The sequence below is a fragment of the Pedococcus sp. P2_A3 genome (assembly GCF_056405035.1).
Genome location: NZ_JBFUCW010000020.1, coordinates 1 through 53,858, shown reverse-complemented (window position 1 = coordinate 53,858; position 53,858 = coordinate 1). Strand labels below are relative to the sequence as shown.

Sequence of the window (53,858 nt, the reverse complement as noted above, 5' to 3'; positions counted from 1 at the left end):
CGGTGGTCCGCGACGGGGTTGTCGTCGCGAGACCCATGCTGCCGCTGACCATCAGCTTCGACCACGCCGTGGTCGACGGCGCTCCCGCCGCCCGCTTCACCGAGACGCTGCGCACGATCGTGGAGACCGCCGCAGCATTCCCCGACCATGGGTGACCGCCCCGGCGAACGACCGATCCGCAAGGGTGTCTACGAGGCGGAGCTGTTCCGCCTCCAGTCCGAGCTGGTCAAGGTCCAGGAGTGGGTCAAGGCCGAGAAGCAACGGGTCGTGGTGGTCTTCGAGGGTCGCGACGCGGCCGGCAAGGGCGGCACGATCAAGCGGATCACCGATTACCTCAGCCCGCGCAACGTCCGGATCTCGGCCCTGCCGACGCCGACCGAGCGCGACAAGTCCCAGTGGTACTTCCAGCGGTACATCGAGCACCTGCCCGCCGCTGGCGAGATCACCCTCTTCGACCGGTCCTGGTACAACCGCGCCGGGGTCGAGCGGGTGATGGGCTTCTGCACACCGCACGAGTACCGACGGTTCCTGCACCAGTGCCCGATCTTCGAGCGGCTGCTCGTCGAGGACGGGATCCTGTTGCGCAAGTACTGGTTCTCGGTGAGCGACGCCGAACAGCAGCGACGCTTCAAGTCGCGGCTCAACGACCCGATGCGGCAGTGGAAGCTCTCCCCGATGGACCTCGAGTCCATCACCCGCTGGGAGGACTACTCCCGAGCCAAGGACGAGATGATGGTGCACACCGACATCCCCGAGGCGCCGTGGTACGTCGTCGAGTCCGACTCCAAGAAGCACGCCCGGCTGAACATGATGGCGCACCTGCTCTCCACCATCCCGTACGTCGACGTGCCACCGCCGACCCTCACGCTGCCCGAGCGCCCGGAGTCGAAGGGCTATGAGCGGCCCCCGCGGGAGCACACCACCTACGTGCCGGACCACGCCGCGTCCCTGCGCTGAGGCGGCCACTCGAGCCGTCCGGACCAGCCCTGAGGTCGGGCCCCATGGCCCTGTCGCCTCAGGACGGGCCCAAAGGCCCTGTCGCCTCAGGACGGGCCCAAAGGCCCTGTCGCGGGCCCGGGTCCCGCCGTTGACTGGGGACACCAGCAACGGAGGCAGTGCGATGCACACAAGGTCGGCACGGACGAAGCGATCCTGGTCCGAGATGAGCGACCGGCAGCGGCGCGGGGTCGTCCTCGGCGCGATGGTGCAGCTGCTCCTGCAGGCCGCCGCACTGCGCGACCTGCGGCGCCGGACGCCCGAGCAGCTGAACGGGCCCCGGTGGGCCTGGGTCTGCGCCACGTTCGTCAACACGGTGGGGCCGTGTGCCTACTTCCTCTTCGGTCGTCGGCGTCCACGCTGACCCGGCAACGACAGTGGCAGCGACAGGAGGTGGCTTCGATGAGCGGGTCCCCGGTAGGGGTTGGTCCCACAGCTGACCCGGCTCCGCTTCGGCCAGCCCGACGCGAGGCGCGGCTCTCGCTGTGGATGCTCGCGGTGTTCGCCGGGTGGACGGCGCTGTTCATCGCCCTGAGTGAACCGGTCGCCGAGCTCCTCGGTGCGCCCACGTCGGGCGGTGAGGTGGTCTACCTCGAGGCCTGGGGCCCTTGGATCGCCGTCACCCTGGTGTGGCTGCTCCCCGTGCTGGTCGGCCTCGGCCTGGCACTGGATGCGCGGCGCCGTGACGTGCGGGAAACCTTGGCCACGGCGGCCATCGTGGTCCATGCGGTGCTCCTGGCGGTGGTGGCGGGCCCACCTCTGCTCGACCGCCTGATCCACCTCGGCTGACGCAGTCCGCCGGGCGCTTCCGGCCGGCCCGGGAGCCCGCACGCCAGCGCCGCTGACCACGCGCCATACCCTCGGACCACGCGCCATACCCTCGTCACAGACTGAGCACGAGCAGGCCGCCGACGCACGCGCCCACCAGTCCGATGGTGATGACGTACAGCAGCCCGGTGCCGCCAACGGCCTTGTCTCCCATCACTTCCGGGTCGCGGGCGAGCCGGTACATCACGACCAGGAGTGGCAGCAGCAGCACGGCGTTGAGCACCTGGGTGAGCACGAGCACCGGCACGAGCGAGACGCCGGGCAGCAGCACCGCACCGGCCGAGAGGACGGCGCAGACCGCGAAGGTCGAGTAGAAGAGCGGAGCCCGCGCGAACCCGTCGTCCAGTGCGCCTTCGTGACCGGTGAAGTCGCACACGGAGTATGCCGTGGACAGCGGCAGCACCGCAGCGGCCAGGAGGGCCGCGCCGATGATCCCGACGGCGAAGAGCGCGCTGGCGAAATGGCCCGCCAGTGGCTCCAGCGCACTCGCCGCGTCGGAGGCGCTGGTGATGGTCTGGTGCCGGGCGTGCAGGGTGGCCGCGCAGGTCACCACCACGAACAGCCCGACGATGCCGGTGAGCAGGGAACCCGTGATCACGTCGATGCGCTCGAACCGGAGGTCGGCGACGGTGAGCTTCTTGTCCACGGCATACGACTGGATGAAGCTCAGGCCCCACGGTGCCAGGGTCGTGCCCACCGTGGCGACGACGACGAGGACGGCGTCACGGGTCAGCGGCATGGTCGGCACGACCAGGCCCCGGGCGGCAAGGCCCCAGTCGGGGCCCACCGCGACGCCGGCGGCGAGGTAGGCGACCAGGACCGCCGCCAGAGCCATCAGCAGGCGCTCGACGCGGTGGAAGCTGCCCTTGAGCATCAGCCCGGAGACGACGGCGCAGGTGACGGGTACGGAGACGTATCGGGAGATGCCGAACAGCTCGAATCCCCCTGCGACACCGGCGAACTCGGCGCAGGTCGTGCCCAGGTTCGCGAGGACGAGGAGCAGGAGGGCCAGACCACCCACCCTGGGTCCGTAGCGGTCACGGGTCAGTCCGATCAACCCTTGCCCCGTCACGACCCCGAGCCGTGCGCCGAGGCTGTGGAAGAGCACCAGGGCCAGCGTCGCCAGGAGCAGGACCCAGGACAGCTGGTATCCGTACGAGGCGCCCAGCACCGAGTAGGTGGTGATGCCGGCCGGATCGTCGTCGGACAGGCCGGCGAGCAGGCCCGGTCCGACCACGGCCCCCAGTGCGGCCAGGGCGGCGCGACGGCCGCGCAGCCGGGTCCGGACGGGGCGGACGTCGGTGCTCATCTGCCCCCGCCCCTCCGGTCGCGTCGTCCCGGCAGCGCGTGGGAGGGCCGGTACCTCCGCCAGCCGGCCGTGCGCAGGAGGCGCCTCGGTACCGGAGCGGTGGGCTCGGTCTGCAGCTCGGCGAGCCGGGCGGCGTGGGACGCCTGGGCGGCGGCGATCAGCCGGCTGGCGTGGTCACGCCCGAGCGCACGGATCAGACGCTGCCCCGTCGCGGGATGGCTGCGGTGGAGGGCGGCCGCTGCATGACGGGGGGGCAGGGCCTGGATCAGCTCGGTCGCGTGTCCCGTGCTGACCCTCGTGAGCAGCTCGGCGAGCCCCTGGCTGTCGAGGCTGTGGAACGCCGCGGTGCTGCAGCCGAGCTGGATCTCGTGACCTCGGCGCGACGTGAGGTGCAGGTCGGTCCAGTCCACGACGACGGGTCGCAGCCACCGGCCGAACCAGCCGATCCCCATCCGCCGCAACGCGGCGGCGAGACCGACCTCGGCCGCTGCCACCTCGAGCGCCCCGTCCGGTTGGCACACGAGGTAGAGGTCCGAGACTCGGGAGAGCCGATAGTCCTGGAGGTCGACGACCTGGGTGTCGACGACGTCTCGTGCCAACAGCAGCTCGTCGGCCCGAAGGGGAAGGTCCCGCTCCGGCAGCGGACGTGCGATCGCGGCGATCCCGTCGCGCACGCGGACCGGGCCGACTTCGGCGATCCCGCGGACCGCGGACAGAGGCAGGAGTCGGGTCGACGTCCTCCCTGCACCGACGACCACACCGGTCACGGTGGGGTCGTCCGCGCCGATGGTGACCGTCAGGTCGCGAAGCCGCCCGAGGGGCGTGCCGGACTCGGTGAGGACCCGGTCACCCAGGAGCGTCGAGAGCAGCACGACAGACGCCATGCCCTCCGGCGCGCTGTCACTCACACCGCACAGCCAAGACGTCGTCGTCGAGCCGAACCAGAGCCGAACGTCCCGCCTGCACCCGTTTCTGAACCGAGCGACCAGCCTCTCGAGTCCACACCGCGTCGGTCAGGTGTACAGGCGCTTCGCGAGACGCTGTGCCTCCACAGCAGTCTCGCGGGCGCGTCGTTGCTCGCGCTCGTGGAGCAGTCCGAAGGTGAAGCTGCTCTCGCCCTGTTCTTTGTCAGCCGTGTCGGCCAGGCGTCGCAGCAGCTGCGCGCTGACCGTGCTGTCCTGGAGCTCGCCCAGCAGGTCCTGCAGCCGCCGGTACCGGTCGACGGTCCGCAGCGCCTTCGGGCCGCTGACGGGTGCGATCACCTCGGCGGCATACCGAGCCCGTTTGGCTGCCTTCCGGGCGCTGTGCATGTCCTCCACGTCGCCTGAGCGTCGAGCCCGGGCGAGTCGCTCGGCCACGACGCGGTCTGCGTCCTGGAGCAGGTCGCGGAGGGTCGAGTCGGGCCGCGTGGCCTTGGCGGTCCAGGGGGTCTCGGCCTGCCATCGTCGGAGCTGGCCGACGAGCTCACGATGGCGTTCACTTCCCAGCGCCTCCACCACGGCCGACCAGTGCTGGAGCCGGTCGCGGCCGAGCTCGACGTCGATCCGGGTGCGCACCGGGCCGACGACCAGCTCCTCGTCGAGCTCGGCCACCAACCCATCGAGCCGGTCCTGCAGGACCTGCAGGTCACGCACTGGGCCCAAGATGCTTGCCCACCAACGCAGTTCGCGATCAAGTTCTTCGCCGGCAGGGGAGGCGAAGAGCGGACTGAAGACGCGCAGGGCGCTGCGGGAGCGGCGCGTCGCGACCCTCCCCGCGTGGACGACCGACTCGTCGCGCTCCCGAAGTGCGTCGTCCGCCGCCAGCAGGACGGTGAGCTGCGTTCCCAGAAAGGGCCCGACCAGTGATGCGGCGGTGCCCGGAGCGGTCGGCTCGGGACTCATCGGGTGAGGTGCCTTTCGCAGGGCTGACGTTGGTGAGAGGGTCTCACGCGTTGGCTGCCCGCACACGGCTGTTCCCGTCACAACTGCCCGATGCACCTGCCCGATGCACCTGCCCGACGCACCGGGCCGCCGCGGTCGCGGGGCGTCCGAGTGCAGATGCCGACCGGCACACCCGGGTCTACAGTCGCGGCATGGACGATGGTCCGACAACTCAATCCCGCACCCCGGACCACGTCATCGTCATGGGCGTGTCGGGGTCGGGGAAGTCCACCGTGGCCAAGGGGATCTCGACGGTGACCGGGTGGGAGTTCGCCGAGGGGGATGCGTTCCACTCCGAGGCGAACGTCGCCAAGATGCGGGCAGGGGAGCCGCTGACCGACGAGGACCGTTGGCCGTGGCTGGAGGCGATCGGCGCCTGGATCTCGTCGAAGGAGGAGCAGGGCGAGTCGGCGGTCATCACGTGCTCGGCGCTCCGGCGCGTCTACAGGGACGTGCTGCGCAAGGACAGGGCACACGTGCGGTTCCTCCACATCACGGCGCCGTCGGAGCTGATCCGCGACCGGATGGAGCACCGGCCGGGCCACTACATGCCCGCCTCCCTGCTGCCCAGCCAGCTCGCGACGCTGGAGCCGTTGCAGCCTGACGAGGCCGGGGTCGTCATCACGAACGAGGGCACCGCAGCCGCGGTGCTGGACCGCGCGCTGTCTGCGCTGGGTGTCAGGAAGGACCACTCATGACCGCCTCCCTCCAGCACGGCCTGTCGGGGGCCGCCGCCCTCGCCACTGCCGATGCGCCGTATGCAAGCGACGGCGTGCTCGTCGTCGCCTGCGTCGTCGGCATCCTCGCCGTCGTCCTGCTCATCACCGTGGCCAAGCTCCACCCCTTCCTGTCGCTGATGCTGGGATCGGCGGTCCTGGGAGCCATCGCCACGATGCCACCGGCCGACATCGTCGCCAGCTTCATCAAGGGCTTCGGGACCACGACGGGCTCGGTCGGCGTGCTGATCGCGCTCGGCGCCATGATCGGCAAGATGCTCGAGGACTCCGGGGGCGCCAACAAGATCGTCTCGACGATGATCGGTCGGGTAGGGCGCAACGGGCTGCCGTGGATGATGGCCGCCATCGCCGCCATCCTCGGTCTGCCGTTGTTCTTCGAGGTGGGCGTCGTCCTCCTGGTGCCCGTCGTCGTCATGGTGGCCCGCCGCACCGGACTGTCACTGATGCACGTCGGCATCCCGGCCCTGGCGGGCCTGTCGGTGCTGCACGGCCTGGTGCCGCCGCACCCGGGCCCGTTGACCGCCATCGGGCTGCTCAAGGCCGACCTGAGCCTGACGTTGCTGTTCGGCATCATCATCGCCATCCCCACCGTCGTGGTCGCCGGGCCGGTGCTGGCGCGCTTCGTCCACAACTGGGTGCCCAAGCACGCCACCGACCTTGCGTATGCCGGGGCGGGTGCGCCCGGCGGTGGCGCCAGCGCGCCGACGGGGTCCTCGGCTGACGTGGGCGACGCGCGTGCCGAGCGGAGCCTCGATGAGACCGGTGCGGCGCAGCCTGGTCGGCGCCAGGTGCCGTTCGCGTCCGCACTGGTGGCCATCACCCTGCCCGTGCTCCTCATGCTCATCGATGCGGTGGCCAAGCTGGTGGTCACGGACGAGAAGACTGGGTTCCGCAAGGTCACCGACTTCCTGGGCACCCCGGTCGTCGCCCTGCTCATCGCGGTGATCTTCTGCTACTTCGCCCTCGGCCTGGCCACGGGCATGAACCGCATGCAGGTCAGCGACTCGTTCGGCGCGAGCCTGCCCGGCATCGCGGGGATCATCCTCATCGTCGCTGCCGGTGGCGGCTTCAAGCAGACCCTCGTGGACGCGGGGGTCGGGGACGTCATCAAGAACTGGGCGGAGGGCGTGAACATCTCGGTCCTCCTGCTCGGCTGGCTGGTCGCGGTCCTCATCAGGCTCGGCACCGGGTCGGCGACGGTCGCCACGATCACCGCAGCAGGCATCGTGGGCCCGCTCGGCGCGAGCCTGACGGACAACCACCTGGCTCTGCTCGTGCTCGCCATCGGCTGCGGTTCCCTGTTCTTCAGCCACGTCAACGACGCAGGGTTCTGGCTCGTCAAGGAGTACTTCGGGCTGACCGTGGGCGAGACCATCAAGTCGTGGTCGGTCATGGAGACGGTGATCTCCGTCGTGGGCTTCGCCCTCGTGATGCTGATGAGCGTGATCGTCTAGCGGCGGCCCGACCTACGCACGACGTCTTGCCCGACGCCACCTCGAGGACCACACTGACCCGATGGACGTGCATGACGAGGCGGCTGCCCTTGGCGCGGTGCAGGAGCGGCTGTCAGACCGCTTCCCCGAACTGGACCCGCACGTGGTCGAGGCCGCCGTGCGGGTGGCGCACTCCGAGCTCACCGGGCCGGTCAGGGCATACGTCCCGGTCCTCGTCGAGCACCTCGCCCGCGAGCGGCTCGGCTCCATGGTCCGCCGATAACCCTTGGTCCCCGGCTCCTGGCCCCCAGCCACTGGCGCCAGACGCCCAGCCCCTGACGCCCAGCCCCTGACGCCCAGCCCCTGACCACCAGCCCCTGACCACCAGCCCCTGACCACCAGCCCCTGACCACCAGCCACAGCCGCGAGGCCATGGCAGGCGTCGGGCTGAGCGACGGGGTTCAGCGACGGGGCCGGACCGCCAGGTAGACGGTGTTGGTCGACTCGCCACCGGTCAGCGGGTTCGGGAACGGCACCACGTGGGCGTCGGCGACCTCGAACGCCGCGCCCATCCGCCGCACCACCTCGGGCTCGGGCGGCTCGTCCGACCACAGGGCGAAGGCGCCACCGTCCGCGATCATGGCGCCCACCCGCGCGAAGCCCTCGACGGTGTAGAGGTCGCCGTGGTCGTCGCGCAGCAGCCAGTCGGGGGCATGGTCGATGTCGAGCAGCACCGCGTCATAGGTGCGGTCGGCCCGACCCGCGCGCACCAGGTCGAAGAAGTCGTCGCGCACCAGGCGAACGCGTGGGTCGGCCGCCATCCCCTTGCTGTCCGGCAGGAGGTCACGCTGGTGCCAGGAGATCACCTGCTCCAGCGCCTCGACGACGGTCAGCTCTGTCACGCGCTCGTCCTCGAGCGCTGCCAGCGCCGTGTACCCGAGTCCGAGACCACCCACCAGCACCGTCAGCGACTCGCCGGGCACGGCTGCGAGACCGATGCGCGACAGCTCCTCCTCGCCAATGGTGAACTGGCTGGACATGAGGAAGTCGTCGCCCAGCTTCACCTCGAACACATCTCGCTCGGTGATGCGGTCCCAGCGCCGGCGGAGGCTGATGGCGCCCCATGGTGTGTCGCCCCAGTCGAGCTCCTCGATCCTCACCTCCCGAGACTAGTGCGCCTCGTCGGCCTCGGGCGCCGGCGCAGGGCGGCAGGGTCGTCGGTGCCACCGCAACCGGTGCTCGGGACCATCGACCCTCGACCCGACGGCGCCACTGCCTCCACCATGGGGCGTGCGACCGTTCCTTCGACCGTCCGGCTCGTGGCGTCGGCCTGTGCCCGTGCCGGGCGTCCACGTGGCGCTTGGCTACCGGAAGGCGTGGCTGCGCGGTGACGTACTGGCCGGGGTGACGGTCGCCGCCTACCTCGTGCCCCAGGTCATGGCATACGCGGAGGTCGCCGGTCTCCCCGCGGTGGCGGGGCTGTGGGCTGCTGCGGCGTCCTTGCTGGTCTACGCGGTGCTCGGGTCGTCGCCCCAGCTGTCGGTCGGCCCGGAGTCCACCACCGCGCTCATGACCGCCGCAGCCTTGGCTGGCATGGCCAGCGGGGATGCAGCTCGGTACGCCGCGCTGGCCGCTGCCCTGGCCGGGATGGTGGGGGTGATCTGCCTGGTGGCGCGAGTGGCACGACTCGGTTTCCTGGCTGACCTGCTGTCGCGCCCGGTCCTCGTGGGCTACATGGCCGGGGTTGCGCTGCTCATGGTCGTGAGCCAGCTGGGCAAGCTCACCGGGATGACGGTCCACGGCGAAGGCCCCGTGGAGCAGATCGCCTTCGTGGTGCGGCACCTCGCGGACGCCGACCCCACGACGATGGTCCTCGCGCTCGTGCTCCTGGTCTTCCTCCTGCTGGCGGGGCGCTACCTCCCGCGACTCCCGTCTCCGCTCATCGCGATGCTCCTGGCGGCTGGGGTCGTCGCCCTCTTCCACCTCGACTCGGCCGGGGTGTCGGTGGTGGGTGACATTCCCCGCGGCGTGCCCCACCTCCAGCTCCCGGTGCTGGAGGGCAGGGAGCTGTTGTCGCTCCTGCCGGCCGCGTGTGGAGTTGCCCTCGTGGCCTTCTCCGACAACGTGCTCACGGCACGGGCCTTCGAGTCGCGGGACGCGAAGCCGATCGACGCCAACCAGGAGCTCCTGGCCCTGGGTGCGGCCAACCTGGCGGTCGGTGCGGTGCAGGGATTCCCTGTCAGCAGCAGCGGCAGCCGCACCGCGATCGGCCACGCGATGGGGAGTCGCACCCAGCTGCACTCAGTGGTGGCTCTCGGCACCGTCGTCGCCGCGGTCGCCTTCCTCGGGCCGATCCTCGCGGCGTTCCCGCGCGCGGCGCTCGGTGCGATGGTCGTGTATGCCGCCACGCGGCTCATCGACTTGACCGAGTTTCGCCGGATCCTGGCCTTTCGCCGGGTCGAGTTCGCGCTCGCCCTGGGGACCACGGCGGCGGTGCTGGTCTTCGGAGCCTTGGAAGGGGTGCTCGCTGCGGTCGCGTTGTCCGTCCTCGATCTCGTGCACCGTGTCACCCGACCCCACGACGGAGTCCTGGGCTACGTCCCCGGGATGGCCGGGATGCATGACCTCGATGACTACCCGGGGGCCACCACCGTCCCGGGTCTGGTGGTCTACCGCTACGACTCCCCGTTGTTCTTCGCCAACGCCCAGGACTTCACCAAGCGCGCCCTGGCGGCCATCGACTCGGCCGAGACGCCCACCCGGTGGTTCCTGCTCAACGCCGAAGCCATCGTCACCGTGGACCTGACGGCGGCGGACGCGCTGGAGTCGCTGCGACGAGAGATCGAGCGGCGGGGGATCGTGTTCGCGATGGCGCGGGTGAAGCAGGAGCTCCGCGACGACCTCGCACGAACGGGGTTCCTGTCGCAGGTGGGGGAACACCGGGTCTTCATGACCCTGCCGACGGCCGTCGAGGGCTACGTGGAGTGGTCGGTCGCGAACCTCGGCCATCCTCCGAAGGGGTACGAGCCGCGCTAGCCGGGGCCGCGAGGGTGCGCCGAAAGAGGTTGTCCGCTGCTGTGGTCGCCCGGTGTGGTCGCCCGGTGTGGTCGCCCGGTGTCGGAGGCCGGTGTCGGAGGCCGGTGTCGGGGTTTCCACCCGGAGGAGTCCCGCTTCGAGCGGGACCGCCGGTCGCCAGGTGGCGCTGGGTCATCCCGCTGAGGGTCGACGGAGACTGAGCTGCTGGGGACGGTCAGCTGGTGACGTCGTAGAGCGGGGCCAGCGCACGGTCCGGGTCGAGCGTCGGCAGGAGCGCATCACAGATCGCGCGGAGCTGCGCCACCTGGGTGGGGGTCAAGGCGTCGAAGACGTGGCGCCGCACGGTCTCGACGTGTCCGGGGGCTGCCGCGACGACGGCGTCCCAGCCGGCCGCCGTCAGACGTGCGTTGGTGGCCCGCCCGTCCTGCGGGCAGGGGAACCGCTCGACGAGTCCGCGGTCCTCGAGGCGACGCACGACGTGGGAGAGCCGGGGGAGGGTGGCGTTGGTGCGCGCCGCGAGACCGGTCATCCGCAGGGTGCGTTCGGGGGCTTCCGAGAGCATGGCCAGCACGTAGTAGTCGAAGTGGGTGAGCTGTGAGTCACGACGCAGCTGGGCGTCGAGCGCACCGGGGAGCAGCTCCACCACGGCGATCAGGCGCAGCCACGCGGCACGCTCGTCCTGGTCCAGCCATCTCGGGTCCATGGGATGAAGTGTAGCCAACACTTGAAGGAACAACTAAACCGTGTATGGTGTTACTTGAAGCAACAACCAAACGGAATGCGGCAGGGGCCGCCCAGACCAAGGAGCACCACATGGCACATCTCTCCATCATCGGCACCGGCACCATGGGCCAGGCCATCGCCGCCGTCGCGGGCCGGGGCGGTCACACCGTCCAGCTGCTCGGTCAGGGCGACGCCGCGACGCAGGTCACCGGTGACATCGTCGTCCTCGCCGTGCCGTACCCGGCCGTCAGCGCCGTGCTCGCCGAGCGGGGCGAGAGCCTGGCCGGCAAGGTCGTCGTCGACATCACCAACCCCCTGAACTTCGAGACCTTCGACTCGCTGACCGTCGCCGCCGACGGCTCCGCGACGGCAGAGATCGCCGCCGCGCTGCCCGAGTCGCGCGTCCTGAAGGCGTTCAACACCACCTTCGCCGGCACCCTGGCCGCAGGCAAGGTCGGCCCGCTGACGACCACGGTGCTGATCGCCGGTGACGACGCCGACGCCAAGCGCGACCTCGCCGGGGTCATCACCTCCGGTGGCCTCAAGGCCATCGACGCCGGCTCGCTGGCCCGGGCCCGCGAGCTCGAGGCGATCGGCTTCCTGCAGATCACCCTCGCCGCCGGCGAGAAGGTCGCCTGGACCGGCGGATTCGGCGTCGTCGACGCCTGACGACCCCACCCACAGACGTATGCCGCGTCGCCCCGCACACGGGCGGCGCGGCATACCTGTGCTGGAGGTGGGGCGACGGGCCGGGAGCTTCGTCAGCCGGTGAGGACCACGAGCTGCTGGGTGGCGCGGGTCATCGCCACGTAGCGGTCGACCGTGCCCTCGATGCCCTCGCCGAAGCGGTCCGGGTCGACGAGCACCACGAGGTCGAACTCCAGCCCCTTCGAGAGCTCGGGCGTGAGGGACCGCACCCGCCCGGCGGCCTCGAAGGTGGGGTCACCGATGACGCAGGCGACCCCGTCCGGGCTCGCCTCGAGCCAGGTGTCGAGCACTGCCCGGAGGTCGGCCGTCGAGCCGTGCACGACAGGGATCCCGGTGCTGCGGATGGAGGTCGGGACGTTGGCGTCCGGCAGTGCAGCCCTGATGACGGGCTCGGCCGCGACCATGACCTCCTCGGGGGTGCGGTAGTTGATGCTCAGTGACGCGAGGCGGCTGCGGTCGAGGCCCACCCGCTCGAGCCGCTCCTGCCAGGACTCGGTGAACCCGTGGCGGGCCTGGGCCCGGTCGCCCACGATCGTGAAGCTGCGCGAGGGGCACCGGGCCAGCAGCATCTGCCACTCCGCGTCGGTGAGCTCCTGCGCCTCGTCGACGACGACGTGCGCGAACGGACCGGCCAGCAGGTCCTGGTCGACGTCCCGGAGGGCGTCCTCGTCGACCCAGCGGTCCTTGAGGTCCTGTCCCTTGAGCATCGACATGACCTTCATCTCGGAGTCGTCGGTGGCGATGAGGTGTTCCACCACCTGCGCCATCTGCTCGCGCTCCGCGGCCACAGCAGCCTCGTGCCGGCGGCGCCGACGGGAGGCCTCGGGGTCGCCCAGCCGGTGCCGCGCGGCGTCGAGCAGGGGCAGGTCCGACACCGTCCAGGCCTGGGCGTCGCGCCGCTGCAAGGTCGTGACCTCCTCCTGGCTCAGCCAGGGGGCGCACATCCGCAGGTATGCCGGCACCGACCACAGGTCGCCGACGAGGTCCGTGGCCTCGATGAACGGCCACGCCCGGTTCAGCGCCTCCTGGAGCTCGCGGTCCTGGTGGAGCGCCCGGCGGAGCAGGTGGGCCGGGACGTCCTCGTCGTGCTGGTCGACGATGATCGTCACCAGCTCCTCCCAGACCTGCTCGCGGGCCTCGTTGTGGGGCGTCCCGGGGTCGGCGGCATCGAACGCCGTCACCCAGTCGTCGGGGCTGAGCCGCACGTCGTCCCAGGGCGTCGTGACCGTCAGCGGCTCGGTCGGGGGCTCCTCGTAGAACCGCACGGCCCGGTCGATCGACCTGACGAGGTCGGCGGACGCCTTGAGCCGTGCCACTTCTGGATCCGCCTCGACCTGCGCAGTGGCGCCCTCTGGCACGAGGTCGCGCACGGTGCAGGTCTGCACACCCTCCTCGCCGAGGCTGGGGAGCACGTCGGAGACGTAGGCGAGGTATGGCTGGTGGGGGCCCACGAACAGCACCCCACCACGGCGGTGTCCCAGCCGGGGGTCGGAGTACAGCAGGTATGCCGCCCGGTGCAGTGCCACGACCGTCTTGCCGGTGCCCGGCCCACCGTCCACCACGAGTGCGCCGCGTGAGCTCGCCCGGATGATCGCGTCCTGGTCGGCCTGGATGGTGCCGAGGACGTCGCGCATCCGGGCGGAGCGGTTGCTCCCCAGACTGGCGATGAAGGCGGACTGGTCGTCGAGCGCTGCGGCGTGCCCGCTGAAGCCGTCCGCGGTGAAGACCTCGTCCCAGTAGTCGTTCACGCGGCCGCGCAGCCACCGGTATCGGCGACGGAACGTCAGTCCCATCGGGTTGGCGTGGGTCGCAGCGAAGAACGGCTCTGCGGCGGGGGAGCGCCAGTCGACGAGCAGCTGGCGTCCGGTGCGGTCGGTGAGCCCGAGCCGACCGACGTACACCGGGTCGCGGGGGTGGGTGGCGTCCGGGTCGGCGCTCACCATGTGACCCAGGCACAGGTCGAGGCCGAATCGACGCAGGGCACGCAGCCGAGCGGTCAGCCGGTGAACCTCGAGATCGCGCTCCAGCACCTCCTGGCCGGCCCGAGCCGGTGCGGTGCGCTCGGCGTCGAGGCGCTCGGAGAGGTCGGCGATGGTCTGCTCGAGGCTCTCCCTGATGGCCTCGAAGTGCTCTTCGTCGCGGGAGATCAGGCGGGGATCGGCCTTGGCCGCCAGGCGTTCCGGCAGGTCGAACGCGCGCTGGGCCGTGACCCCGTCTCGCTCGACTCCCTCGTCCCGGGGCGTCCTCGCCGTCCGAACCCCCGTGTCCGCGCGCTGCATCCCTGCGTCCCCCCTGTCGTCGGTTCCGGCCACGAGCGACGATTGTGGGGGAGCACCAGGGCCTTGCCGCAAGACCCCCTCTGCGCTATACGTTGGAGAGGGAGGACAGCTGCGGTCGCGTCGAGCTATCGACGGGGCGTGGCCCAGAGGGGGGCGATCTCCTTGCGGTATCCCCGCCCGAAGATCCCACCGATGATCGACAGGACGGGCGCTGGCACGCTGGCGGTCACCCCCGCGCGCTCCTCGGGCGAGGCGCCGTCGAGCACCCAGGCGAAGAACCGACCGCCCTCCGCCAAGCCCGACTTCCCGAACGCCCTGCCCATGGCCTTGATCTCGGGGGTGTCCTTCTTGGCCTGGTAGACCGGCTCGAGCTCTGCCTCCTCGTGGTCGAGGTGCAGCACGGTGACCGTGCGCAGCCTCTCGAAGCGGGCCTTGGCGGCGGCCGCCTGGTCGGCGCCCGGGTCGCGGAGCAGGTCGCTCATGCCCTCCCGGGTCTCGGCGAGCGCAGCAGCCATGGTGTCGTGCTCGGCGTCCATGGTCGCGAGGAGCTGGGTGCTCACGCCGACGGCGTGCAGGGCGGGCCACGCGATGCGGTGTTCGCCCTCGTGGTGGCGGGTGAGCTGGTCGTCGAAGTTCGCCCACGCCGCGCCCAGCTGGGCTGCCCTGGCGCGGTCGCCGGGTCGGAACGTCTCGAGCGCGGTGATGAAGCGGTCGAGGTCGCGTCGGAAGGCGCCGTGGATGGCCTTGTTCATGCTCATCTCTCCCATGGCAGGACTGTAGGACCGCGGGCCTGATCCGTGAACCACCAGGAGGAGGACCGGTAGCCTTCGGACACCGACCACTTCCTGCGGTGGCTGGCACGCGCCGCCGCCCCCCCGAGGGGCGCGGCCCCACCGAGAGGCACGGATGAGGAGTCGACTCGCCAGCCTGGTGCTGCGCGCCAGCCGGTGGACCCCGGTGGGGGAGGTGCCCCGCACCGGCATCCTCGTCGGCGCTCCGCACACGTCCAACTGGGACTTCGTGATGATGCTCCTGATCATGTGGCGCGGGGGTGTGACGCCGCGCGTGCTGATCAAGAAGGAGCTGTTCAAGGGTCCTCTCGCGTGGCTGCTGCCGAGGCTCGGGGGGCTTCCGCTCGACCGGGAGCACCCGGGAGCCGTCGTGCGCGAGCTCGTGCGGGAGGCACGCAGCGGTGAGCCGTTCCTGCTGGTCCTCGCCGCCGAGGGCACCCGTCAGAAGGGCGAGTACTGGAAGTCAGGGTTCTGGCGGATCGCGCGCTCTGCCAAGCTGCCGATCGCGCTCGCCTTCATCGACAGGCCCACTCGCACAGCAGGGTTCGGCCCGACCATCACGGCCACCGCTGACGTCGTCGCCGACATGGACAAGATTCGTGAGTTCTACCAGGACAAGCGAGGCATCCACCCGGAGCTGCGCACCGAGCCCCGACTGCGCGAGGAGCGGCGCTAGGGCAGACTGCCGGGAAGCAGCACCCGACCAGGACCGAACCCGACCAGGACCGAGGAGACGTGGTGGCCGAACGCAACGTCCTGGGTGGCGAGCTGGAGGAGTGTGGCACGAGCCCGATGACCGGGTTCTACCGCGACGGCTGCTGCTCGTCGGGGCCGGAGGACCTGGGCAGCCACACGATCTGCGCGGTCGTCACGGCCGAGTTCCTCGAGCACCAGCGAGGCATCGGCAACGACCTGTCCACGCCGATGCCGGAGTATGGCTTTCCCGGTCTCGTGCCGGGGGACCGGTGGTGCGTCACCGCGCTGAACTGGGCCCGCGCCCACCGCGACGGGGCCGCCGCGCACGTCGTGCTCGCGGCGACGAACGAGGCAGTCCTGCGCGTGGTGCCCCTCCGGGCGCTTCAGGAGCACGCGGTCGACGTGCCGCCCGACCTGAGCTCACTGACCTGACCGGTCGGCCGGCCTGACGGCCCCGGACCGTGCGAACGAGCGATGGTCACTGCTGCTTGACCGCTCGCCAGCCGCCGGCGCGGTTGTTCGCGATGATGTGGCGCAGGAACTCCAGGAGGGCCGGTTCGTCGACGGGATCGCCTTCCCAGAAGGCGATCGTCCGGGCTGTGGTGTTGTCGTGGCCGCCGTTCACGAGGCCATGCGGGTCCGGCACGATCGCGCCGTCGTAGACGAAGAGGTTGACGTGGTCCTTCGCGGCCAGCAGCGCGCAGACGTTGCCGGCCAGGACGAAGTAGGGCTGCACCCGGCGCTTGACGACCTCCTGCACCTCGGGGTCTGCTGCGTGGGCGATGTCGCGCAGCCGCTGGCACAGCTCGCGCTGCCACTGTGGCAACGGGTCCAGGTAGGCGTCGACACCGGGGTCGCGCTGGTAGGTGTCCATGGAAGGTAGACCGTCGCGGCGGCGCCGACTCATCGGCATACCCCGACAGCGAGCCGTCAGCGTCGCGGTGCGCTCGGCGCCACCGCGGCGGCGAGCGGGAGCAGCACCGTGAAAGTGGACCCTTGGCCCAGCACCGACTGGACGTGGATGGTGCCCTCGTGCCCCTCGACGATCGCCTGCACGATCGACAGCCCGAGGCCGGTGCCCTGCACGGCCCGCTCGGTGGCGTCGGTGGCCCGGAAGAACCGCCGGAAGACCTGGCGTTGGTCCTCCTCGGAGATCCCGTAGCCGCTGTCGCTCACCACGAGGCGGGCGTGGTCGGCACCATCGGGGTCCGGCACGGTGTCGAGGGTGAGGGTGACGATCCCCCCGTCAGGCGTGAACTTCACGGCGTTGGACAGCAGGTTCAGGACCACGCGCTCGATCGCGGTGTCGTCGCCGTCCACGGTGACGGGGCGGGTCGCGATCTCACGGCGCAGGTGGAGCCGACGCTTCTGCGTGAGCGGTCCGGTGGCCTCCCACGCGTGGTCGACGACCGCGGCGAGGTCGCAGGGTCGCCGAGCCAGGTTGAGCTGGCCCGACTCGATCCGCGAGTTGAGCAGCAGGTCTTCGATGAGACTCAGCAGCCGCCGGCCGTTGCGGTCGATGCGCCCCACGAGGTCGAGCTGCTTGTCCGTCATCTCGCCGACGGCACCGTCCTCGAGCATCTCGGTGTAGCCGAGGACGCTGGCCAGCGGGGTGCGGAACTCGTGGCTGACCGAGGAGAGGAAGTCGGTCTTGGTCTGGTCGAGTGCGGTCAGCTCCTCGACAGCGCGACGCTCCCGCTTGAGGGCCGTCTCGACGGCATCGGCGGCGAGACGGCGCTCCGTCACGTCTTCGGCGACCCCGATGTAGCCGGTGACCAGGCCGTCCTGGTCCACGATCGGGCTGATGGTCAGGTCGACGACGAGGTGCTTCTTGTCGCGGGTGACCCAGGTCCAGTCGCGGGTCTCGCTGCGACCTGCCTCGTCGAGCTCGTGGACCAGGACCCCGGGGCCCGGTGGCACGCCGAGCTCGCGGGCCCGCGCCGCTATCTCCGTGGGCTCGTGCAGCTCCACCCAGTTGAGCGAGCCGACGACGTCCTGCGACTGGTAGCCGAGCAGGTTGGTGGCCCCGCGGTTGAAGAGCGTGATGGTGCCGGTGGAGTCGGCACCGATGATCGCGGTGGCCGCCGCGGAGTTGAGCACGGTCTGGGTGAAGGTCGCCTCACTGAACAGGTCGGCCAGCGCGTCGCGGCGCTGGGTGGAGGCGACGCCCAGCGCCAGACCGGTGACGGCGGCGGTGACCAGGAAGGCCTGGGTGAGGGCCCCCACCGTCTCGGGCGCCACCGCGCCGGACTGCCCCGCGATCGCGAACGGCCCGTAGCCCTGGCTCGTGAGCAGGACGACGACGACCCCGAGCAGCGCCAACTCCGTCGCGAGGGCTCGCAGGTCCAACCTGGTCGCGCCCCAGACGAGGACGGGCAGGGGAAGGAAGGCCAGTGGCAGTCCGTTGGTCGAGGCGAACACCCACAGGGTGACGCCGAGCAGGACCAGACCCTGCAGCGCGTCTTCCAGGCGCCACGGAATCGCAGCCTTCGTGGAGATGGCGACGCCCAGTGGCGCCAAGGTCAGCACGGCGGCCGCATGGGAGGCGGTCACGGCGTAGGCGGTGGGGAAGAAGGTGCGGTCCAGGGTGTAGGTGACGGTGAGGCCCGCCAGCACTCCGAAGACGACCGCGCCCGCGAGCGTCGCGAGCAGGAGGCGCCCGAGGTCCTCCAGGGCCGCCAGCCTCGGGCGGTAGCTGGTGCGGGTCATCGCCGCCCAGACGACGGCGGCCTCCGCCGTGTTCGCGAACCCGAAGCAGGTCGCCGCAAGTGGTGGCCGTCCGCCGTACAGGTTCGCCAGCCCGCTCGACACCACCATCCCCACCAGGAACAGGGCCGCACGGCGGCGGTTGGGTCCGGTGGCCAGGAGGAAGGCGACGGCCAGCCCCGCCGCCGGCCACCAGACGGCCACGGACGACCCGGGTGGAGCGAACCGGACCGCGGTTGCGCCGAGGACGAAGACGCCGACCAGCACGATGGCGGCTGCCACGTCCCACCGACGCAGGAGGGCGATCAGACCGCTCACAGCGCCCTGCCCACCGGGCGGCCGACGAACCGCCGGGCGGCTCGCGGCACGCGAGGGTGATCCTCCGGGCAGGTGGGCATGGCCCATTCTTGCGCAGCAGGCACGCACAGGTGGGGGACATCGGTACTGACGCCCCGCGAGGAAGACGCTGACGCCCCGCGAGGAAGACGCTGACGCCCCGCGAGCAAGAGCAAAACCAAGGGGGTTCCACCCGGATGTCCCACACCGTCCGTCCTAGGAGGTGTGGAGTGGTGTGAGGACAACAGGGAGGGGGGCCTGCGTGGAGCCGCGTGACGACTTCGAGGCGTTCGCCCGTGCCCGGTGGCTGCCGCTGCTGCGCACCGCCACCCTGTTGACCGGTGACGTCCACGCGGCCGAGGACCTCGTGCAGGAGACCCTGGCGCGCGCCGCCCAGCGCTGGTCGGTCGTCTCGTCCGCCGGGTCGCCGGAAGCCTACGTCCGGCGGATCCTCTACACCCGATCGGTCGATGCCTGGCGGTGGCGGCGGCACCAGCCCGATCCGGTCGAGGTGACCGAGCGACTGGGCGCGCGGGGCCGGGACGAGGCGGTCGACGCCGAGGTGCGGCTCACCCTGGCCGAGGCCCTGACCCGGCTCACCCCGAAGCAGCGCGCGGTGCTCGTGCTCCGGTTCTACGAGGACCGCACCGAGGTGGAGGCGGCCGAGGCGCTCGGCTGCTCGGTGAACACCGTCAAGTCGCAGACGAGGCATGCCCTCGAGCGCCTCCGGGTCCTCGCCCCGGAGCTCGCGAACACCTTTGGAAGGACGGAGGTCCGCCGATGAACCGCTCATCCCTCGGTTCGGCGCTGGACGACCTGGTCCGCGACGTGCAGCCGTCCAGCGGCCCACCGGTCGAGGCCCTGTGGGCTCAGGGTGGTCGCAGGCGGGCCCGCACGCGGCTCGGAGGTGGTGCCGCCGTGCTGATCGCCATCGCCCTCGTGGCGTTCGTCAGCTGGCCGAGCCTCTCCCAGCCCGAGCCACCGGAGGTCCCGCAGCCGGCCCGCACGGTCGCGCCGGACACCTACCCGTCGGTGCTGGCCCACCCCTACTTCGCCCCTGACGCGCTCACCGCCCACCGGGCCATGACCGTGGCGGTCCTGGACGGCACCACGGCATACACGGTCGACTCCAAGGGCGCCGCGTGGAAGTTGCCGGGCGCCCGCCTCCAGCGCAGGTATGCCGCGCTCTCACCAGACGGTCGCTGGCTCGTGGACGGGGAGCGCGTGTTCGACCTCGTCAGGGGACGCAGCCAAGAGGTCGTCCAGCCCGGTGCCGTCGACGACATCCAGCTGTGGGCGGCATGGGCGCCGAACTCGGGCCACTACGCCCGGGCCTACGAGCCGTCCAGCGACGTGGTCGTGTCCACCCCGGACGGCACGCAGCTCGTGGTGCCGGCCGCGTCGCCCCTGGAGCAGGTGACCCGCGGATCGCTGGTGACCGGTGGATGGCTCGACGACCGCACCGTGATGGTGACCTACGGGTCGGTGTCGGAGCCGGCCATGGAGGTCCAGACGTGGACCATCGGAGACAGCTCCTGGCGCTCACGGGGACGGCTGACCTACCCCCAGACCCTTGACCTGGCCGCCAGCAGCACCGCGGCTGCGGTGTCGCCGGACGGCACCACCCTCGTGATCGCCGCGTCGGACTCGACCCACCGAAACGACACCGCCCTGGCGACATGGGACCTCGCGGGGCTGCTGGGCTCGGGACGGCCCACTCCGGCGAGCATCCGGCTGCTCGGCTCGCGTTACTCCGTCGACGGCATCACCTGGCGCGACCACACCCCGTTGGTGACGGTCAGCGGTCGGACCGGCCCGGTCGGGGGACCAGCCCTGGTCGACAGCACGGCTGGTTTCGCAGGGCAGACGTCGTGGCGTCAGGGCGCGTTCGCGGGCTCGCCGTACTGGAACTCGGCTGCCGTGTGGAGGGCGCGGCTCGTGGTCTGGACCGCGATCCCGCTCGCGCTCTTCGGGGTGTGGCTGCTCTGGCGCGCAGGGCTGTGGGTCGCCCGTCGCCTGGGCATCATCGACGGCCCGCTCCCGTTGCGGTTCGACCTCGCCTGGTGGCGCCGCTAAGGCGCCTGGTCCCAGGTCTCGTGACACCTTCCGGCGCTGGGCTAGTCTCCGAACTGAGGAAGGGAGACGCCGTGACCCTGCGGTCCAGCACCACTCCGGAAATCCACTTCACGCTCAACGGCGCGCTGACCGAGGTGACCGTCGAGGCTGGCGTGAGCCTGCTCGACCTGCTCCGCGAGCGCCTCGACCTCACCGGCACCAAGAAGGGCTGCAACCAAGGGGCCTGCGGGGCCTGCACCGTGCTGGTCGACGGGCGGCGGGTGCTGGGCTGCCTGACGCTGGTGGCGCAGCTCGACGGTCGCGAGGTGACCACGATCGAGGGGGTGGGCACGCCGGAGCAACCCCACGACCTCCAGCGGGCCTTCATCCGGGCCGATGGCTTCCAGTGCGGCTACTGCACCTCGGGCCAGATCTGTTCGGCACTCGGCATGTTGCGCGAGCTCGACGAGGGGGTGCCGAGCGCTGTCGCCGAACACGTTGCGGCGCAGCCTGATCCGAACGAGCTCGAGGTGCGCGAGCGGATGAGCGGCAACCTGTGTCGGTGTGGCGCGTACAACGGCATCGTGGACGCCATCTCCTCCTACTCCGACGCCGTGGGTGGTCACCGGTGAAGCCTGTCTCGTATGCCGTGCCGACCAGCCTCGACGAGGCGCTGGCAGCGATCGTGGACCTGCCCGGGGCGAAGTTCCTCGGGGGTGGGACCAACCTCGTGGACCTGATGCGCGAGGGGATCGAGACGCCCGACGTCCTGGTCGACGTGACCCGGCTGGGGCTGGACGAGATCACCGAGACCGCGGGCGGTGGTCTGCGGATCGGGGCGGGGGTGCGCAACACCGACCTCGCCGCCCACCCGCTGGTGCGGCAGCGCTTCCCCGTCGTGGCACAGGCGTTGGTGATGGGCGCGTCGGGGCAGATCCGCAACATGGCCACGGTCGGCGGCAACCTGCTCCAGCGCACCCGCTGCCTCTACTTCTACGACGGGGCCGCCGCCTGCAACAAGCGGGAGCGAGGCTCCGGCTGTGACGCGGCGGCGGGTCACCACCGCATGGGCGCCATCCTCGGCGCCAGCGAGCACTGCGTCGCGGTGCACCCCTCGGACCTCGCGGTGGCCCTGGTCCTCCTCGACGCCGAGGTCGAGGTGGCCAGCCGCGCCGGCACGCGGTCGATCCCCATCGGCGAGTTCCACCTCCTGCCCGGCCAGACCCCCGACCTCGAGACCGCCCTGGGCCGGGACGAGCTCGTCGTCGCGGTGACGCTCCCTGCGGAGCCGCTCGGGGTCAGCTCGCGCTACCGCAAGGTGCGCGACCGCGCGTCGTACGCCTTCGCGCTCGTGTCGGTGGCGGCCGCGCTGGAGGTGCGGGACGACGCAGTGACGCAGGTGCGGGTCGCCCTGGGTGGGGTGGCCCACCGCCCCTGGCGGGCCACCGTCCTCGAAGGCGAGCTCACCGGCCGGCGCGCGACCGATGAGGAGTTCGAGCGCGCTGCCCGAGCCGAGCTGGCCCAGGCCGTCGGCGGCCCCGGCACCGACTTCAAGATCGGGCTGGCGGTGCGCACCATCACCGCCACGCTGCGACGGCTTCGCGACGAGGGGGGTGCGGCATGACGATCGCCCCCGAGCGCACTGGCACGACCACGACCCCCGCGACGGAGGCGCGGCCGGGGGCGCCCGGGCCGTCGATCGGCCGGGCCGTCGACCGCGTCGACGGGTTGGCGAAGACCACTGGCACGGCGCGGTTCTCGGCCGAGTACCCGATCCCCGGACTCACCCACGCCGTCCTCGTCCACGCCCCGATCGCCCGGGGCCGCATCACGTCGCTCGACACCACGGTCGCCGAGGCCCACCCGGGTGTGGTGCTGGTGCTCACCCACCACAACGCCCCGCGGCTCACCCCGCCACCCACCCGGATGAACCCCCTCGACCTGTCGACCATGGCCGCGGGGAGCTCGATCCCGTTCCTCAACACCGACGAGGTCCACGTCGACGGCCAGCCGGTCGCCGCAGTCGTGGCCGAGACCCTCGAGGCTGCGCAGTACGCCGCGACGCTGGTCCGCGTCGAGTACCTGCAGGTCACACCGACCGGCGACTTCGACGCGGAGCTGCCCAACTCCACGCCGGTCCGGTCGATGCCCGTCATGCCGCCCACCGGGGGCAAGCGCGGTGACGCCCGCGCGGCATACCAACGGTCTGCGGTGAAGGTGGACCTCTCGTTCAGCACGCCCCAGCACAACCACAACGCCCTCGAGCCGCACGCGACAACGGCCGAGTGGGACGGCGACCGGCTCACGGTCTACGAAGGCAGCCAGAACATCGACTGGACGCAGAAGTTCCTGGCCAAGCGCTTCGGGATCCCGGCTGGTGACGTGCACGTCGTGGCGAAGTTCGTGGGCGGTGGGTTCGGCGGCAAGTCGAAGGTGTGGGCGGCGACCCTCATCGCCTGCATGGCGGCCAAGGTCGCCCAGCGGCCGGTGCGCCTGGCGCTGACGCGGGAGGGGGTCTACCGCACGGTCGGGGGCCGCACCCCGACGCGCCAGCGGGTCGCGATCGGCGCCTCGACCTCGGGGCACATGGAGGCGCTCATCCACGAGGTGACGTCGCGCAAGGGCCGGGTGGGCGGCGAGGCCGACCAGGTCGTGGCCTGCAGCCTCGACCTCTACGACGCGGCCACGATCCTGGCCGAGCAGCGCATCGTCGAGCTGGACCTCATGTCCAACACCGCGATGCGGGCACCGGGAGAGGCCCAGGGCAGCTTCGCGGTGGAGTGCGCCGTGGACGAGCTCGCCGTCGAGCTCGGCCTCGACCCGGTCGACCTGCGGCTGCTCAACCAGCCGGGGGAGCGCAGCCCGGTGCACGGCACGCGCTACTCGCACCGCCGGCTCGCCCAGACCCTCGAACGCGGCCGTGACCTGTTCGGCTGGGCCGACCGCCCGGCACCCGGCACCCGCGACGGCAAGGACCTCGTCGGCTGGGGCGTGGCGGCGGCCATCCACCCCTCCTGGGAGTTCGTGGCGAACGTGCAGCTCACCGTCGACGCGTCCGGGGGCGCCACGCTGGCCTGTGCGTTCCACGAGATGGGCATGGGCACCGCGACCGTGGTGGGTCAGCTGGTGGCCGACTGCCTGGGGGTGCCGCTCGAGCGCGTGACCGCCATCTACGGCGACTCCGACCTGCCGATGGGGCCCGGAGCCGGCGGTTCGGCACAGACCGCGAGCCTGGCGGCCTCGATCGAACGAGCCTGCCGCGCGATGCGCAAGCGCGTCGACGCCCTCGCCGAGACGGTGGGTATGCCGGATGGCTCCGACCCCGGCGACGTCCTGACCCGTGCGGGCAAGGGACCGCTCACGGTGGAGGTGGGAGCCGACAGCGGTGCGCGGGCGACCTGGGGCCAGGTGCGGTTCCTGACGAAGATGGTGCTCGACAGCAGGCGCTGGATGAAGGCGGCCACCGGTGCCCACTTCTGCGAGGTCAGGGTGGACGCCGACACCGGCGAGCTCCGGGTCAGCCGGTGGACGAGCGTCTTCGACGTGGGCAGGGTGGTCAACCCCAAGACCACCCACAGCCAGCTGCGCGGCGGCATCGTCATGGGGCTCGGTCTGGCGATGGGGGAGGAGACCCTCATCGACCCGCGCAGCGCCCGGATCATGAACCCGAGCCTGGCCGAGTACCACGTGCCGGTGCACGCTGACGTGCCACACCTCGAGGTCCACACCCTCGACGACCCCGACCCGCAGATGCCGCTCGGGGTCCTAGGAGCCGGGGAGGTCGGCATCGTGGGGGTCGGCGCCGCGGTGGCCAATGCCGTGCGGCACGCCACCGGGCGACGGGTCACCGACCTGCCGCTGACCCTCGATCGCCTCGTGGGCTGAAGGGCGCCCCCGGAGCCGGTTCCCCCTCACGGGAGATGACGCTTGACCTTGACGCAGGGTCAAGGTTGCACGCTTGCGCCATGACCACACCATCACCAACCATCGAGATCGTCGGGCTCACCAAGTCCTACGCCGACCACGAGGTGCTCACGGGGGTCGACCTGACCGTCCCCGCGGGCTCCATCTTCGCTCTCCTCGGCTCGAACGGAGCCGGCAAGACGACCGTCGTGAGGATCCTGTCCACGCTGCTCCGGGCCGACGGCGGCACTGCCGCGGTGAACGGCCACGACGTCGCGGACCAGCCCGCGAAGGTGCGGGAGTCGATCAGCCTGACCGGACAGTTCGCCGCCGTCGACGAGGTCCTCACCGGGCGGGAGAACCTCGTCCTCGTCGCGCAGCTCCGACGGCTCCGCGAGCCCGGTGTCGTGGCCGACGGTCTGCTCGAGCGGTTCGACCTGACCGATGCGGGTGGCCGCCGAGCGGGCACCTACTCCGGTGGCATGCGTCGCCGCCTCGACATCGCCATGAGCCTCATCGGCACCCCACCGGTGCTCTTCCTCGACGAGCCGACGACGGGACTCGACCCCCAGTCACGGATCGAGGTCTGGCAGACCATCCGTGAGCTGGCCGGCGGCGGCACCACGGTGTTGCTCACGACGCAGTACCTCGACGAGGCAGAGCAGCTGGCGGACCGGATCGCGATCCTGCACCAGGGACGGATCATCGCCGAGGGCACCCTCGCCGAGCTCAAGCAGCTGTTCCCGCCGGCCGAGATCGAGTACGTCGAGAAGCAGCCGTCCCTGGAGGACATCTTCCTCGCGATCGTCGGTCGCGACGACGCCCACTCGCCCATCGCCAAGGACGCACGATGACCGCTGACCTGCTCCACGACACCAGCGTGCTGCTGAAGCGCTCACTCCGGCACATCCTGCGCAGCCCCGACACGATCATCACCACGGCGGTCACGCCGATCGCGATGCTGCTGCTGTTCGTCTACGTCTTCGGCAGTGCCATCGACGTCGGGGGCGCCAGCTACGTCAACTACCTGCTGCCGGGCATCCTGCTGATCACGGTCGCCTCCGGCATCGCCTACACGGCGTTCCGCCTGTTCACCGATGTCTCGGGTGGCATCTTCGAACGGTTCCAGTCGATGCCCATCAGCCGGTCGGCCCTGCTCTGGAGTCACGTGCTGACCTCCGTCGTCGCGAACCTGACCTCGCTCGTGCTCGTCGTCCTGGTCGCGCTCGTGATGGGGTTCCGTTCTGGGGCAGGGGTTCTCGCGTGGCTCGCAGTCCTGGGGATTCTGGTCCTGTTCACGCTCGCGCTGACCTGGCTGGCCGTCATCCCGGGTCTGACGGCGAAGTCGGTGGACGGCGTCAGTGGCTTCTCCTACCCGCTGATCTTCCTGCCGTTCATCAGCTCCGCCTTCGTGCCCACAGCCGGGATGCCCGGGCCGGTGCGCTGGTTCGCCGAGCACCAGCCGGTGACCTCGATCGTCAACACGATCCGCGCCCTCTATGCCGAGCAGCCGCTCGGCCACGACGGCTGGGTCGCACTCGCCTGGTGCGTCGGGTTGCTCGTCGTGGCGTACGCGCTGGCCATGCGCACCTACCGCACCAAGGTCGCCTGAGGCGCGAGGATGAGTGCCATGCTCACGATCAGCCAGCTCGCGACGTACGCCGGCGTGACCGTGCGCGCCGTCCGGCACTACCACGCCAAGGGACTGCTGCCCGAGCCCGAGCGCGATGCGTCGGGATACCGCCGATATGACGCGGCTGCGGTCGTCGAGCTGGTGCGGATCCGCACGCTTGCCGACGCCGGCGTCCCGCTGGCCAAGGTGCGGGAGCTGCTCATCGCGGATGACGAGGAGTTCGCGGCGGCGGTCGACGAGATCGACCGCCGCCTGCGCTCGGAGATACGCCAGCGCCAGCGGCACCGCGAGCGCATCGCCCAGCTCGTCGCCGGAGAGAGCCTCGCCCTGCCTCCCGAGGCGGTGGCCTACCTGACGCGGTTGCGCAGCGTGGGGGTCCCCGAGGAGATGGTCGAGGCCGAGCGCGACGCGTGGATCCTCGTGGCCGCGCAGATCCCGGAACGGATGGCGTTCTACATGGCGACCAAGGAGCGGCAGCTCGACGACCCCACGGTGCGTGATCTCTACCGCGACCTGGCCGAGGTCACCCAGTGGTCGGCGGACGATCCGCGCCTTGACCGCGCAGCCGAGCGTCTGGCGGAGCAGTTCGAGCAGGTGCCCGATGACGCGTGGGACGAGGAGGAGCTGCCCGGGGACCTTGCGGACCTGCTCGACGGTGTCTTCCTCTCGTCCGTCCCCGGCGCGCAACGCATGCTGGCCCGGCTCGAGCAGCTCGGCTGGACCGGGTGGACCAACATCCGGCGCATCGACGCCGGGGTCTGATTCCTCTTACGTAACCTTGTGGGTACGTACCCTGTCTGTTACCTTGACTGCATGGACGCAGTGCTGCAGGCGTTGGCCGACCCGAGTCGGCGCACGGTCCTCGCGATCCTGCGCGACCACCCAGCCACCGCTGGTGAGCTGGCCGAAGCCCTGCCCATTGCCCGACCCGGGGTTTCGCGGCACCTTCGGGTGCTTCGTGAGGCAGGGCTCGTCTCCGTCCGTCAGGAGTCGCAACGCAGGATCTACAGCCTCAGGGCCGAGGCGCTGGTCGAGGTGGACGAGTGGCTCGACGACTACCGCGCGCTGTGGCAGCACCGGCTGGATGCCCTGCACACCGAGATCGCACGCGGGAAGACCACCCGAGGGAAGACCGCCCGAGGGAAGAACGCACGAGAACAGACCGCCTGAGGAAAGAAGGCCAGGACGTGAACATCATCGGCACGACGCGAACCATCGACCAGACCAGGGGTGCGGTCAGGGCCGAGGACCTGTACGACACCGACATCGACGACCTGTGGGCGGCGTGCACGACTCCGGAGCGGCTCGCCCGGTGGATCGCCACGGTCTCGGGAGACCTGCGGGTCGGGGGCGTGGTCGACGTGGTCTTCGCCAGCACCTGGTCCGGCCGGGCGCGCATCGACGTGTGCGAGGCGCCGCACCACTTGCTCGTCACGTCCGAACCCGGCACCGACGAGGAGTCGCAGACCGAGGTCTGGCTCGTCCAGGAAGGACAGCGCACCCGGCTCGTCGTCGAGGAGCGGGGTCTCCCCCTCGACGCGCTGCACTTCTACGGCGCAGGCTGGCAGGCGCACCTCGAGGACCTCGCCAGCTCGCTCGACAGCGACGGCCCGGTCCACCCGGAGGGCTGGTCGCCCGAGGTGGCGGCACCCGGATGGAAGGCGCGCTGGGAGGAGCTCACGCCGGCATACCAGGCCTCGCCAGGGCCCGAGACCGTGGTGACGGGGAGCTAGGACCCGATCCGACGGGTGAAGGTGAGGTGGGTGACGCCACTCGGGGTCGAGACCGCCTCCACGGCGTAGGAGTCCTCGAGGGCCTCGAGGCCGTCCCAGAGGCGCACGCCGCGGCCGAGGACGATGGGCACCTGCACCACGTGCAGGTGGTCGACGAGCCCGGCGAGGACGAAGTCGCGGACGACCGTGGCACCCCCGCCGATCCGGACGTCCTGGTTTCCGGCCGCCTCCCGGGCCGCCTCGAGCGCATCCGCGGGGCTGGCCTCGAGGAAGTGGAACGTGGTGCCGCCCTCCATCTCCAGCGATGGCTTCGGGTGGTGGGTGAGCACGAAGGTGGGGGTGTGGAACGGCGGGTTCGGTCCCCACCAGCCCTTCCACTCCGGGTCGTCCTGCCAGCCGGGGGGACCGAACTTGTTGGCCCCCATGATCTCGGCGCCGATCCCTGGGGTGTGCTGTGCGGCGAAGGCGTTGTCGACCCCCAGCGAGCCGGTGGCCTCGTCCCAGTAGCGCGTCGCGAACATCCACCGGTGCAGCCGTTGGCCGGCGTGGCCGAAGGGCGCTTCCAGGGACTGGGGTTCGCCGGTGGCGAAGCCGTCGAGCGAGACCGACAGGTTGTGGACCCGAGTCAGGGACATGTGCACTTCTCCTCTGTCTGCTGGCGTGTCGTCAGTGTCGTCAGTGCCGTCAGTGCCGGTCGGTGCCGGACGTCCGGCCGTGGATCATCATGCGCCATGGGGTGCGGACCGGCTCATCGGCCGCCGGTCAGGCCGTGGGCGACACAGGTGCGCGCCGTCGGCCGCGCCTCCAGCCGCGCCCGGGGGATGGGTCGGCCGCACACCTCGCAGAGGCCGTACCTCCCCTCGCGCAGCCGGGACTGGGCCTCCCCGATGCTCAGGAGGTGCGCGTTCGCGGCGGCGATGAGGGACGACAGCTGGGAGCGCTCGTAGGCGATGGTCTGGCCCTCCGGGTCGTGCTCGTCGTCGGCGTTCGAGCCCCGGGAGGCGGCGAACAGCTCCTCGAGGTCCCTCGTCATGCTGGCGAGCCGGGCCCGCACGTCCTCCTGCTCACCCCGCAGGCGGTCGGCGACGGCAGCCACGTCGAGAGCGGCGTCGGCGCGGGTGGGGTCGGGGAGCTCGTGGTCACCCATGGAGGATGGGGTCGAACGGGTCGGTCGCCGTCATGTCCTTCTCCCTCTCAGGCCGTCGGGTCGATGGTGCGGGTACGGGTACAGACCGGTGACCGCCACCGAAGTCATCGTGGCCCACGCGCAGGCCGTGCGCCCGGCGGCGAAACCGGGAGCCCGTCGTCCGGATCGCGTGCGAGGCTGCAGTCATGATCCTGCCGAAGCCTGACGTCTGCGTCTCGTGGGGCCAGGCGCTGGCCTGGCGGATGGAGCGGCAGCTGCTCGCCCCCGTGGGATCCGAATCGGTGGCGGGGGTGGTGCGCCGTCTCGGGGTCGTGCCGTCGATGGACGAGTCGCTCGCCGAGCTCGCGGTGCGGACCCGCCGGACGGGCTCGCGACCCGGCGAGCTGGCGGAGGCCCTGGCGGAGGGGACGGTCATCAAGGCCTTCGCCTTCCGGGGTGCCGTGCACTACCTGTCACCCGAGGACGGCGGCGCGTACCTCGCGCTGCGAGCGGCCGGACGGCAGTGGGAGCTGCCCAGCTGGGTGGAGTACTACCGGCTGGCGCCCGAGGACTGGCCGGCCTTCCGGGCAGCGGTGCGCGAGGCGCTCGACGCTGGGCCCCTGACCCTCGCCGAACTGGGCGATGCCGTGACCGGGCAGGCGGCCTATCGTCACCTCCGCCCGGTCTTCGACGACGGTGCCGGCACGCTCATCAAGCCGCTCACCTGGCAGGGCGACATGGGCTTCGGCCTGCCGCGCGACGGACGTGCCACCTTCCAGCGGCTCGACACCAACCCGCGGTGGGCAGGGATCCMGGACCTCGATGTCGCGGGACCGGCTGCGGTCACGGCCTACCTGCGCACCTACGGTCCGGCGACCTCCGACCACGTCCACTACTGGCTCGGCAAGGGGCTGAGTGCCGGCCGCAAGCGGCTGACCGGGTGGCTCGACGGCCTCGGTGACCGCCTCGTGCCGGTCGACGTCGACGGCACGGTGGCGCACGTCCTGCGCGAGGACGTCGCCGCGCTGGAGGCCGCCCACCCAACCGACGCCGTGCGGTTCCTGCCCGGTCACGACCAGTGGGTGATCGGCCCGGGAACCAAGGACGTGCACGTGACTCCGCCAGCACATCGAGACCTCATGACCCGCAAGGCCAACCCCGTCGTCCGCGGTGGTGTCGTCTGCGGCACCTGGGCGAGACGAGGTGGCGAACTCGTGGTGACCTGGCTCGACAGCGCCCGGCGACCCGACGCCGACCTCGAGGAGGAGGGGGCGCGCCTCGCCGCCATCCTCGGCGCTGACCTGCGCCTGCGGGTCAGCGCCTAGTCAGTGGCCACCACGTCGACCGAGATCTCCACCGCGGGCACCGAGCGGCGGTTCTCGAGCCAGTGCAGCGTGTCCCGGTCCTCCGGCCAACCCACTCCCGGGCCGTAGTCGGTCTCGACGCCGTCCCTGTGGTCGGTGATGGTCCCCTGCAGCACGTAGACCGTGCCGGGTCTGCCCCGGTGGTCGTGGAGCGGGCCGAACACACCACCCGGGGCGATGGTCACCATGCGCATGCGCAGCTGACGGCCTTCCAGGCCGGGGATCTCGGGGCCGAGGTCGACCGTGGCGAGCAGCTGCACGTCCACCCCAGTCGTCTCCGGCACGACGGGTTCACTCATCGGGCTTCCCTTCCTACGTTGCCTGGGTGGGTGGTCGGTAGAGCTGCTCCACCGCTGACTCGATGTCGTCTCCCTCGACGTCGACCGGTTCGACGTAGAGGCGGCCCTCGGCGATCAGGTCGTCGCGGACCACGATCACGATGACACCCCGCATCGAGAAACCCGAGCCGTCGACGTGGTGGCCGCGCCAGTCCACCTCGCCCCACTCGGTCTCGCCCGCGACGCAGGAGGCGACCAGGGCGGCCTGGAAGTCCGGCACCCCGGCGAAGACGGACGTCCAGTTCGCCAGCACCTGGGCCCGGCCGCGGAAGGCTCGCCCCGGGTGCGCCGGCTGCGCGCTGGCGTAGTCCTCGGCGAAGTGTGACGCGAACCGGTCGGCGTCGTGGGCGTTCTGGGCCTCGGTCAGGCGCTCGAGCATGCTGCTCACGACTGCCATCGTCGTCCGCCCGGCCCTCCTCAGCAAGGGTCTGCCGTGACCGGGCTGCCGGGACGGGGCTGGCGGGACGGGGCTGGGCTGAAGGAGCTCGCGCGCCGCGGTCAGGGCCGGTCGATCTCCGCGAACACCGGTCGACCCAGCGAGGGGTCGGTGAGGAGCCGGCTGAAGTCGGTGGTGTTGCGGGAGATCGAGATCAGCAGGCGACCATCGGCCAGGGTGATGCCCGGGTGGGCCAGCGGGGCGTACTTGAGCTGTCCGGAGGGGTCCTGGAACTCGGCCCTCGTGCCGCGCTGGGCGGTCCACGGCCCGACGGGGGAGTCGGACGACCACGCGTAGACGGTGTTGCCCAGGTCGCCGTCCCGCTTGGAGACGATGACGAACTGGCCGTCGAGCGCATCCACCGACAGCGTCTGCGAGACGCCTCCCCGAGCAGGCAGGATCGCCGCGGCCCGGGCCGGGTCTCCCACCCAGTCGGCGCCGTCCCAGAACTGCCACGTCGCACGGTTGCGCGCGACCGCGACCGGGGCGCGCGCGGCATACAGGGCACGGCCGAAGGAGTCCTTGCTGGGCAGCCGGGTGCCGTAGACGTAGAGCCAGCCACCGCTGACCGTCATCGCGGAACCCCAGTTGACCTGGTCCGGGGCCGGGTCGTCCGGCGTGATGTCGAGCTGCTGCCGCAGGGCCGGCGCCCCGCCGGCCGGCACGTCGAAGATCGTGGCGCTGCTGCCGAGGTAGGTGAAGTCGAGGCCGCCGGAGGTGCCCCGACGGATGCGAGCGGAGATCACGACGAGGACGTCGCCCTCCGGCCGGGTCACCGACACCACGGACATCGGCCAGTGCACCACGCCGTCAGGCCGGTCGGGGATCACCGGCCCCTGCCCGGCGGTCTCCACCTGCGACGTGCAGAGGCCGCTGGTCACGAGCATCGAGTTCGCGACGACGCGCGGGGTGATGCCGTCGCCGCGGACCGTGTCGCCGAACACCCACACGATCCGGTCGTCCGGCAGCCTGGCGCTGGCCCCGATGTCGCCGGCCTGCCACAGCGGGAGGTCGAGGCCGGCCACGATCCGGTTTAGCTGCGCGACCGTCACCGCAGGTGGCCTCCCCGTCGACGGCACCTTCGCGCAGGCCGGCGCCAGGCGCGGGTATGCCGCGTCGCCGGTGGTCTCGGTGGCCTCGCCGCTGCCGGGCGCGGAGCAGTCCGCGAGGGCGAGGGACGCCACGAGGAGCGCGACCCCGGCGAAGACGGGGGAGACGCGGCGCATGACCGCAATCCTAAGGACGCGACACGCGGACCCAACATGTGGTGCCACGGATTCGCACCACCACCCGCATATGGTGTCTCTTGCTGGTCCGGAGGCCGCGCAATCGGGCTCCGGGGCAAGAGGGAACCCGGTGTGACTCCGGGACTGCCCCGCAGCGGTAAGCGGAAACGACCGCCGTCACCAAGCACTGCTCGCACCACGCGGGTGGGAAGCGACGGCCAGTAGGAACCGGGTCGGCGACCACCAGAAGCACGGTCACCGACGCGTTGGTCCGCGAGTCCGAAGACCTGCCAGCGACCGCGCACGCCGTGTGCGGTGAGTCGTGGCCTCGAGGGCGGGTCACACGACATGCACGGTCGACCGCACCCGGTTCCCGGAGGCGGTGGCCGTGTCGTCGTCCCCTCCTCGTCTCCGCGGCACCGAATCGCTCGCGAGGAGAGAGCAGTGACCGACACGACCACCGAGGTCATCGACGACCCGGCCACAGGACAGCACGCCACCCGCCGCACGACCATGGCGGTGCGCAAGCGCAACGGCGACAGCGAACCCGTCGACGTGATGAAGATCGTGCGCGCCGTGGAGCGCTGGTGCGACGACCTCACCGAGGTCGACCCCATGAGCATCGCCACGCGCACCATCAGCGGCCTCTACGACGGCGCCACGACCGCCGAGCTCGACCGGCTGTCGATCCAGACCGCCGCCGAGATGACTGCCGCCGAGCCGGAGTACTCGCGGCTGGCGGCACGGCTGCTGTCGAACTACATCGACAAGGAGGTGCGGGGGCAGCAGATCGCATCGTTCAGCCAGGCCGTGCGCCTCGGTCACCTCGAGGGCCTGATCGGTGACGAGACCGCGGCCTTCGTCGAGGCCAACGCCCGCAAGCTCGACCACGCCGTCGACGTCACCAACGACCGACGCTTCGAGTACTTCGGCCTGCGCACCGTCTACGACCGCTACCTGCTGCGCCACCCCGAGACGCGAATGGTCCTGGAGACCCCGCAGTACTTCCTGCTGCGCGTCGCCTGCGGCCTGTCCCACACGCCGCAGGAGGCGATCGGCTTCTACCGCCTGATGGCCTCCCTGGCCTACCTGCCGAGCTCACCGACGCTCTTCAACTCCGGCACCCGGCACACACAGATGTCGTCGTGCTACCTGGTCGACTCCCCCCAGGACCAGCTCGAGTCCATCTACGACCGCTACGCGCAGGTCGCCAAGCTGTCGAAGTTCGCTGGGGGCATTGGCATCTCGTGGTCCCGGGTGCGTTCTCGCGGGGCGCTGATCCGCGGCACGAACGGTCACTCCAACGGCATCGTCCCCTGGCTGCGCACCCTCGACTCGTCGGTCTCGGCCGTCAACCAGGGCGGCCGTCGCAAGGGCGCCGCGTGCGTCTACCTCGAGCCGTGGCACCCCGACATCGAGGAGTTCCTCGAGCTGCGTGACAACACCGGCGAGGACGCCCGCCGCACCCACAACCTCAACCTGGCCAACTGGGTGCCCGACGACTTCATGCGCCGGGTGGAGGCCGACGAGCAGTGGAGCCTCATCGACCCGAACGAGGTCCCCGAGCTGCCTGACCTCTGGGGCCCCGCCTTCGAGGAGGTGTATGCCGCCGCGGAGCGCGACGGGCGCTTCGTGCGCCAGGTCAGTGCGCGAGAGCTCTACGGCAAGATGATGCGCACCCTGGCCCAGACCGGCAACGGCTGGATGACCTTCAAGGACGCCAGTAACCGCACCTGCAACCAGACCAGCGACGAGCAGGTGCCGGGAGCACCGGTGGTGCACCTGTCGAACCTGTGCACCGAGATCATCGAGGTGTCCAGCAACGACGAGACGGCGGTCTGCAACCTGGGCTCGGTCAACCTCGCCCAGCACCTGGATGCCGATCGGGCCGGGGTCGACTGGGACAAGCTGCGCGCCACGGTCCGCACCGCCGTCACCTACCTCGACCGCGTGATCGACATCAACTACTACCCGAGCGAGGAGTCGGCCGCCTCGAACCCGCGCTGGCGTCCGGTGGGGTTGGGTGTGATGGGGCTGCAGGACGTGCTGTTCGCGCTGCGACTGCCGTTCGACTCGCCGGAAGCCAAGGAGCTGTCCACCCGGATCGCGGAGGAGGTCTACCTCTCCGCCCTCGAGCGCTCCAGCCAGCTGGCCGCCGACCACGGCGCCCACCCGGCATACGGGCAGACGCGCGCAGCGCGCGGTGACCTGCAACCCGACCTCTGGGACGTCACCCCCACCCAGACCGAGCGGTGGAAGCAGGTGCGCAAGGCCATCAAGGACAACGGACTCCGCAACTCGCTGCTGATCGCGATCGCGCCGACGGCCACCATCGCCTCGATCGCGGGAGCGTACGAGTGCATCGAGCCGCAGGTGTCCAACCTGTTCAAGCGCGAGACGCTGTCGGGGGAGTTCCTCCAGGTGAACACCGCACTGGTGCGCGAGCTCAAGACACGCGGTCTGTGGACCCCCGAGGTGCGCGAGGCGATCAAGCGCAGTGACGGCTCGGTCCAGGGCATCACGCAGATCCCGGAGGACGTGCGCCTGCTCTTCCGCACCGCGTGGGAGCTGCCCCAGAAGTCCCTGATCGAGCTGGCAGCCGCGCGTCAGCCCTACATCGACCAGAGCCAGTCGCTCAACCTGTTCCTCGCCTCGCCGACGATCGGGAAGCTCAGCTCGATGTACCTCTACGCGTGGAAGGCCGGGCTCAAGACGACCTACTACCTGCGGTCGCGCCCGGCGACCCGCATCCAGCAGGCGACGACCTCCGTCGCCGCACCAGTCCCGACGGTCCCGACCGTCCCCGACGAGGAAGCCATCGCGTGCTCCCTCGAGAACCCCGAGAGCTGCGAGGCCTGCCAGTGACCACCACCAGCACCACCTCGACCACCGCCACCAGCACCACGACCACCGCCGGGAAGATGTTGCTCGACCCGGGGATGAACCTCACCCTGCGGCCGATGCGCTACCCGCACTTCTACGAGCGCTACCGCGACGCCATCAAGAACACCTGGACCGTCGAGGAGGTCGACCTGCACTCCGACCTCAAGGACCTCCAGCGGTTGACCGCGGCGGAGCGGCACCTCGTGGGCCGGCTGGTGGCGTTCTTCGCGACCGGCGACACCATCGTCGCCAACAACCTGGTCCTCAACCTCTACCAGCACATCAACTCCCCGGAGGGTCGGCTCTACCTGAGCCGGCAGCTGTTCGAGGAGGCCGTGCACGTGCAGTTCTACCTGACCCTGCTCGACACCTACGTCCCCGACGAGAAGCAGCGGCACGAGGCCTTCGCGGCGGTCGACAACATCCCGTCGATCAAGGACAAGGCCGACTTCTGCTTCCGCTGGATCGACTCGGTCTTCGACCTGGACAAGCTGGAGACCAAGGCGCACCGACGAGCCTTCCTGCTCAACGTAATCTGCTTCGCGGCCTGCATCGAGGGGCTGTTCTTCTACGGCGCGTTCGCGTACGTCTACTTCCTGCGCTCACGGGGCCTGCTCAACGGGCTCGCGAGCGGCACGAACTGGGTGTTCCGGGACGAGTCGATGCACATGGCCTTCGCGTTCGACGTCGTGGAGACCGTGCGCCGCGAGGAGCCGGACCTCTTCGACGAGGAGCTCGCCGACCAGGTGCGGGCGATGATGCGTGACGCCGTGGACGCGGAGGCGCAGTTCGCGCAGGACCTGTTGGGCGGGGGAGTGGCGGGGCTCTCGACGACCGACATGCGCACCTACCTCGAGTCGGTGGCCGACCGTCGCCTCGAGCAGCTCGGGCTCGAGCCCGAGTACGGCTCGAAGAACCCGCTGGCCTTCATGGAGCTCCAGGACGTGCAGGAGCTCTCGAACTTCTTCGAGCGACGCGTCTCGGCCTACCAGGTCGGCGTGACCGGGTCGGTGGGGTTCGACGAGGAGTTCTAGACCGAGGGATTCAGGTCGCAGGGCGCCGGGGCCGGCTCACCACCAGCCCTGGCGCCGCGCCCAGCGCAGCAGCCACAGGCTGATCGACGCCATGACGGCGAGCACGATGATGAGCTGCACCCAGTGGGTGCTGGAGTTGACGATGACGTTCATGCCGTAAATGGACGCGATCGCGGTGACCGGCAGCGTTATCGCCGCGATGACGGCGAGTCGCTCCATGGCCACGGTCATCTTGGTGGTGACCCTCGTCTGGTAGAGCTCGATCACCCCGAAGAGGAACTGGCTCTCGCCGTCCGCGAGGCTGCGCACCCGGTCGAACTGCTCCGACAGGTCGCGGGCGTGGCGCTGCGACTCCTTGCTGGCGAACCGTTCCAGCGACGCCAGTCGCCCGTAGACCTCATGCGCCTGACCGGCCTGGGTCCGGGAGATGAGCAGCTCGTGCCGCAGCAGGAAGAGCTCTTCGAGGAGTTCCTCGGGCTGGTGGAAGTCCGAGCCCATGACCCGCATCTCCAGTGCCGGCAAGCGGCTGGCGACATCCTTGACCGCCGCACTCTGACGCCGCGCCACGGCCGAACCGATGGCGTACGACAGCTCGCTCGGGGTCTTCGGCCGGAACCGACCCGCACGGATGCGGTCGTGCACCGTGCGGGTCTCCTCGGTCGCGTCGGCGAGCGACACGGCCGGGTTGCGTGGCCCGTGGACGGTCACGAGGTAGCGGCTGCCCACCAGCTGGTCGAGCTCGAGCATGTGGACGTGACCACCCTCGCCGGCGAGCGGTGTGTGCACGATGACGAAGGTGTGGTGTTCGTAGCCGTGCACGGACGGCACGAAGTTCCTCTCGCGACAAGCCTTCACGACCATGGGGTGGGCGTGGAAGTGGTCGCGCAGGAGCGCCTCCGCCTCGTCGTCGAACTCGGGCACGTCGAGCCAGACGAACCCGTCGTCACGCCGCAGGAGGTCGTCGACCTGCCTCACGTCGAGCTCCTCGAGCCCGGCGTCGGACACCCACCAGGCGTCCATCTCGGCTGTGTCCCTGACTCGACCGAGCTGCCGGCCTCAGCCGGTGAAGCTCGTCTCCAGGGTGATCGGGACCGCGGACAGCGCCTGGCTGACGGGGCAGCCGGTCTTGGCCCCCTGGGCTGCCTCCTCGAACTGCTCGGCGGTGATGCCGGGGACGTTGCCCACCACGGACAGGGCGATGCCGKTGATGCCGGTGCCCGGCTGGAAGGTGACGTTGGCCGTCGTGTCGATCGAGGTGGGCGGCGTGCCGGCCTGGGCGAGGGCGTGGGACAACGCCATCGAGTAGCAGGTCGAGTGGGCCGCAGCGATCAGCTCCTCCGGGCTGGTCTGGCCGTTCGCGGCCTCCGCGCGCGCGGGCCATGACACGTCGAACGTCCCCGTCCCGGACGACTGGAGCTCGACCTGACCGGAGCCCTGCATGAGGGACCCTTCCCAGTGGGCGGCGGCGGTGCGGGTGGTGGCCATGAGTACTCCTTCGAGCGACGGAACGGTCAGCCCCAATCTAGGCGTTCCGCCCACAACCGCAACGCTGGGGACCACGGACCAGAACCACGGACCCTGCGGCGCGCTGCCGGGGTCGAGGTCGTCGCGGAGGAGTCGGCAGTCAGACCAGCGCGCGACCGGTGATGCTCTGGGTCCGGATGCGCACCCACGTGCTCGCTTCCCGGTGGGGAGGCACCCACGGGGCACGCGCGGCCTGGTCGAGCCGGCGGACATCCGCCTCGTCGTCGACGATCATGGCGGTCCCTTGGACCAGCACGCTCCACCCCGTCTTCGTCTCCGCATCGAACTCGTCCACCTCGTAGGCGACCGCGTCGCGGTCGACAGCAGCCTGGATCTTGGAGTCGCCAGTGGTACGGAAGCAGACGTCGACACCGTCGAGCGTGTGCGCGACGGGCAGGATGGTCAGCTCTCCGTCGAGGTGGAAGGCGAGTCGGCCCACGGGGACGGCGACAAGCCTCGCGAGACAGGTCTCGAGATCGAGGACCTCAAGACCGGTGTGGTCCGTGGGACGGACGATGTCCGCCATGTCGTCCTCCTCTCCTGGGCGCCCCATGCCAGATCGGGGGCGGTGTACTCAGGGTCTGACGGGCGGCGCGACGCGGACAGGGACCTTGGACCCTGAACACGGGGCCGGAGGAGGGGGATCGTCGTTCCATGGACACCCAGAAGAACACCCACGCCCAGGACCCCCACGACCAGGCCGGGCCTGACCGGGCTCCGATGCAGGAGCTCACGGTCGCCCAGTGCTGGGAAGGCCTCCGGGAAGGGGTCGTCGGACGGCTCGCCGTCGTGCACGACCGGCGTCCCGACATCTTCCCCATCAACTACGCCGTCGACCACGGGACGGTGGTCTTCCGCACCGGCTCGGGCACGCTGTTCACCTCCGCGGACGGCACCTTCGTCGCGTTCGAGGTCGACGGCTACGACGTCGAGCGGGCCGAGGCGTGGAGCGTCGTGGTCCGTGGGGTCGCCAACGAGGTCTACCAGCTCGACGACGCCCTCGCGGCGATGCGACTGCCTGTGCACCCGTGGCACGACGCACCCAAACCACGGATCATGCGCATCCACCCGGACTCGGTGTCCGGACGACGCTTCGTGGTCAAGGGCGGGTACCGGTCGTCGGCGTCGTCCACCGGAGCGGGCTCCTGACGCGGGCGCAGCCTGGCAAAGACAGGACCTTTGGCCCTGAGCAGCCCGGTGCCCAGACGCCAAAGTTGCAGTGTCAGAACGACATCTAGATGGGTGCCAAGCACTCAAGGAGGAACAACCACCATGCGACGACGTACTCTCGACGCCCTTCTCACGACCGGTGGCCTGATCGTTGCCGCCGTTCTCCTCGTGGCAGGGGGCCTGCTCACCTGGGCCAGCAACTTCGTGGGCAACGAGGTCCACTCCCAGCTCTCGGCGCAGCACATCACCTTCCCCGCCAAGGGAAGCGAGCAGCTCAACGACCCGCTGGTCAAGCCCTACCTCGAGCAGTACGCCGGCCAGCAGCTCACCACGGGCGCCCAGGCCAAGGCGTGGGCCGACCACTACATCAAGGTCCACCTCGACGAGGCGACCGGTGGCAAGACCTACTCCGAGCTGAGTGCCGCAGCCCGGGCGAACCCGAACGACCCGAAGGCCCAGGGCATGGTCGACCTCGCCTTCAAGGGTGAGACCCTGCGTGGCCTGCTCCTGAACGCGTACGCCTTCGGGACGATGGGCAAGATCGCCATGTATGCCGCGTGGTCCAGCTTCATCGGTGCCGCAGCGATGCTCATCCTCGCTGGGTTGGGGTTCCGGCACCTGCGCCGCGTCCCCGAGGAGGAAGAGGTCGGGGTCGCCGCGCGACGCGTCAGCACCAAGCCGGCCATCGCCTGACGGGCCTCGCCCCCCAGGACCAGAGCCCCCGTTCCCCCTGGAACGGGGGCTCTGTCGCGTCCCGTCGACGGGACGCGACAGCCGGCTTCAGAAAGCGGTGTAGCCACCGTCCGCCACGAGCACCGAGCCGGTCACGAAGGAGGACGCGTCGCTGGCCAGGAAGATCACGGCCGGTGCCAGCTCTTCCACCGTGCCGTACCGCTGCATGGGGGCGTCGTCGATCCAGTGCTGGCGGAACCTCGGGTCGTCGACAGGGGACATGTCGGTCTTGATGTAACCCGGGGCCAGCGCGTTGACGCGCACGCCGTGCGGGGCCCACTCGGCAGCCAGGCTGCGGGTCAGGTGGTGCACGGCCGCCTTGGAGGCGTTGTAGGCCGGTTGCCACTGGGGCCGGTTGACGATGAAGCCCGACATCGAGCCGATGTTGACGATGGACCCGGCGCCCTGGCCGACGAAATGACGTCCGAACGTCTGTGAGCACGTCCACACCGCGTCGAGGTTGACGGCCATCACCGCGCGCCAGTCCTCGGGGGTCACGTCGAGGGCCGGGGCGTGCACGCAGGCGCCGGCGTTGTTGACCAGCACGTCGACGCGACCGTGGAGGGCGAGGCTGGCGTCGAGCACCCGTTGCACGTCCTCGGCGACGGTGACGTCCGCAGCCACGAAGTCGGCGCGGATGTCGTTGTCGCGCAACGACTCCAGCACCTCCTCTGCCGCGGCGGCGTCGCGTCCCACGAGGACGACCGCCGCTCCCGCATCACCCAGCGCGCGGGCGAAACCCGCCCCCAGTCCTCGGGTCCCGCCGGTGACGACGGCGACACGGCCAACCAGGGAGAAGCGGTCCAGTGCGTTCATCCGACCAATCTAGGGCCGCTGACCCCGGGAGACCGGTGACCACGCGGCATACCCCGTCCCGGGCCGGGCTGCCCGGTCAGCCCGGGCTGCCCGGGCTCACCGAGGGTCAGTGGCCGAGCAGCTGCTCGAACGGGACCGGGTCGGCGAACTCGTCGACGCGGTCGGTCCGGGGAGGCCGGCCCGTGAGGAGGTCGGCCAGCTCGGCGGCAGCGATGTCGATGCGTGCCGAGAGACCAGAGTCGACGGTGCCACCGGTGCCCCAGTCCTCCGATGCCGCGAACACCGCGGTGGGGACGATGACCGCCTTGAGGTAGGCGAACATCGGGCGCATCGCGTGCTCGAGGACCAGCGAGTGGCGGGCCGTCCCGGCGGTGGCCGCCATCAGGACCGGTGTGCCCCGCAGCGATCCGTCGTCGAGGACGTCAACGAAGGTCTTGAACAGGCCGCTGAAGGAGGCCTGGAACACCGGCGTGACGGCGATGACCGCATCGGCAGCACGCACGGCGTCGAGGGCCGCCCTGAGCTCACCGGTGGCGAAGCCGGTGAGGAGCGCGTCGGCCATCGCGTGCGCGTGCTCGCGCAGGTCGATGGACACGACCTCGGCCTCGTCGCCGCGCTCGAGGAGCGCGTCGCCGGTGGCGGTGGCCAGGCGGTCGGCCAGCAGCCGGCTGCTGCTCGGCTGCCCGAGCCCGGCCTGCACCACCACGACTCGACGGGTGCTCATCGGGTGACCTCCAGGTCCTGGTGCAGGGTGGCGGCTGCCGCGAGCCGACTCGCGTGCGTGGGGGCGTCCGGCACGTGGGCCGGCTTGCGTGCCGCGGCGATCTTCCGCAGCTCGGGCACCACCTGGGTGCCGAGGAGCTCGACCTGCTCCATGGCGGTCCGGTGGGGGAGGCCGGCGTGGTCGACGAGGAACAGCTGGCGCTGGTAGTCACCGACCGCGTCGGCCATCGCGGCATACCGCTCGACGACCTGCTGGGGCGAGCCCACCGTGAGGGGCGTCTCGCGGCTGAAGTCCTCGAGGGACGGGCCGTGCCCGTAGACCGGCGCGTTGTCGAAGTAGGGACGGAACTCGCGCACCGCGTCCTGGCTGTTGGCCCGCATGAACACCTGTCCACCGAGGCCGACGATCGCCTGGTCGGCGCTGCCGTGCCCGTAGTGGGCGAAGCGGCGACGGTAGAGCGCGACCATCTGCTTGGTGTGGCTCATCGGCCAGAAGATGTTGTTGTGGAAGAAGCCGTCGCCGTAGTAGGCCGCCTGCTCGGCGATCTCGGGGCTGCGGATCGACCCGTGCCAGACGAAGGGCGCGATGCCGTCGAGGGGTCGCGGCGTGGAGGTGAAGGACTGCAGGGGGCCGCGGTACTTGCCCTCCCAGGTCACGTTCTCCTCGGTCCAGAGCCGGCGCAGCAGGGCGTAGTTCTCGACGGCGAGCGGGATGCCGTCACGGATGTCCTTGCCGAACCACGGGTAGACCGGGCCGGTGTTGCCGCGACCCATCATCAGGTCGATGCGACCGTCCGCGAGGTGCTGGAGGTAGGCGTAGTCCTCGGCCAGCCGCACCGGGTCGTTGGTGGTGATCAGCGTCGTGGAGGTCGACAGCACGAGGCGCTCGGTGACCGCTGCGAGGTGGGCGAGGAGGACGGTGGGGTTGGCAGGCGCGGCGAACGGCGGGTTGTGGTGCTCGCCGGTGGCGAACACGTCGAGCCCGACCTGCTCGGCGAGGCGGGCCAGCTCCACGGTGTGCTTGATGCGCTCGTTCTCGCTGACGGTGGTCCCCGTGGTGGGGTCGGTGGTGACGTCGCCGACCGTGAAGATTCCGAACTGCATGTCGCTCGCGCTCCTGGCTAGGTAGTTTGAATTTCAACTACCGTAACAGTGGGTCCTCCCGGGGCATTCCCCGTGCGGCAGAGTGTGGCCCATGGCAGCCCCTGACCTCACCGACGTCCACGACGGGAGCGATCCCGAGCGCTCCCGCTACGACCGCATGCGCTGGAACACGCCGCTGTCCGAGGAGCACGCGACCCTGCTGGTGGAGCGCCTTGCCGTGGGGCGCAGCGACCGCGTCACCGACCTCGGGTGCGGGTGGGGTGAGCTGCTGCTGCGCACCGTGGAGTCCACGGGTGCCACCGGTGTGGGAGTCGACGTCGACCCCGACGGCCTGGAGCGGGGCCGCCGGCTGGCCGAGGCCCGGGGCCTGGGCTCACGGGTCGAGTTCGTCGAGGCGGAGGCCGTCGCTTGGGACCGGCCCGCGGACCGCCTCCTGTGCATCGGGTCCAGCCACGTGCTCGGTGGCACCGAGCGCGCCCTCGCGCGGCTGGCCGAGCTCACCACGCCCGGTGGGCGGCTCCTCTACGGCGATGCCTGCTGGACCGACCCGCCCAGCCCCGAGGCCGCTGCCATGTTCGAGGAGGTGGTGCCGTTGACCCGGCTGCTCGAGCACGTGCAGGAGAGCGGGTGGAGGGTGCTCCACCTCTCCACGGCCGACCTGAGGGAGTGGGACGACTTCGAGTCGACCTGGCGGGCGGCCCGGCAGGAGTGGCTGCTCGCCCACGGCGACGACGACCGCGCGGCCGACGTCCGCAGCCGTCTCGACGCCCAGCTCGACGCCTACGTCCGCACCTACCGGGGGGTGCTCCAGTTCTGCTACCTCGTCCTGGGGCGCTGAGTTCAGCGGTCGTCGGTCACCCCGGCGCGGTGGCGAGGTTGGCGCACGCCCCGGCCTGCTTCCACAGGGCGAGGAGCCGAGCGCTGTCGGCAGCTCCGGCTGGCCGAGGTATGCCGTCGGTGCCGATGAGCATCGGCGTCCAGACCGCGTCGCGCACCACGCTGCTCGGCCTGCGCTTCGTGCCGCGGGCCGCCTTCACGTCGATCGACAGGGTCAGCACCCCTGAGCGTGAGTCGGGCTCCTGGCTGCGCCACCACACGAAGTTGCCGAACCCGTAGTCGACGTAGGACCGCCCCAGCCAGCCCGCGCCGTTCACCCGGTGGGAGTGGCCGCCGACGATGATGTCCGCACCCGCCCCCTCGAGTGCCTCGGCGGTCTGCACCGAGAGACGGTCGGGGCAGGCCTGGTAGTCCAGTCCCCAGTGCAGGAACACGACCACGACGTCGTACCTCGCCGCCGCCCTGGCGACCGCTGCACGCAGCCGGTTCACGGGGGAGGCGCTGGCGATGCCACCCTTGCCGGGCCCGGCCGAGTAGCGGGCGAGGGTCATCTCGAAGACCTCGGACGCTCCGAAGACCGCCACCCTGAGCCCTTTGGCGGACAGGACGGCCGGGGCGAAGGCCTCGTCCTCGTCCTTGCCGATGCCGACGATCGGCACCGGACTGGTCCGCTTCGCCGCCAGGGTGTCCGCCAGGCCCACGGGCCCGTAGTCGACTCCGTGGTTGTTGGCCATGCTCACCGCGTCGATACCGGCACCCTTGACCGTTGCCAGCGCCGACGCGGGCGCCCGGAAGTGGAACTCCTTGCCGATCTTGGTGCCGCGCTCGGTGATGGCGGTCTCGAGGTTGACCATCGCCAGGTCGGCGGCACCCAGCGACGACTGCAGCGCGTCCAGGCCGTGCGGGTCCCTGGCGAGTGGCGCCAGGTAGTCCTCGAAGTGGACGTCGCCGGCAAAGGCCATCGTCAGGGTGTCGGGGTCGGTGGTGGTGGTGGTCGTCGTCGCGGCGGGGTTCGTTGCGGTGGTGACCGGCGGGGTGGGGGCGGCTGCCGGGTCGGAGGTCGTGGTGGCGGCCGTCGTGGTGGCGGAGCTGGAGGAGCTCGCCGTCGCCGTCACGGCGCCCGACGCCGAGGATGCGGAGCCCTGGCAGCCCGACAGGGCCGCGACGACGGCCAGCACCAGCACCGAGGCCAGTGCCGAGGGCGACCGGGTGGCAGCTGCGGCAGCGGCGGGAGGGCGCATGATGGGTGAGTCTAGGTCGGCCTAGGATCGCCACCGTGGAAGCGGCGACGGGGCACGCGAGGTTCGGCTCGGTCCTGGCCACCAGCCCGGTCGAGGTGCACCGTGACCTCGACGCCTCGGACCTCGACTTCCTCGATGGCGGGTTCTGGGGCGTCGTCGCCGAGTTCGAGGGGGCGGTGACCGCTGTACGTTTCGCGCAGGTCGACCGTCACGCCCCTCCACCACCCCCGGCCCCCTGGTCGCCCCTGAGGGGCGACTGGCACACGAGCCTGGACCACGCGGCATACCTTGCCGGGGTGCGGGAGATCCGCGAACGGATCGCCGCCGGCACCGTCTACCAGGTGAACCTCTGTCGGGTCGTCTCGCACCCGCTGCCCGAGGAGGCCGACCTCGACGGGCTGGCGCGCCTGCTCGAGCGGGGCAACCCGGCTCCGCACTCGGGTCGGGTGTTCGTGCCGTCGGCCGGGCTCGACGTCGTCTGTGCGAGCCCGGAGGCCTTCCTGCTCCGTGACGGCAACCGCTTCGAGTCGCGGCCGATCAAGGGCACCGCCACCAGTCTCGGGGCCATGCTGCCCAAGGACTACGCGGAGAACGTCATGATCGTCGACCTCGTGCGCAACGACCTGTCCCACGTCTGCCGGGAGGGGACCGTGGTGGTGGACCACCTCTGCCGTCCGGAGGTCCACCCGGGGCTGGTGCACCTGGTGTCCGCCGTGTCCGGCCGGCTGCGACCCGGGATCGGCTGGGGAGAGGTGATGGCGGCCACCTTCCCACCCGGCTCGGTCTCGGGAGCGCCCAAGCACACGGCCCTCCAGGCCATCGCCGACCTGGAACCGGCCACCCGGGGTCCCTACTGCGGGGCGATCGGCTGGGTCGACGGCGACGAGGGCACGGCGGAACTCGCCGTGGGCATCCGCTCGTTCTGGGCGCAACGGGACGACGAGGGGAAGCGGTGGCTGCGGTTCGGGACCGGCGCGGGGATCACCTGGGGCTCCGACCCTGAGCAGGAATGGGTGGAGACTCAGGTGAAGTCCCGACGCCTGGTCGGTCTGGCGTCTGGGAGGGTGGAGGCATGAGCAACGAGCCACGGGTGTGGGTCAACGGTCGGCTGACCGCCGTCGACGAGCCGTCCATCACGGCGCTCGACCACGGGGTGACGGTGGGGGACGGCGCGTTCGAGACAGCCAAGATCGACCACGGCCAGGTCTTCGCGGCGACGAGGCACGCCCGCAGGCTCGACCGGACCCTCGCCGGTCTCGGCCTGCCCGCCGCCGACCACGACTACCTCGCCGAGGGGGCCAAGGCGGTGCTCGAGGCTGGTGACGAGATCGAGTTCGGTCGGCTGCGCTACTCGGTGACCGGCGGTGCTGGACCGCTGGGGTCAGACCGCGACGACAGCCCGCTCACCTACATCGTCACCGCCGGCGCCCAGCCGCGCCCGCCGCAGAGCGCCTCGGTCGCCGTCGTCCCCTGGACGCGCAACGAGCGCTCTGCCGTGGCCGGCCTCAAGACCACCTCGTATGCCGAGAACGTCGTCGCCCTGGCGTATGCCAAGGAACGCGGGGCGATCGAGGCGGTGTTCGCCAACACCCGTGGCGAGCTCTGCGAGTGCACCGGCTCGAACATCTTCGTCGTCGTCGGTGGAGTGGTCCTGACGCCGCCGCTCGACTCGGGATGCCTCGCCGGGATCACCCGGGAGGTGACCATCGAGTGGTGCCGGGAGGACGGGCTCGAGGTGCGCGAGGAAGCCCTTCCCCTCGAGGTTCTGCGGGAGGCCGACGAGGTCTTCATCACCAGCAGCACCAAGGACGTCCTGGCCATCCACGCCGTCGACGACCGCGCCCTGGAACCCGGCCCGGTGACCGCTCGCGCGGCCGCTCTCTTCGCGCGGCTCGCGGCCGAGCGGATGGACCCGTGAGCGAGCGTCACGGCGTCGCCGTGCCTGACGTGGACGACGACCCACAGAAGCACGTCGAGGAGGACTGGGAGTGGCGCCGCCGGCTGCGCGCGAACCCGCACAGCCGCCGTATCTACCGCGTGGTGGTGGCGCTGGTGGGCCTGGCCATCGTGGGTGGTGGGCTGGCTCTCATCCCGCTTCCCGGGCCGGGCTGGGTCATCGTCTTCGTCGGTCTGCGGATCTGGGCCTCGGAGTTCGAGTGGGCTCGACGACTGTTCGACTTCGCTGAGGACAGAGTGCGGGCCTGGGGTGAGTGGCTCGCTCCCAAACCGGTCTGGTTCAAGGGGCTGGTGGGTCTGGTGACGCTGGCACTGGTGCTGGCGATCTTCTACGGGCTGTTCCTCCTGTCGGGTGTCCCGGCCTTCTTCCCCGACTCCATCGAGGACCAGATCAAGGACCTGCCTGGGCTCTGAGGGCGATCAGCCGGGGTCGCGGGGGTCGATTTCACCTCGTGCGCCTGATCCGGCTATTCTTCGGCAGGCCCGATCGTCACCGTGCGTGGCGAGGGCACTGGACGTGTAGCTCAGTTGGTTAGAGCGTTCGCTTCACACGCGAGAGGCCAGGGGTTCGAGTCCCTTCACGTCCACCACGGCTTCGTCCCGTCGACCACCGGGCGCTCTGGTCAGCCCACCGGGCTCTCCGGTTCGGCCCAGGTCTGGTTCGGCTCGGTGTTGTTCGGCTCGGGCTCTCAGGCTCGGCTCAGGCTACCCAGCCCAGCGCAGGTGCCCACGGTCCACCACAGGGCTCTGCAGTCCACCGCAGGCTAGTGGCCGCCGGTGTGCGCAAAAGCCCGGACGATCTCCTGCAAACGGGCGATGGTCTCGGTCGCGGGGTCTGGCACCCTCCACTCATCGGTTACCACCACCTCGGGATGGAAGTGCCCCAATGTCCACGTACCTGACCAAGTTCCGGACCCTCAGGACCGACCGCGGCGCCACCGCCGTCGAGTACGGCCTGATGGTCGCCCTGATCGCGCTCGTCATCATCGTTGCCGTCGCCCTGCTGGGGACGAACCTCTCGACCATCTTCAACAACACCGCCGGAAGCATCTGACGCGCGCGGCCTCAGGCTGCAGTCGTCCCTGACGGGGGCTCGGCGACGCACAGGACGCCGGTGTTGCCGTCCTGGTCGGCGATCACGGTGAGTGCTGGCGCGTTGCTGTCGTCGACGACGGTGCCCCCTGCCGCGACGGCGGCGGCGATGCGTTGCTCGGCGACCTCGGGCGCCACGTAGACCTCGACGTGGAAGCGGTGGCGTGCGGTCTCGTGCCCGTCGGCGTCCCCGAACCACAGGTTCGGCACCCGTCCGGTGGCGTCCCGGATCTCGTCACTGGGGGAGCCGTGGCCCTGGGCCCCGGCATCACCGGTCAGCAGGGCGGCCCACACCGGTGCGATGGTGGCGGGCCGGGTCGTGTCGAGGCCGAGCTCGACGACGCTGACCGAGGCCGGATCGGCGTCGACTCCTTGGTCAGCGGCGACCTGGGTGATCCGCCGCGCGAGGTCGACGTCCTGCTGCGTCACCCACTCGACGACGTACTCGGTGCCGTCATCGTCACGGTAGATGGCGTTGGTGCTGACCAGCTTGAGGTCGACGTACCCCGTGCCGATCGCCACGCTCGGGTGGTGCCCCAGAGCGTCCCCGGCCTCACCGACCGCGGTGACGAACCGTGCCGCGCTGGCGAAGTCGTCGACCAGGTAGCGGGCGTGCAGCCCCTGGGCCAGCTTGCGCCAGTCGGTCAGCCCGGCATCGGCGATCTCGGTGCCCTTCAGCATGTCCATGGTCGGGGACCCTATCCGCGGTCGAGACGCAGCGCCCCCCGTCACCGCTTCCCCCTTCCACCGCGTCCCGGTCGCATAGCATCCGAGGCGTGAGCGACTCCCTCAGCGCGACCACCGTTGTCCTGGCCGGCGTCGACGACGCGGAGGTGGAGGCCTACCTCGCCCGGCCGGACGGCGAACACACCCGCGGAGGTGTCGTCGTCATCCACCACATGCCCGGCTACGACCGCRCCACGAAGGAGATGGTGCGCCGGTTCGCCGAGCTCGGGTACGACGCCATCTGTCCGAACCTCTACAGCCGCGAGGCTCCCGGCGCCGACCCGTCGGACGCCGCCGCCACCGTCCGGGCGCGGGGCGGGGTGCCCGACGCACGGCTCGTCGCCGACGTCGGTGCCGCCGCGGCATACCTGCGGGCACTGCCGACGAACAACGGCTCGGTGGGGGTGATCGGGCACTGTTCCGGTGGGCGGCAGGCGGTCCTGGCCGCCTGCCACCTCGACCTCGACGCCGCCGTCGACTGCTATGGCGCCTTCGTCACGGGTGAGCCTCCCGAGGGCTACCCGATCAAGGTCACCAACCTCGTCGACCAGCTGCCGTCCCTGGCGGCACCCCTGCTGGGGTTGTTCGGCACCGACGACAAGACGCCCAGCCCCGACCAGGTGGCCGAGCTGGACCGGCGCCTGGACGAGCTCGGGAAGCCGCACGAGTTCCACTCGTACGAGGACGCCGGGCACGCCTTCTTCGCCGTCGACCGCCCGGGCTACCGCGTCGCGGCGGCCACCGACGGCTGGGAACGGATCGCGGCGTTCTTCGACCACCACCTCGCCGGACGGGAGAGCTGACATGTGCACCTACGCCACGGTCACCGAGCAGGTCGACGGCAGCGCCAAGGGTCCGGGTGGCCAGTGGTTCCACGTCACGGACGCGACGGTCTACTACGACCACCCCGTCCACGCGATGGCCGAGCACACCCTCAACCTCGACCTCGCCGACCCGTTGAGCGGGCCGGGGGCGCGAGTGGCCGTGGAGCTCACCCGTGACTCGGCGACCCGCCTCGTGCGGGCGATCGAGGAAGCTCTCGCCTCGGCACCGGAGGGGATGTGACCATGGCCGTCGTGACCGAGCTCCACGTCTACCCGGTGAGCGGCCAGCCCGGCCGGGCTCTGGAGGAGGCGTCGGTCGAGGCCGCGGGCCTGGCCGGTGACCGACGCAAGAGGGCGCCGGTGCACGTCGTGGCGGCCGAGGACCTCGGCCCCGACACCCGCGCGAACCTCGTCGTGTCGCTGCCGCGGACCGAGCTGACCGCCGCCATCGGTGGCCTCCTCGTGGCCGGCGGCATCGAGCTCGAGGTCACGGGCACCGCCCGCGACTGTCCCGGGGTGTATGCCGCGGTGCGTCGCGAGGGCACCGTGCGGGTGGGTGACGAGGTCACGGCCGTCGCTCGCAACGACGGACTCGACGAGTCCTGAACGACACGCCGCCCGACTGCTGGCATCCCGGGTGACGACTGTCGCCGCGGCGGCATAGGGTCGGAGCGTGCCGGACTTCGTCGACGCTGGGACTGGGCGGATCGTGAAGGTTCCCACAGACGCTCGTGCGCGCCACGACGTCGCCGTGGGACGCCTTGCTGCGAGCTATGCCGCGATCCCTGCGGATGCCCCGGTGCGGCTCGCCAAGAAGACCTCCAACCTCTTCCGCGCGCGGGCCCGCACCGACGCACCCGGCCTCGACGTTGCGCTGCTCGACCAGGTGCTCGCGGTCGACGCCGAGGCGCGCACGGCCGACGTGCAGGGCATGTGCACCTACGAGCACCTCGTGGAGGCGACTCTCCCGCACGGGCTGGCGCCGCTCGTGGTGCCCCAGCTCAAGACCATCACCCTCGGCGGCGCCGTCACGGGACTCGGCATCGAGTCGACGTCGTTCCGCAGCGGCCTGCCCCACGAGTCGGTGCTGGAGATGGACATCCTCACCGGCGCGGGCGAGATCGTGACCGCCCGGCCCGAGGGGGAGCACGCCGACCTCTTCCACGGCTTCCCCAACTCCTACGGCACGCTCGGCTACGCGACGCGGTTGCGGATCGCACTCGAGCCCGTGGACCCCTTCGTGGCGCTGCGCCACGTCCGGTTCCACGACGTCGAGTCCCTCGTGGCCGTGATGGGCCGGGTCTGCGACACGGGGGAGCACGACGGACAGCAGGTCGACTACCTCGACGGCGTCGTGTTCTCCGCGACGGAGTGCTACCTCACCCTCGGCACGCAGACTGCCCAGCCGGGACCGGTCAGCGACTACACCGGCCAGCAGGTCTACTACCGCTCGATCCAGCACGACTCGCCGCTGCCGAAGGTCGACCGGCTCACCATCCATGACTACCTCTGGCGCTGGGACACCGACTGGTTCTGGTGCAGCCGGGCGTTCGGGGCGCAGAACCCCCGCGTCCGCCGCCTCTGGCCGCGTCGCTACCGCCGCAGCTCGTTCTACTGGAAGCTGATCGCGCTCGACCACCGCTTCGACGTGGCCGATCGCCTGGAGGCCCGCAAGGGGCGCCCTCCGCGCGAGCGCGTCGTCCAGGACATCGAGGTGCCGCTGGGGCGCACGGCCGAGTTCGTGCACTGGTTCCTGCGGGAGATCCCCATCGAGCCGATCTGGCTGTGCCCCGTGCGCAGCAAGGGCGAGTGGCCGCTCTACCCCCTGAAGCCGGGCGAGACCTACGTCAACGTCGGGTTCTGGTCCAGCGTCCCCAGGACGCCCGGCGAGCCCGAGGGGGCGGCCAACCGGCTCATCGAGGAGCAGGTCACTGCACTCGACGGACATAAGTCCCTCTACTCCGACGCTTACTACGACGAAGATCAGTTCTGGCGGCTCTACGGCGGAGACACCTACGCCGACCTGAAGAGGCGCTACGACCCGAAGTCCCGACTGCTCGACCTCTACTCCAAGGCGGTGCAACGCAAGTGACGATTCTCAGGACCAACCGGGCCGGCTCCCACCACAGCTCCGGTCCCGACCGGCTGTCGATGGCCGAGATCCTCGACGCCGTGACGGCCGATGGCCTGCCGCTGAGGTTCACCGCGTTCGACGGGTCGTCCACCGGACCGGAGGACGCCGCGTACGGCCTCGACCTCAAGTCGCCGCGCGGTGCGAGCTACCTCGCGACCGCGCCGGGCGACCTGGGCATGGCGCGCGCGTACGTCGCGGGCGACCTCGACCTCACCGGCGTCCACCCGGGCGACCCCTACGAGCTGCTCAACGCGATGGGCGACCTGCACTTCCGGATGCCTCCGCCCAAGACGGCCGCCGCCATCGCCCGGTCGCTGGGCGTGGAGCTGCTCAAGCCGCCGCCCCCGCCGCCCCAGGAGGCGTTGCCCCGGTGGCGTCGCGTCGCCGAAGGGTTGCGGCACAGCAAGACCCGTGACGCCGAGGCGATCCACCACCACTACGACGTGTCCAACACGTTCTACGAGTACGTCCTCGGCCCGTCGATGACCTACACCTGCGCCTGCTACCCCCACGACGGCGCCTCGCTCGAGGAGGCACAGGAGAACAAGTACCGGCTCGTCTTCGACAAGCTCCGGCTGAAGGAGGGTGACCGGCTCCTCGACATCGGCTGTGGCTGGGGAGGCATGGTCCGGTATGCCGCGCGGCGCGGCGTGCACGTGATCGGCGCCACCCTCTCGGCCGAGCAGGCCGCCTGGGCCCAGGCGGCGATCCGTCGCGAGGGTCTGCAGGACCTCGCCGAGGTGCGGCACAGCGACTACCGCGACATCCGCGAGACGGGTTTCGACGCCGTGTCGTCGATCGGTCTGACCGAGCACATCGGGGTCCGCAACTACCCGGCCTACTTCGGCTTCATCAAGGCTCACCTGCGCACCGGCGGGATGCTGCTCAACCACTGCATCACCCGTCCCGACAACAAGCGCACCTCGACGGGTGCCTTCATCGACCGATACGTCTTCCCCGACGGCGAGCTGACCGGCTCGGGCACGATCATCGCGGCGGCCCAGGACGCCGGCCTCGAGGTCCGTCACGAGGAGAACCTCCGCGAGCACTATGCCCGCACCCTCGCGGGCTGGTGCGCCAACCTGCGCGACAACTGGGACGCCTGCGTCGACGAGGTGGGCGAGGCCACGGCCCGCGTGTGGGGTCTCTACATGGCCGGCTCCCGGGTCGGGTTCGAGCGCAACGTCGTGCAGCTCCACCAGGTCCTGGCCGTCAAGCTCGACGACCGAGGTCGCGCCGACCTGCCATTGCGTCCGTGGTGGAACGCATAGTGGAGCAACGGCTCTCGCTGGTGACCCTCGGTGTCGCCGACCTCGGCCGGGCCGAGCGCTTCTACACCGCCCTGGGGTGGGAGCGGGGCAACGACGACGACGAGGTCGCCTTCTTCCAGTGTGGCGGGGTGGTCGTGGCGCTGTGGGACCGCGGCGCCCTGGCGGAGGACTCCGCCGTCGCGGACCACGGTGGGTGGGGCGGGGTGACCCTCGCCCTCAACCTGCGCAGCCCGGAGGAGGTCGACGACGTGCTCAGCCAGGCCGACGCGGCAGGGGCGGTGATCGGTCGCCCGGGGGCCGAGACCTCGTGGGGTGGCTACTCCGGGGTCTTCATCGACCCGGACGGCCACCCCTGGGAGGTCGCGCATAACCCGTTCTGGACCGTCACCGACGACGGACGCACCCTGCTCCGCGGCTGAGCTCTGTTCGAGGGCTGAAACCTGCCCGTCGATGAGCACACAGCACGGTCGGCCCCGCGGAGTCGGTCGCTGGAGCGAGTCGCTCCCGGTCGGGCGACCTTGTTTTCGACGCTGTTTGAACGTTGCAGTGTGTGTTTGCATTGCTTGACGTTCGAACAGGTGTTCGAATACGATGAGGTATGGCCATCGCACCCCTGCACCCGTCGCCGCCGCTCGCGGTCGCTGATGGGGTGCGTCAGGTGCATGCCGTGCTCGACCGGTGTGCGTCGGTGGCCGACCTGTCGGGGTATGCGGCGTCGAGCCTGATCGCGGAGGTGGACCGGGCGGTGACCCGGTTGCAGGCGCTGAAGCTGGCGCTGGTGTCGGTGGTGGACAAGTCCGATGTCGCCGCCGATGCGGGGATGACCGGCACCGCGGCGTGGTTGGCTGCGCGTTCGCGGCGCGACGGCGCGTCGGCGGCGCGCGAGGTGCGGTTGGCGACCGCCCTTGACGCCGGGCTGAGCGCGACCCGGGACGCGCTCGGCGCCGGCGAGCTGTCGACCGAGCACGCGCTGGTGATCGCGACCGCGGCGCAGCAGCTGCCCGCCGGGCTCGACGCGAGTGAACGGGCCGCGATCGAGCAGTCCCTGGTGTCGGTCGCCAAGCACCTCGACCCGCCCGCGCTGCGCCGCAAGGCCCGCCGGGCCCTGGAGTCCACGCACCGGTCCCACGCGCAGGTCGACGCCCACGAGGACGCGGTGCTGCGCAGCGAGGAAGACCGCGCSCTGGCCGCGACCAGGCTGACCCTGCACGACAACCACGACGGCACCACCACCGGGCACTTCACCGTCCCCACCCTCGCCGGRCAGATCCTCACCAAGGTGATCCAGCAGATCGCCTCACCACGCCGGTTCGCCCASCAGGCAGCCAAGGACGCCAAGCTCAAGGCAGCGGCGGMCGGCGCGGACCTGAGCGCCGAGCAGGTGGCCGAGGCGACCTGGAACGCATTCCGGGCCGAGGACCTCGACTGGTCCCAGAAGTACGGCCGGGCCTTCGTCGAGCTGCTCGAACACCTCCCC

General features: G+C 70.8%; 60 protein-coding genes, 1 tRNA gene and 1 riboswitch (1 of these 62 running past the window's edge). Of the genes, 39 read left to right on the top strand and 22 right to left on the bottom strand.

Annotated elements, in window-relative coordinates:
- The 4 genes from AC1DX8_RS15860 to AC1DX8_RS15845 form a co-directional block, all read left to right on the top strand.
- Positions 1 to 155: the 3' portion of a 2-oxo acid dehydrogenase subunit E2 gene (locus tag AC1DX8_RS15860; protein ID WP_477630903.1), read on the top strand. 568 nt of this gene lie to the left of the window's left edge; only the last 155 of its 723 coding nucleotides appear in the window; its start codon lies beyond the left edge, outside the window; the stop codon is at positions 153 to 155.
- Positions 148 to 957 carry a polyphosphate kinase 2 gene (gene ppk2 / locus AC1DX8_RS15855; protein WP_477630902.1) on the top strand — a complete coding sequence of 270 codons (810 nt, stop codon included), beginning with the start codon at positions 148 to 150 and terminating at the stop codon, positions 955 to 957. Before AC1DX8_RS15860 ends, ppk2 begins: the two co-directional genes overlap by 8 nt.
- A 205-nt stretch (positions 958 to 1,162) precedes the next feature.
- Positions 1,163 to 1,360, top strand: a complete 198-nt coding sequence (locus AC1DX8_RS15850; protein ID WP_477630901.1) for a PLD nuclease N-terminal domain-containing protein — start codon at positions 1,163 to 1,165, stop codon at positions 1,358 to 1,360.
- Between the two features lie 38 nt (positions 1,361 to 1,398).
- Positions 1,399 to 1,785 carry a hypothetical protein gene (locus tag AC1DX8_RS15845; RefSeq protein ID WP_477630900.1) on the top strand — a complete coding sequence of 129 codons (387 nt, stop codon included), beginning with the start codon at positions 1,399 to 1,401 and terminating at the stop codon, positions 1,783 to 1,785.
- A 94-nt stretch (positions 1,786 to 1,879) separates the two neighbouring features.
- Here AC1DX8_RS15845 and AC1DX8_RS15840 read toward each other — a convergent pair whose 3' ends face one another.
- The 3 genes from AC1DX8_RS15840 to AC1DX8_RS15830 all read right to left on the bottom strand — a co-directional run bounded on the left by AC1DX8_RS15840 (position 1,880) and on the right by AC1DX8_RS15830 (position 5,016).
- A complete protein-coding gene (locus tag AC1DX8_RS15840) occupies positions 1,880 to 3,133 on the bottom strand; it encodes an NRAMP family divalent metal transporter (RefSeq protein WP_477630899.1) in 1,254 nt (417 codons plus the stop codon).
- Positions 3,130 to 4,041, bottom strand: a complete 912-nt coding sequence (locus AC1DX8_RS15835; protein WP_477630898.1) for a hypothetical protein — start codon at positions 4,039 to 4,041, stop codon at positions 3,130 to 3,132. The genes AC1DX8_RS15840 and AC1DX8_RS15835 overlap by 4 nt, the downstream gene beginning before the upstream one ends.
- A gap of 105 nt (positions 4,042 to 4,146) precedes the next feature.
- Positions 4,147 to 5,016 (bottom strand): CHAD domain-containing protein, encoded by an 870-nt coding sequence (locus AC1DX8_RS15830; RefSeq protein ID WP_477630897.1) that lies wholly within the window; start codon positions 5,014 to 5,016, stop codon positions 4,147 to 4,149.
- 191 nt (positions 5,017 to 5,207) lie between these two features.
- Between AC1DX8_RS15830 and AC1DX8_RS15825 the strand changes: the two genes are divergently transcribed.
- From AC1DX8_RS15825 to AC1DX8_RS15815, 3 genes are all read left to right on the top strand, one after another.
- Entirely contained in the window at positions 5,208 to 5,753 is a 546-nt protein-coding gene (locus AC1DX8_RS15825; RefSeq protein WP_477630896.1) for a gluconokinase, read from the top strand.
- The gene (locus tag AC1DX8_RS15820; protein ID WP_477630895.1) at positions 5,750 to 7,246 is read left to right on the top strand and encodes a GntT/GntP/DsdX family permease; all 1,497 of its coding nucleotides are present in this window, start codon (positions 5,750 to 5,752) and stop codon (positions 7,244 to 7,246) included. Before AC1DX8_RS15825 ends, AC1DX8_RS15820 begins: the two co-directional genes overlap by 4 nt.
- Before the next feature lie 61 nt (positions 7,247 to 7,307).
- The gene (locus AC1DX8_RS15815) at positions 7,308 to 7,508 is read left to right on the top strand and encodes a three-helix bundle dimerization domain-containing protein (RefSeq protein ID WP_477630894.1); all 201 of its coding nucleotides are present in this window, start codon (positions 7,308 to 7,310) and stop codon (positions 7,506 to 7,508) included.
- A 178-nt stretch (positions 7,509 to 7,686) separates the two neighbouring features.
- Here the strand turns inward: AC1DX8_RS15815 and AC1DX8_RS15810 are convergent, their stop codons facing one another.
- Complete coding sequence (locus AC1DX8_RS15810) at positions 7,687 to 8,385, bottom strand: spermidine synthase (RefSeq protein WP_477630893.1); 699 nt, start codon at positions 8,383 to 8,385, stop codon at positions 7,687 to 7,689.
- A gap of 178 nt (positions 8,386 to 8,563) precedes the next feature.
- Between AC1DX8_RS15810 and AC1DX8_RS15805 the strand changes: the two genes are divergently transcribed.
- Positions 8,564 to 10,261 carry a SulP family inorganic anion transporter gene (locus AC1DX8_RS15805; RefSeq protein ID WP_477630892.1) on the top strand — a complete coding sequence of 566 codons (1,698 nt, stop codon included), beginning with the start codon at positions 8,564 to 8,566 and terminating at the stop codon, positions 10,259 to 10,261.
- 214 nt (positions 10,262 to 10,475) lie between these two features.
- Here the strand turns inward: AC1DX8_RS15805 and AC1DX8_RS15800 are convergent, their stop codons facing one another.
- On the bottom strand, positions 10,476 to 10,964 hold the full coding sequence (locus tag AC1DX8_RS15800; protein WP_477630891.1) for a MarR family winged helix-turn-helix transcriptional regulator: 489 nt from the start codon (positions 10,962 to 10,964) through the stop codon (positions 10,476 to 10,478).
- Positions 10,965 to 11,074: 110 nt separating this feature from the next.
- Here AC1DX8_RS15800 and AC1DX8_RS15795 point away from each other — a divergent pair, with 110 nt between their 5' ends.
- On the top strand, positions 11,075 to 11,653 hold the full coding sequence (locus tag AC1DX8_RS15795; RefSeq protein ID WP_477630890.1) for an NADPH-dependent F420 reductase: 579 nt from the start codon (positions 11,075 to 11,077) through the stop codon (positions 11,651 to 11,653).
- Positions 11,654 to 11,745: 92 nt separating this feature from the next.
- Here the strand turns inward: AC1DX8_RS15795 and helR are convergent, their stop codons facing one another.
- Positions 11,746 to 14,004 (bottom strand): RNA polymerase recycling motor ATPase HelR, encoded by a 2,259-nt coding sequence (gene helR / locus AC1DX8_RS15790; RefSeq protein WP_477630889.1) that lies wholly within the window; start codon positions 14,002 to 14,004, stop codon positions 11,746 to 11,748.
- Positions 14,005 to 14,096: 92 nt separating this feature from the next.
- Complete coding sequence (locus AC1DX8_RS15785) at positions 14,097 to 14,738, bottom strand: hemerythrin domain-containing protein (RefSeq protein WP_477630888.1); 642 nt, start codon at positions 14,736 to 14,738, stop codon at positions 14,097 to 14,099.
- A gap of 139 nt (positions 14,739 to 14,877) precedes the next feature.
- On the opposite strand from AC1DX8_RS15785, the gene AC1DX8_RS15780 reads away from it, so the two are divergent.
- Together AC1DX8_RS15780 and AC1DX8_RS15775 are read left to right on the top strand one after the other, a co-directional pair.
- Entirely contained in the window at positions 14,878 to 15,438 is a 561-nt protein-coding gene (locus tag AC1DX8_RS15780; protein WP_477630887.1) for a 1-acyl-sn-glycerol-3-phosphate acyltransferase, read from the top strand.
- Positions 15,439 to 15,500: 62 nt separating this feature from the next.
- On the top strand, positions 15,501 to 15,890 hold the full coding sequence (locus AC1DX8_RS15775; RefSeq protein ID WP_477630886.1) for a DUF2237 family protein: 390 nt from the start codon (positions 15,501 to 15,503) through the stop codon (positions 15,888 to 15,890).
- A 46-nt stretch (positions 15,891 to 15,936) separates the two neighbouring features.
- Here the strand turns inward: AC1DX8_RS15775 and AC1DX8_RS15770 are convergent, their stop codons facing one another.
- Positions 15,937 to 16,332 (bottom strand): DUF1801 domain-containing protein, encoded by a 396-nt coding sequence (locus AC1DX8_RS15770; RefSeq protein ID WP_477630885.1) that lies wholly within the window; start codon positions 16,330 to 16,332, stop codon positions 15,937 to 15,939.
- Positions 16,333 to 16,388: 56 nt separating this feature from the next.
- Positions 16,389 to 18,482, bottom strand: a complete 2,094-nt coding sequence (locus tag AC1DX8_RS15765) for an ATP-binding protein (protein ID WP_477630884.1) — start codon at positions 18,480 to 18,482, stop codon at positions 16,389 to 16,391.
- A 280-nt stretch (positions 18,483 to 18,762) separates the two neighbouring features.
- Here AC1DX8_RS15765 and AC1DX8_RS15760 point away from each other — a divergent pair, with 280 nt between their 5' ends.
- The 10 genes from AC1DX8_RS15760 to AC1DX8_RS15715 all read left to right on the top strand — a co-directional run bounded on the left by AC1DX8_RS15760 (position 18,763) and on the right by AC1DX8_RS15715 (position 27,824).
- Positions 18,763 to 19,284 (top strand): SigE family RNA polymerase sigma factor, encoded by a 522-nt coding sequence (locus AC1DX8_RS15760; protein ID WP_477630883.1) that lies wholly within the window; start codon positions 18,763 to 18,765, stop codon positions 19,282 to 19,284.
- Positions 19,281 to 20,576, top strand: coding sequence for a hypothetical protein (locus tag AC1DX8_RS15755; protein ID WP_477630882.1), 1,296 nt, complete (start codon positions 19,281 to 19,283; stop codon positions 20,574 to 20,576). The genes AC1DX8_RS15760 and AC1DX8_RS15755 overlap by 4 nt, the downstream gene beginning before the upstream one ends.
- A gap of 71 nt (positions 20,577 to 20,647) precedes the next feature.
- Positions 20,648 to 21,187, top strand: a complete 540-nt coding sequence (locus tag AC1DX8_RS15750; RefSeq protein WP_477630881.1) for a (2Fe-2S)-binding protein — start codon at positions 20,648 to 20,650, stop codon at positions 21,185 to 21,187.
- Positions 21,184 to 22,179, top strand: a complete 996-nt coding sequence (locus tag AC1DX8_RS15745) for an FAD binding domain-containing protein (protein WP_477630880.1) — start codon at positions 21,184 to 21,186, stop codon at positions 22,177 to 22,179. Before AC1DX8_RS15750 ends, AC1DX8_RS15745 begins: the two co-directional genes overlap by 4 nt.
- The gene (locus AC1DX8_RS15740; RefSeq protein WP_477630879.1) at positions 22,176 to 24,440 is read left to right on the top strand and encodes a xanthine dehydrogenase family protein molybdopterin-binding subunit; all 2,265 of its coding nucleotides are present in this window, start codon (positions 22,176 to 22,178) and stop codon (positions 24,438 to 24,440) included. Before AC1DX8_RS15745 ends, AC1DX8_RS15740 begins: the two co-directional genes overlap by 4 nt.
- 80 nt (positions 24,441 to 24,520) lie before the next feature.
- Entirely contained in the window at positions 24,521 to 25,312 is a 792-nt protein-coding gene (locus tag AC1DX8_RS15735) for an ABC transporter ATP-binding protein (protein WP_477630878.1), read from the top strand.
- On the top strand, positions 25,309 to 26,070 hold the full coding sequence (locus AC1DX8_RS15730; RefSeq protein ID WP_477630877.1) for an ABC transporter permease: 762 nt from the start codon (positions 25,309 to 25,311) through the stop codon (positions 26,068 to 26,070). Before AC1DX8_RS15735 ends, AC1DX8_RS15730 begins: the two co-directional genes overlap by 4 nt.
- A gap of 18 nt (positions 26,071 to 26,088) precedes the next feature.
- Positions 26,089 to 26,853 carry a MerR family transcriptional regulator gene (locus AC1DX8_RS15725; protein WP_477630876.1) on the top strand — a complete coding sequence of 255 codons (765 nt, stop codon included), beginning with the start codon at positions 26,089 to 26,091 and terminating at the stop codon, positions 26,851 to 26,853.
- Between the two features lie 51 nt (positions 26,854 to 26,904).
- The gene (locus AC1DX8_RS15720; protein WP_477630875.1) at positions 26,905 to 27,261 is read left to right on the top strand and encodes an ArsR/SmtB family transcription factor; all 357 of its coding nucleotides are present in this window, start codon (positions 26,905 to 26,907) and stop codon (positions 27,259 to 27,261) included.
- A gap of 17 nt (positions 27,262 to 27,278) precedes the next feature.
- Complete coding sequence (locus tag AC1DX8_RS15715; RefSeq protein WP_477630874.1) at positions 27,279 to 27,824, top strand: SRPBCC domain-containing protein; 546 nt, start codon at positions 27,279 to 27,281, stop codon at positions 27,822 to 27,824.
- On the opposite strand, the gene AC1DX8_RS15710 is transcribed toward AC1DX8_RS15715, so the two are convergent.
- Together AC1DX8_RS15710 and AC1DX8_RS15705 are read right to left on the bottom strand one after the other, a co-directional pair.
- The gene (locus AC1DX8_RS15710) at positions 27,821 to 28,459 is read right to left on the bottom strand and encodes a dihydrofolate reductase family protein (RefSeq protein ID WP_477630873.1); all 639 of its coding nucleotides are present in this window, start codon (positions 28,457 to 28,459) and stop codon (positions 27,821 to 27,823) included. The genes AC1DX8_RS15715 and AC1DX8_RS15710 overlap by 4 nt on opposite strands.
- Before the next feature lie 113 nt (positions 28,460 to 28,572).
- A complete protein-coding gene (locus AC1DX8_RS15705; RefSeq protein ID WP_477630872.1) occupies positions 28,573 to 28,971 on the bottom strand; it encodes a TraR/DksA family transcriptional regulator in 399 nt (132 codons plus the stop codon).
- Between the two features lie 185 nt (positions 28,972 to 29,156).
- On the opposite strand from AC1DX8_RS15705, the gene AC1DX8_RS15700 reads away from it, so the two are divergent.
- Positions 29,157 to 30,275 carry a DNA glycosylase AlkZ-like family protein gene (locus AC1DX8_RS15700; RefSeq protein WP_477630871.1) on the top strand — a complete coding sequence of 373 codons (1,119 nt, stop codon included), beginning with the start codon at positions 29,157 to 29,159 and terminating at the stop codon, positions 30,273 to 30,275.
- On the opposite strand, the gene AC1DX8_RS15695 is transcribed toward AC1DX8_RS15700, so the two are convergent.
- The 3 genes from AC1DX8_RS15695 to AC1DX8_RS15685 form a co-directional block, all read right to left on the bottom strand.
- A complete protein-coding gene (locus tag AC1DX8_RS15695; protein WP_477630870.1) occupies positions 30,272 to 30,613 on the bottom strand; it encodes a cupin domain-containing protein in 342 nt (113 codons plus the stop codon). The genes AC1DX8_RS15700 and AC1DX8_RS15695 overlap by 4 nt on opposite strands.
- A gap of 13 nt (positions 30,614 to 30,626) precedes the next feature.
- Complete coding sequence (locus AC1DX8_RS15690) at positions 30,627 to 31,031, bottom strand: nuclear transport factor 2 family protein (RefSeq protein WP_477630928.1); 405 nt, start codon at positions 31,029 to 31,031, stop codon at positions 30,627 to 30,629.
- Positions 31,032 to 31,150: 119 nt separating this feature from the next.
- Positions 31,151 to 32,314: a DUF4185 domain-containing protein gene (locus AC1DX8_RS15685; protein WP_477630869.1), complete on the bottom strand. Its 1,164-nt coding sequence runs from the start codon at positions 32,312 to 32,314 to the stop codon at positions 31,151 to 31,153.
- A gap of 67 nt (positions 32,315 to 32,381) precedes the next feature.
- Positions 32,382 to 32,623, top strand: a riboswitch (cobalamin riboswitch).
- A gap of 135 nt (positions 32,624 to 32,758) precedes the next feature.
- Here AC1DX8_RS15685 and AC1DX8_RS15680 point away from each other — a divergent pair.
- Entirely contained in the window at positions 32,759 to 35,179 is a 2,421-nt protein-coding gene (locus tag AC1DX8_RS15680) for a ribonucleoside-diphosphate reductase subunit alpha (protein ID WP_477630868.1), read from the top strand.
- Positions 35,176 to 36,231, top strand: coding sequence for a ribonucleotide-diphosphate reductase subunit beta (locus AC1DX8_RS15675; protein WP_477630867.1), 1,056 nt, complete (start codon positions 35,176 to 35,178; stop codon positions 36,229 to 36,231). The genes AC1DX8_RS15680 and AC1DX8_RS15675 overlap by 4 nt, the downstream gene beginning before the upstream one ends.
- A gap of 36 nt (positions 36,232 to 36,267) precedes the next feature.
- On the opposite strand, the gene AC1DX8_RS15670 is transcribed toward AC1DX8_RS15675, so the two are convergent.
- The 3 genes from AC1DX8_RS15670 to AC1DX8_RS15660 form a co-directional block, all read right to left on the bottom strand.
- The gene (locus AC1DX8_RS15670) at positions 36,268 to 37,251 is read right to left on the bottom strand and encodes a CorA family divalent cation transporter (RefSeq protein WP_477630866.1); all 984 of its coding nucleotides are present in this window, start codon (positions 37,249 to 37,251) and stop codon (positions 36,268 to 36,270) included.
- Between the two features lie 36 nt (positions 37,252 to 37,287).
- Positions 37,288 to 37,716: an OsmC family protein gene (locus AC1DX8_RS15665; protein WP_477630865.1), complete on the bottom strand. Its 429-nt coding sequence runs from the start codon at positions 37,714 to 37,716 to the stop codon at positions 37,288 to 37,290.
- A 139-nt stretch (positions 37,717 to 37,855) separates the two neighbouring features.
- Positions 37,856 to 38,281: a pyridoxamine 5'-phosphate oxidase family protein gene (locus AC1DX8_RS15660; protein WP_477630864.1), complete on the bottom strand. Its 426-nt coding sequence runs from the start codon at positions 38,279 to 38,281 to the stop codon at positions 37,856 to 37,858.
- A 128-nt stretch (positions 38,282 to 38,409) separates the two neighbouring features.
- Between AC1DX8_RS15660 and AC1DX8_RS15655 the strand changes: the two genes are divergently transcribed.
- Positions 38,410 to 38,904: a pyridoxamine 5'-phosphate oxidase family protein gene (locus AC1DX8_RS15655; protein ID WP_477630863.1), complete on the top strand. Its 495-nt coding sequence runs from the start codon at positions 38,410 to 38,412 to the stop codon at positions 38,902 to 38,904.
- A 123-nt stretch (positions 38,905 to 39,027) separates the two neighbouring features.
- Entirely contained in the window at positions 39,028 to 39,618 is a 591-nt protein-coding gene (locus tag AC1DX8_RS15650; RefSeq protein ID WP_477630862.1) for a hypothetical protein, read from the top strand.
- Positions 39,619 to 39,705: 87 nt separating this feature from the next.
- Here AC1DX8_RS15650 and AC1DX8_RS15645 read toward each other — a convergent pair whose 3' ends face one another.
- The 3 genes from AC1DX8_RS15645 to AC1DX8_RS15635 all read right to left on the bottom strand — a co-directional run bounded on the left by AC1DX8_RS15645 (position 39,706) and on the right by AC1DX8_RS15635 (position 42,300).
- Positions 39,706 to 40,473, bottom strand: a complete 768-nt coding sequence (locus tag AC1DX8_RS15645) for a glucose 1-dehydrogenase (RefSeq protein WP_477630861.1) — start codon at positions 40,471 to 40,473, stop codon at positions 39,706 to 39,708.
- Positions 40,474 to 40,579: 106 nt separating this feature from the next.
- Entirely contained in the window at positions 40,580 to 41,197 is a 618-nt protein-coding gene (locus AC1DX8_RS15640) for an FMN reductase (protein WP_477630860.1), read from the bottom strand.
- Positions 41,194 to 42,300 carry a CE1758 family FMN-dependent luciferase-like monooxygenase gene (locus tag AC1DX8_RS15635; protein ID WP_477630859.1) on the bottom strand — a complete coding sequence of 369 codons (1,107 nt, stop codon included), beginning with the start codon at positions 42,298 to 42,300 and terminating at the stop codon, positions 41,194 to 41,196. Before AC1DX8_RS15635 ends, AC1DX8_RS15640 begins: the two co-directional genes overlap by 4 nt.
- A gap of 91 nt (positions 42,301 to 42,391) precedes the next feature.
- Here AC1DX8_RS15635 and AC1DX8_RS15630 point away from each other — a divergent pair, with 91 nt between their 5' ends.
- A complete protein-coding gene (locus AC1DX8_RS15630) occupies positions 42,392 to 43,138 on the top strand; it encodes an SAM-dependent methyltransferase (RefSeq protein ID WP_477630858.1) in 747 nt (248 codons plus the stop codon).
- Positions 43,139 to 43,154: 16 nt separating this feature from the next.
- On the opposite strand, the gene AC1DX8_RS15625 is transcribed toward AC1DX8_RS15630, so the two are convergent.
- Entirely contained in the window at positions 43,155 to 44,378 is a 1,224-nt protein-coding gene (locus AC1DX8_RS15625) for a CapA family protein (RefSeq protein WP_477630857.1), read from the bottom strand.
- Positions 44,379 to 44,413: 35 nt separating this feature from the next.
- On the opposite strand from AC1DX8_RS15625, the gene AC1DX8_RS15620 reads away from it, so the two are divergent.
- The 5 genes from AC1DX8_RS15620 (at position 44,414) to AC1DX8_RS15600 (ending at position 47,388) form a co-directional block, all read left to right on the top strand.
- Complete coding sequence (locus AC1DX8_RS15620; protein WP_477630856.1) at positions 44,414 to 45,454, top strand: chorismate-binding protein; 1,041 nt, start codon at positions 44,414 to 44,416, stop codon at positions 45,452 to 45,454.
- On the top strand, positions 45,451 to 46,296 hold the full coding sequence (locus AC1DX8_RS15615; RefSeq protein WP_477630855.1) for an aminotransferase class IV: 846 nt from the start codon (positions 45,451 to 45,453) through the stop codon (positions 46,294 to 46,296). Before AC1DX8_RS15620 ends, AC1DX8_RS15615 begins: the two co-directional genes overlap by 4 nt.
- Positions 46,293 to 46,748, top strand: a complete 456-nt coding sequence (locus tag AC1DX8_RS15610) for a TIGR02611 family protein (protein WP_477630854.1) — start codon at positions 46,293 to 46,295, stop codon at positions 46,746 to 46,748. Before AC1DX8_RS15615 ends, AC1DX8_RS15610 begins: the two co-directional genes overlap by 4 nt.
- A 99-nt stretch (positions 46,749 to 46,847) precedes the next feature.
- Positions 46,848 to 46,924: transfer RNA gene (locus tag AC1DX8_RS15605), tRNA-Val, on the top strand.
- A 296-nt stretch (positions 46,925 to 47,220) separates the two neighbouring features.
- A complete protein-coding gene (locus tag AC1DX8_RS15600; protein ID WP_477630853.1) occupies positions 47,221 to 47,388 on the top strand; it encodes a Flp family type IVb pilin in 168 nt (55 codons plus the stop codon).
- Between the two features lie 11 nt (positions 47,389 to 47,399).
- Here AC1DX8_RS15600 and AC1DX8_RS15595 read toward each other — a convergent pair whose 3' ends face one another.
- The gene (locus AC1DX8_RS15595) at positions 47,400 to 48,113 is read right to left on the bottom strand and encodes a 4a-hydroxytetrahydrobiopterin dehydratase (RefSeq protein WP_477630852.1); all 714 of its coding nucleotides are present in this window, start codon (positions 48,111 to 48,113) and stop codon (positions 47,400 to 47,402) included.
- An 89-nt stretch (positions 48,114 to 48,202) separates the two neighbouring features.
- On the opposite strand from AC1DX8_RS15595, the gene AC1DX8_RS15590 reads away from it, so the two are divergent.
- From AC1DX8_RS15590 to AC1DX8_RS15560, 7 genes are all read left to right on the top strand, one after another.
- A complete protein-coding gene (locus AC1DX8_RS15590; RefSeq protein ID WP_477630851.1) occupies positions 48,203 to 48,955 on the top strand; it encodes a dienelactone hydrolase family protein in 753 nt (250 codons plus the stop codon).
- A gap of 1 nt (position 48,956) precedes the next feature.
- Complete coding sequence (locus tag AC1DX8_RS15585; RefSeq protein WP_477630850.1) at positions 48,957 to 49,217, top strand: DUF6295 family protein; 261 nt, start codon at positions 48,957 to 48,959, stop codon at positions 49,215 to 49,217.
- A 2-nt stretch (positions 49,218 to 49,219) separates the two neighbouring features.
- Positions 49,220 to 49,582: a hypothetical protein gene (locus tag AC1DX8_RS15580; RefSeq protein WP_477630849.1), complete on the top strand. Its 363-nt coding sequence runs from the start codon at positions 49,220 to 49,222 to the stop codon at positions 49,580 to 49,582.
- Positions 49,583 to 49,649: 67 nt separating this feature from the next.
- The gene (locus AC1DX8_RS15575; protein WP_477630848.1) at positions 49,650 to 51,068 is read left to right on the top strand and encodes an FAD-binding oxidoreductase; all 1,419 of its coding nucleotides are present in this window, start codon (positions 49,650 to 49,652) and stop codon (positions 51,066 to 51,068) included.
- Positions 51,065 to 52,381: a class I SAM-dependent methyltransferase gene (locus tag AC1DX8_RS15570; RefSeq protein ID WP_477630847.1), complete on the top strand. Its 1,317-nt coding sequence runs from the start codon at positions 51,065 to 51,067 to the stop codon at positions 52,379 to 52,381. The genes AC1DX8_RS15575 and AC1DX8_RS15570 overlap by 4 nt, the downstream gene beginning before the upstream one ends.
- Positions 52,366 to 52,800, top strand: coding sequence for a VOC family protein (locus AC1DX8_RS15565; protein ID WP_477630846.1), 435 nt, complete (start codon positions 52,366 to 52,368; stop codon positions 52,798 to 52,800). Before AC1DX8_RS15570 ends, AC1DX8_RS15565 begins: the two co-directional genes overlap by 16 nt.
- 179 nt (positions 52,801 to 52,979) lie before the next feature.
- Positions 52,980 to 53,858, top strand: an 879-nt coding sequence (locus tag AC1DX8_RS15560; RefSeq protein ID WP_477630845.1) for a DUF222 domain-containing protein, incomplete at its 3' end; no start/stop codon positions are given.

What these genes read in the sequence shown, in the direction of transcription:
- AC1DX8_RS15785 (WP_477630888.1), bottom strand. Translation starts at nt 14,738, where the DNA reads ATGGGAGAGATGAGCATGAACAAGGCCATCCACGGCGCCTTCCGACGC.
- AC1DX8_RS15580 (WP_477630849.1), top strand. Translation starts at nt 49,220, where the DNA reads ATGGCCGTCGTGACCGAGCTCCACGTCTACCCGGTGAGCGGCCAGCCC.
- AC1DX8_RS15800 (WP_477630891.1), bottom strand. Translation starts at nt 10,964, where the DNA reads ATGGACCCGAGATGGCTGGACCAGGACGAGCGTGCCGCGTGGCTGCGC.
- AC1DX8_RS15630 (WP_477630858.1), top strand. Translation starts at nt 42,392, where the DNA reads ATGGCAGCCCCTGACCTCACCGACGTCCACGACGGGAGCGATCCCGAG.
- AC1DX8_RS15780 (WP_477630887.1), top strand. Translation starts at nt 14,878, where the DNA reads ATGAGGAGTCGACTCGCCAGCCTGGTGCTGCGCGCCAGCCGGTGGACC.
- AC1DX8_RS15710 (WP_477630873.1), bottom strand. Translation starts at nt 28,459, where the DNA reads ATGTCCCTGACTCGGGTCCACAACCTGTCGGTCTCGCTCGACGGCTTC.
- AC1DX8_RS15840 (WP_477630899.1), bottom strand. Translation starts at nt 3,133, where the DNA reads ATGAGCACCGACGTCCGCCCCGTCCGGACCCGGCTGCGCGGCCGTCGC.
- AC1DX8_RS15645 (WP_477630861.1), bottom strand. Translation starts at nt 40,473, where the DNA reads ATGAACGCACTGGACCGCTTCTCCCTGGTTGGCCGTGTCGCCGTCGTC.
- AC1DX8_RS15705 (WP_477630872.1), bottom strand. Translation starts at nt 28,971, where the DNA reads ATGGGTGACCACGAGCTCCCCGACCCCACCCGCGCCGACGCCGCTCTC.
- AC1DX8_RS15615 (WP_477630855.1), top strand. Translation starts at nt 45,451, where the DNA reads ATGAGCAACGAGCCACGGGTGTGGGTCAACGGTCGGCTGACCGCCGTC.
- AC1DX8_RS15770 (WP_477630885.1), bottom strand. Translation starts at nt 16,332, where the DNA reads ATGGACACCTACCAGCGCGACCCCGGTGTCGACGCCTACCTGGACCCG.
- AC1DX8_RS15755 (WP_477630882.1), top strand. Translation starts at nt 19,281, where the DNA reads ATGAACCGCTCATCCCTCGGTTCGGCGCTGGACGACCTGGTCCGCGAC.
- AC1DX8_RS15735 (WP_477630878.1), top strand. Translation starts at nt 24,521, where the DNA reads ATGACCACACCATCACCAACCATCGAGATCGTCGGGCTCACCAAGTCC.
- AC1DX8_RS15625 (WP_477630857.1), bottom strand. Translation starts at nt 44,378, where the DNA reads ATGCGCCCTCCCGCCGCTGCCGCAGCTGCCACCCGGTCGCCCTCGGCA.
- AC1DX8_RS15850 (WP_477630901.1), top strand. Translation starts at nt 1,163, where the DNA reads ATGAGCGACCGGCAGCGGCGCGGGGTCGTCCTCGGCGCGATGGTGCAG.
- AC1DX8_RS15845 (WP_477630900.1), top strand. Translation starts at nt 1,399, where the DNA reads ATGAGCGGGTCCCCGGTAGGGGTTGGTCCCACAGCTGACCCGGCTCCG.
- AC1DX8_RS15695 (WP_477630870.1), bottom strand. Translation starts at nt 30,613, where the DNA reads ATGAGTGAACCCGTCGTGCCGGAGACGACTGGGGTGGACGTGCAGCTG.
- AC1DX8_RS15830 (WP_477630897.1), bottom strand. Translation starts at nt 5,016, where the DNA reads ATGAGTCCCGAGCCGACCGCTCCGGGCACCGCCGCATCACTGGTCGGG.
- AC1DX8_RS15600 (WP_477630853.1), top strand. Translation starts at nt 47,221, where the DNA reads ATGTCCACGTACCTGACCAAGTTCCGGACCCTCAGGACCGACCGCGGC.
- AC1DX8_RS15730 (WP_477630877.1), top strand. Translation starts at nt 25,309, where the DNA reads ATGACCGCTGACCTGCTCCACGACACCAGCGTGCTGCTGAAGCGCTCA.
- AC1DX8_RS15685 (WP_477630869.1), bottom strand. Translation starts at nt 32,314, where the DNA reads ATGCGCCGCGTCTCCCCCGTCTTCGCCGGGGTCGCGCTCCTCGTGGCG.
- AC1DX8_RS15585 (WP_477630850.1), top strand. Translation starts at nt 48,957, where the DNA reads ATGTGCACCTACGCCACGGTCACCGAGCAGGTCGACGGCAGCGCCAAG.
- AC1DX8_RS15825 (WP_477630896.1), top strand. Translation starts at nt 5,208, where the DNA reads ATGGACGATGGTCCGACAACTCAATCCCGCACCCCGGACCACGTCATC.
- AC1DX8_RS15740 (WP_477630879.1), top strand. Translation starts at nt 22,176, where the DNA reads ATGACGATCGCCCCCGAGCGCACTGGCACGACCACGACCCCCGCGACG.
- AC1DX8_RS15650 (WP_477630862.1), top strand. Translation starts at nt 39,028, where the DNA reads ATGCGACGACGTACTCTCGACGCCCTTCTCACGACCGGTGGCCTGATC.
- AC1DX8_RS15670 (WP_477630866.1), bottom strand. Translation starts at nt 37,251, where the DNA reads ATGGACGCCTGGTGGGTGTCCGACGCCGGGCTCGAGGAGCTCGACGTG.
- AC1DX8_RS15820 (WP_477630895.1), top strand. Translation starts at nt 5,750, where the DNA reads ATGACCGCCTCCCTCCAGCACGGCCTGTCGGGGGCCGCCGCCCTCGCC.
- AC1DX8_RS15640 (WP_477630860.1), bottom strand. Translation starts at nt 41,197, where the DNA reads ATGAGCACCCGTCGAGTCGTGGTGGTGCAGGCCGGGCTCGGGCAGCCG.
- AC1DX8_RS15655 (WP_477630863.1), top strand. Translation starts at nt 38,410, where the DNA reads ATGGACACCCAGAAGAACACCCACGCCCAGGACCCCCACGACCAGGCC.
- AC1DX8_RS15720 (WP_477630875.1), top strand. Translation starts at nt 26,905, where the DNA reads ATGGACGCAGTGCTGCAGGCGTTGGCCGACCCGAGTCGGCGCACGGTC.
- AC1DX8_RS15635 (WP_477630859.1), bottom strand. Translation starts at nt 42,300, where the DNA reads ATGCAGTTCGGAATCTTCACGGTCGGCGACGTCACCACCGACCCCACC.
- AC1DX8_RS15690 (WP_477630928.1), bottom strand. Translation starts at nt 31,031, where the DNA reads ATGCTCGAGCGCCTGACCGAGGCCCAGAACGCCCACGACGCCGACCGG.
- ppk2 (WP_477630902.1), top strand. Translation starts at nt 148, where the DNA reads ATGGGTGACCGCCCCGGCGAACGACCGATCCGCAAGGGTGTCTACGAG.
- AC1DX8_RS15595 (WP_477630852.1), bottom strand. Translation starts at nt 48,113, where the DNA reads ATGGACATGCTGAAGGGCACCGAGATCGCCGATGCCGGGCTGACCGAC.
- AC1DX8_RS15795 (WP_477630890.1), top strand. Translation starts at nt 11,075, where the DNA reads ATGGCACATCTCTCCATCATCGGCACCGGCACCATGGGCCAGGCCATC.
- AC1DX8_RS15660 (WP_477630864.1), bottom strand. Translation starts at nt 38,281, where the DNA reads ATGGCGGACATCGTCCGTCCCACGGACCACACCGGTCTTGAGGTCCTC.
- AC1DX8_RS15815 (WP_477630894.1), top strand. Translation starts at nt 7,308, where the DNA reads ATGGACGTGCATGACGAGGCGGCTGCCCTTGGCGCGGTGCAGGAGCGG.
- AC1DX8_RS15725 (WP_477630876.1), top strand. Translation starts at nt 26,089, where the DNA reads ATGCTCACGATCAGCCAGCTCGCGACGTACGCCGGCGTGACCGTGCGC.